The sequence below is a fragment of the Streptomyces sp. NPDC029138 genome (assembly GCF_055564375.1).
The window spans coordinates 171,522-228,240 of record NZ_JBVHWM010000006.1 but is presented as its reverse complement, the minus strand read 5'-3'; the positions used below and the strand labels follow the sequence as shown (position 1 = coordinate 228,240).

The 56,719-nt window shown below is 71.5% G+C and carries 50 protein-coding genes, 2 tRNA genes and 1 pseudogene (2 of these 53 only partly in view); 32 read left to right on the top strand and 21 right to left on the bottom strand.

Features of this window, described 5'->3' with window-relative positions; translation table 11 throughout:
* Nucleotides 1–830, top strand: partial view of a bifunctional DNA primase/polymerase gene (locus ACZ4WH_RS09315; RefSeq protein ID WP_468178248.1) — the 3' portion only. The gene continues 43 nt to the left of window position 1, outside the view; only the last 830 of its 873 coding nucleotides appear in the window; its start codon lies off the left edge, out of view; the stop codon is at nt 828–830.
* Nucleotides 831–910: 80 nt separating this feature from the next.
* Here ACZ4WH_RS09315 and ACZ4WH_RS09310 read toward each other — a convergent pair.
* A tRNA-Ser gene (locus ACZ4WH_RS09310) sits at nt 911–995 on the bottom strand.
* A gap of 76 nt (nt 996–1,071) precedes the next feature.
* The gene (locus ACZ4WH_RS09305) at nt 1,072–2,508 is read right to left on the bottom strand and encodes a S1C family serine protease (protein WP_468178246.1); all 1,437 of its coding nucleotides are present in this window, start codon (nt 2,506–2,508) and stop codon (nt 1,072–1,074) included.
* A 238-nt stretch (nt 2,509–2,746) separates the two neighbouring features.
* Here ACZ4WH_RS09305 and ACZ4WH_RS09300 point away from each other — a divergent pair, with 238 nt between their 5' ends.
* From ACZ4WH_RS09300 to ACZ4WH_RS09290, 3 genes are all read left to right on the top strand, one after another.
* Entirely contained in the window at nt 2,747–3,574 is an 828-nt protein-coding gene (locus tag ACZ4WH_RS09300; protein WP_468178244.1) for a glycerophosphodiester phosphodiesterase, read from the top strand.
* A 217-nt stretch (nt 3,575–3,791) separates the two neighbouring features.
* Complete coding sequence (locus tag ACZ4WH_RS09295) at nt 3,792–4,433, top strand: ATP-binding protein (protein WP_468178242.1); 642 nt, start codon at nt 3,792–3,794, stop codon at nt 4,431–4,433.
* Nucleotides 4,434–4,605: 172 nt separating this feature from the next.
* The gene (locus tag ACZ4WH_RS09290) at nt 4,606–5,568 is read left to right on the top strand and encodes a DUF5926 family protein (RefSeq protein ID WP_468178240.1); all 963 of its coding nucleotides are present in this window, start codon (nt 4,606–4,608) and stop codon (nt 5,566–5,568) included.
* A 261-nt stretch (nt 5,569–5,829) separates the two neighbouring features.
* On the opposite strand, the gene ACZ4WH_RS09285 is transcribed toward ACZ4WH_RS09290, so the two are convergent.
* Nucleotides 5,830–6,303, bottom strand: coding sequence for a hypothetical protein (locus ACZ4WH_RS09285; RefSeq protein ID WP_468178317.1), 474 nt, complete (start codon nt 6,301–6,303; stop codon nt 5,830–5,832).
* 172 nt (nt 6,304–6,475) lie between these two features.
* On the bottom strand, nt 6,476–7,141 hold the full coding sequence (locus ACZ4WH_RS09280) for a bifunctional DNA primase/polymerase (RefSeq protein WP_468178238.1): 666 nt from the start codon (nt 7,139–7,141) through the stop codon (nt 6,476–6,478).
* Between the two features lie 612 nt (nt 7,142–7,753).
* Between ACZ4WH_RS09280 and ACZ4WH_RS09275 the strand changes: the two genes are divergently transcribed.
* The 3 genes from ACZ4WH_RS09275 to pdxR all read left to right on the top strand — a co-directional run bounded on the left by ACZ4WH_RS09275 (nt 7,754) and on the right by pdxR (nt 12,269).
* Entirely contained in the window at nt 7,754–9,148 is a 1,395-nt protein-coding gene (locus tag ACZ4WH_RS09275; protein ID WP_468178236.1) for a PP2C family protein-serine/threonine phosphatase, read from the top strand.
* Nucleotides 9,149–9,317: 169 nt separating this feature from the next.
* Complete coding sequence (locus ACZ4WH_RS09270) at nt 9,318–10,802, top strand: aminopeptidase P family protein (protein WP_468178234.1); 1,485 nt, start codon at nt 9,318–9,320, stop codon at nt 10,800–10,802.
* Between the two features lie 69 nt (nt 10,803–10,871).
* Complete coding sequence (gene pdxR, locus ACZ4WH_RS09265) at nt 10,872–12,269, top strand: MocR-like pyridoxine biosynthesis transcription factor PdxR (protein ID WP_468178232.1); 1,398 nt, start codon at nt 10,872–10,874, stop codon at nt 12,267–12,269.
* On the opposite strand, the gene ACZ4WH_RS09260 is transcribed toward pdxR, so the two are convergent.
* The gene (locus tag ACZ4WH_RS09260; RefSeq protein ID WP_468178230.1) at nt 12,259–12,702 is read right to left on the bottom strand and encodes an ATP-binding protein; all 444 of its coding nucleotides are present in this window, start codon (nt 12,700–12,702) and stop codon (nt 12,259–12,261) included. The two genes, pdxR and ACZ4WH_RS09260, sit on opposite strands and share 11 nt — an antisense overlap.
* Nucleotides 12,703–12,888: 186 nt before the next feature.
* On the opposite strand from ACZ4WH_RS09260, the gene ACZ4WH_RS09255 reads away from it, so the two are divergent.
* The 9 genes from ACZ4WH_RS09255 (at nt 12,889) to ACZ4WH_RS09215 (ending at nt 22,905) form a co-directional block, all read left to right on the top strand.
* Nucleotides 12,889–13,761, top strand: a complete 873-nt coding sequence (locus ACZ4WH_RS09255) for a hypothetical protein (protein ID WP_468178228.1) — start codon at nt 12,889–12,891, stop codon at nt 13,759–13,761.
* Nucleotides 13,762–13,934: 173 nt separating this feature from the next.
* Nucleotides 13,935–14,657: a YcnI family copper-binding membrane protein gene (locus ACZ4WH_RS09250; protein ID WP_468178226.1), complete on the top strand. Its 723-nt coding sequence runs from the start codon at nt 13,935–13,937 to the stop codon at nt 14,655–14,657.
* Between the two features lie 103 nt (nt 14,658–14,760).
* A complete protein-coding gene (locus tag ACZ4WH_RS09245) occupies nt 14,761–15,414 on the top strand; it encodes an SCO family protein (RefSeq protein WP_468178224.1) in 654 nt (217 codons plus the stop codon).
* Entirely contained in the window at nt 15,411–15,875 is a 465-nt protein-coding gene (locus ACZ4WH_RS09240) for a copper chaperone PCu(A)C (protein ID WP_468178222.1), read from the top strand. The genes ACZ4WH_RS09245 and ACZ4WH_RS09240 overlap by 4 nt, the downstream gene beginning before the upstream one ends.
* 13 nt (nt 15,876–15,888) lie before the next feature.
* A complete protein-coding gene (locus ACZ4WH_RS09235; RefSeq protein ID WP_468178220.1) occupies nt 15,889–17,859 on the top strand; it encodes a copper resistance CopC/CopD family protein in 1,971 nt (656 codons plus the stop codon).
* Nucleotides 17,860–17,867: 8 nt separating this feature from the next.
* Nucleotides 17,868–19,148 carry an iron uptake transporter deferrochelatase/peroxidase subunit gene (gene efeB, locus ACZ4WH_RS09230; RefSeq protein WP_468178218.1) on the top strand — a complete coding sequence of 427 codons (1,281 nt, stop codon included), beginning with the start codon at nt 17,868–17,870 and terminating at the stop codon, nt 19,146–19,148.
* A gap of 162 nt (nt 19,149–19,310) precedes the next feature.
* Nucleotides 19,311–20,243 carry a prephenate dehydratase gene (gene pheA / locus ACZ4WH_RS09225; protein ID WP_468178216.1) on the top strand — a complete coding sequence of 311 codons (933 nt, stop codon included), beginning with the start codon at nt 19,311–19,313 and terminating at the stop codon, nt 20,241–20,243.
* 587 nt (nt 20,244–20,830) lie between these two features.
* Nucleotides 20,831–22,108, top strand: a complete 1,278-nt coding sequence (gene serS, locus ACZ4WH_RS09220; RefSeq protein ID WP_468178214.1) for a serine--tRNA ligase — start codon at nt 20,831–20,833, stop codon at nt 22,106–22,108.
* Nucleotides 22,105–22,905, top strand: coding sequence for an HAD family hydrolase (locus tag ACZ4WH_RS09215; protein ID WP_468178212.1), 801 nt, complete (start codon nt 22,105–22,107; stop codon nt 22,903–22,905). The genes serS and ACZ4WH_RS09215 overlap by 4 nt, the downstream gene beginning before the upstream one ends.
* A 12-nt stretch (nt 22,906–22,917) precedes the next feature.
* On the opposite strand, the gene ACZ4WH_RS09210 is transcribed toward ACZ4WH_RS09215, so the two are convergent.
* Complete coding sequence (locus tag ACZ4WH_RS09210; RefSeq protein ID WP_468178210.1) at nt 22,918–24,264, bottom strand: delta-60 repeat domain-containing protein; 1,347 nt, start codon at nt 24,262–24,264, stop codon at nt 22,918–22,920.
* A gap of 187 nt (nt 24,265–24,451) precedes the next feature.
* Between ACZ4WH_RS09210 and ACZ4WH_RS09205 the strand changes: the two genes are divergently transcribed.
* Nucleotides 24,452–24,622 (top strand): hypothetical protein, encoded by a 171-nt coding sequence (locus tag ACZ4WH_RS09205; protein ID WP_468178208.1) that lies wholly within the window; start codon nt 24,452–24,454, stop codon nt 24,620–24,622.
* 254 nt (nt 24,623–24,876) lie between these two features.
* On the opposite strand, the gene ACZ4WH_RS09200 is transcribed toward ACZ4WH_RS09205, so the two are convergent.
* The 6 genes from ACZ4WH_RS09200 to ACZ4WH_RS09175 all read right to left on the bottom strand — a co-directional run bounded on the left by ACZ4WH_RS09200 (nt 24,877) and on the right by ACZ4WH_RS09175 (nt 29,071).
* A tRNA-OTHER gene (locus ACZ4WH_RS09200) sits at nt 24,877–24,982 on the bottom strand.
* Nucleotides 24,983–25,246: 264 nt separating this feature from the next.
* Nucleotides 25,247–25,489 carry an SGM_3592 family protein gene (locus ACZ4WH_RS09195; RefSeq protein ID WP_468178206.1) on the bottom strand — a complete coding sequence of 81 codons (243 nt, stop codon included), beginning with the start codon at nt 25,487–25,489 and terminating at the stop codon, nt 25,247–25,249.
* Between the two features lie 77 nt (nt 25,490–25,566).
* Nucleotides 25,567–26,286, bottom strand: coding sequence for an ABC transporter permease subunit (locus ACZ4WH_RS09190; protein ID WP_468178204.1), 720 nt, complete (start codon nt 26,284–26,286; stop codon nt 25,567–25,569).
* Between the two features lie 10 nt (nt 26,287–26,296).
* Nucleotides 26,297–27,208 carry an ABC transporter ATP-binding protein gene (locus ACZ4WH_RS09185; protein WP_468178202.1) on the bottom strand — a complete coding sequence of 304 codons (912 nt, stop codon included), beginning with the start codon at nt 27,206–27,208 and terminating at the stop codon, nt 26,297–26,299.
* Entirely contained in the window at nt 27,205–28,116 is a 912-nt protein-coding gene (locus ACZ4WH_RS09180; protein ID WP_468178200.1) for an ABC transporter permease, read from the bottom strand. The genes ACZ4WH_RS09185 and ACZ4WH_RS09180 overlap by 4 nt, the downstream gene beginning before the upstream one ends.
* On the bottom strand, nt 28,106–29,071 hold the full coding sequence (locus ACZ4WH_RS09175) for an ABC transporter ATP-binding protein (RefSeq protein ID WP_468178315.1): 966 nt from the start codon (nt 29,069–29,071) through the stop codon (nt 28,106–28,108). Before ACZ4WH_RS09175 ends, ACZ4WH_RS09180 begins: the two co-directional genes overlap by 11 nt.
* Before the next feature lie 205 nt (nt 29,072–29,276).
* Between ACZ4WH_RS09175 and ACZ4WH_RS09170 the strand changes: the two genes are divergently transcribed.
* The 5 genes from ACZ4WH_RS09170 to ACZ4WH_RS09150 all read left to right on the top strand — a co-directional run bounded on the left by ACZ4WH_RS09170 (nt 29,277) and on the right by ACZ4WH_RS09150 (nt 34,684).
* Entirely contained in the window at nt 29,277–30,119 is an 843-nt protein-coding gene (locus ACZ4WH_RS09170; RefSeq protein WP_468178198.1) for a M24 family metallopeptidase, read from the top strand.
* Nucleotides 30,116–31,870: an SDR family oxidoreductase gene (locus ACZ4WH_RS09165; RefSeq protein WP_468178196.1), complete on the top strand. Its 1,755-nt coding sequence runs from the start codon at nt 30,116–30,118 to the stop codon at nt 31,868–31,870. The genes ACZ4WH_RS09170 and ACZ4WH_RS09165 overlap by 4 nt, the downstream gene beginning before the upstream one ends.
* A 135-nt stretch (nt 31,871–32,005) precedes the next feature.
* Nucleotides 32,006–32,554, top strand: a complete 549-nt coding sequence (locus tag ACZ4WH_RS09160; RefSeq protein WP_468178195.1) for an RNA 2'-phosphotransferase — start codon at nt 32,006–32,008, stop codon at nt 32,552–32,554.
* 252 nt (nt 32,555–32,806) lie between these two features.
* Nucleotides 32,807–33,709 carry an LLM class flavin-dependent oxidoreductase gene (locus ACZ4WH_RS09155; protein ID WP_468178194.1) on the top strand — a complete coding sequence of 301 codons (903 nt, stop codon included), beginning with the start codon at nt 32,807–32,809 and terminating at the stop codon, nt 33,707–33,709.
* A 102-nt stretch (nt 33,710–33,811) separates the two neighbouring features.
* Nucleotides 33,812–34,684: a Cof-type HAD-IIB family hydrolase gene (locus ACZ4WH_RS09150; RefSeq protein WP_468178193.1), complete on the top strand. Its 873-nt coding sequence runs from the start codon at nt 33,812–33,814 to the stop codon at nt 34,682–34,684.
* A gap of 252 nt (nt 34,685–34,936) precedes the next feature.
* Here ACZ4WH_RS09150 and cydD read toward each other — a convergent pair whose 3' ends face one another.
* The 3 genes from cydD to ACZ4WH_RS09135 all read right to left on the bottom strand — a co-directional run bounded on the left by cydD (nt 34,937) and on the right by ACZ4WH_RS09135 (nt 41,459).
* The gene (gene cydD, locus ACZ4WH_RS09145) at nt 34,937–38,854 is read right to left on the bottom strand and encodes a thiol reductant ABC exporter subunit CydD (protein WP_468178191.1); all 3,918 of its coding nucleotides are present in this window, start codon (nt 38,852–38,854) and stop codon (nt 34,937–34,939) included.
* 61 nt (nt 38,855–38,915) lie between these two features.
* A complete protein-coding gene (cydB, locus tag ACZ4WH_RS09140) occupies nt 38,916–39,935 on the bottom strand; it encodes a cytochrome d ubiquinol oxidase subunit II (protein ID WP_468178189.1) in 1,020 nt (339 codons plus the stop codon).
* Between the two features lie 15 nt (nt 39,936–39,950).
* Nucleotides 39,951–41,459, bottom strand: coding sequence for a cytochrome ubiquinol oxidase subunit I (locus ACZ4WH_RS09135; RefSeq protein ID WP_468178187.1), 1,509 nt, complete (start codon nt 41,457–41,459; stop codon nt 39,951–39,953).
* Nucleotides 41,460–41,625: 166 nt separating this feature from the next.
* Here ACZ4WH_RS09135 and ACZ4WH_RS09130 point away from each other — a divergent pair.
* A pseudogene (locus tag ACZ4WH_RS09130) lies at nt 41,626–41,942 on the top strand (cyclophilin-like fold protein); the annotation flags it as partial.
* Between the two features lie 13 nt (nt 41,943–41,955).
* Here the strand turns inward: ACZ4WH_RS09130 and hisC are convergent.
* On the bottom strand, nt 41,956–43,035 hold the full coding sequence (gene hisC, locus ACZ4WH_RS09125) for a histidinol-phosphate transaminase (protein ID WP_468178184.1): 1,080 nt from the start codon (nt 43,033–43,035) through the stop codon (nt 41,956–41,958).
* A 452-nt stretch (nt 43,036–43,487) separates the two neighbouring features.
* Here hisC and ACZ4WH_RS09120 point away from each other — a divergent pair, with 452 nt between their 5' ends.
* The 3 genes from ACZ4WH_RS09120 to ACZ4WH_RS09110 all read left to right on the top strand — a co-directional run bounded on the left by ACZ4WH_RS09120 (nt 43,488) and on the right by ACZ4WH_RS09110 (nt 47,021).
* Nucleotides 43,488–44,600 (top strand): LacI family DNA-binding transcriptional regulator, encoded by a 1,113-nt coding sequence (locus ACZ4WH_RS09120; protein WP_171154747.1) that lies wholly within the window; start codon nt 43,488–43,490, stop codon nt 44,598–44,600.
* 296 nt (nt 44,601–44,896) lie between these two features.
* Nucleotides 44,897–45,976: a metallophosphoesterase gene (locus tag ACZ4WH_RS09115; protein ID WP_468178181.1), complete on the top strand. Its 1,080-nt coding sequence runs from the start codon at nt 44,897–44,899 to the stop codon at nt 45,974–45,976.
* Nucleotides 45,977–46,157: 181 nt separating this feature from the next.
* A complete protein-coding gene (locus ACZ4WH_RS09110) occupies nt 46,158–47,021 on the top strand; it encodes a hypothetical protein (RefSeq protein ID WP_468178179.1) in 864 nt (287 codons plus the stop codon).
* Between the two features lie 116 nt (nt 47,022–47,137).
* Here ACZ4WH_RS09110 and thiC read toward each other — a convergent pair whose 3' ends face one another.
* Nucleotides 47,138–48,922, bottom strand: a complete 1,785-nt coding sequence (gene thiC, locus ACZ4WH_RS09105; RefSeq protein ID WP_468178177.1) for a phosphomethylpyrimidine synthase ThiC — start codon at nt 48,920–48,922, stop codon at nt 47,138–47,140.
* 251 nt (nt 48,923–49,173) lie between these two features.
* Here thiC and ACZ4WH_RS09100 point away from each other — a divergent pair, with 251 nt between their 5' ends.
* Nucleotides 49,174–50,589, top strand: coding sequence for a YibE/F family protein (locus ACZ4WH_RS09100; RefSeq protein WP_468178313.1), 1,416 nt, complete (start codon nt 49,174–49,176; stop codon nt 50,587–50,589).
* A gap of 165 nt (nt 50,590–50,754) precedes the next feature.
* Here ACZ4WH_RS09100 and ACZ4WH_RS09095 read toward each other — a convergent pair whose 3' ends face one another.
* The 4 genes from ACZ4WH_RS09095 to ACZ4WH_RS09080 form a co-directional block, all read right to left on the bottom strand.
* Nucleotides 50,755–51,192, bottom strand: coding sequence for an SsgA family sporulation/cell division regulator (locus ACZ4WH_RS09095; protein ID WP_468178175.1), 438 nt, complete (start codon nt 51,190–51,192; stop codon nt 50,755–50,757).
* 99 nt (nt 51,193–51,291) lie between these two features.
* Nucleotides 51,292–52,245 carry an IclR family transcriptional regulator gene (locus ACZ4WH_RS09090; RefSeq protein ID WP_468178173.1) on the bottom strand — a complete coding sequence of 318 codons (954 nt, stop codon included), beginning with the start codon at nt 52,243–52,245 and terminating at the stop codon, nt 51,292–51,294.
* Between the two features lie 193 nt (nt 52,246–52,438).
* Entirely contained in the window at nt 52,439–52,651 is a 213-nt protein-coding gene (locus ACZ4WH_RS09085) for a DUF5326 family protein (RefSeq protein ID WP_030640080.1), read from the bottom strand.
* Nucleotides 52,652–52,784: 133 nt separating this feature from the next.
* Nucleotides 52,785–53,102 carry a cupin domain-containing protein gene (locus ACZ4WH_RS09080; RefSeq protein WP_030640081.1) on the bottom strand — a complete coding sequence of 106 codons (318 nt, stop codon included), beginning with the start codon at nt 53,100–53,102 and terminating at the stop codon, nt 52,785–52,787.
* Between the two features lie 104 nt (nt 53,103–53,206).
* Here ACZ4WH_RS09080 and ACZ4WH_RS09075 point away from each other — a divergent pair, with 104 nt between their 5' ends.
* The 5 genes from ACZ4WH_RS09075 to ACZ4WH_RS09055 form a co-directional block, all read left to right on the top strand.
* Nucleotides 53,207–53,584 carry a phage holin family protein gene (locus ACZ4WH_RS09075; protein WP_468178171.1) on the top strand — a complete coding sequence of 126 codons (378 nt, stop codon included), beginning with the start codon at nt 53,207–53,209 and terminating at the stop codon, nt 53,582–53,584.
* Nucleotides 53,585–53,588: 4 nt separating this feature from the next.
* Entirely contained in the window at nt 53,589–54,080 is a 492-nt protein-coding gene (locus tag ACZ4WH_RS09070; RefSeq protein ID WP_014673734.1) for a low molecular weight protein-tyrosine-phosphatase, read from the top strand.
* Nucleotides 54,077–55,225, top strand: coding sequence for a cystathionine gamma-lyase (locus tag ACZ4WH_RS09065; RefSeq protein ID WP_468178168.1), 1,149 nt, complete (start codon nt 54,077–54,079; stop codon nt 55,223–55,225). The genes ACZ4WH_RS09070 and ACZ4WH_RS09065 overlap by 4 nt, the downstream gene beginning before the upstream one ends.
* A 215-nt stretch (nt 55,226–55,440) precedes the next feature.
* Nucleotides 55,441–56,346, top strand: coding sequence for a LysR family transcriptional regulator (locus tag ACZ4WH_RS09060; protein ID WP_468178166.1), 906 nt, complete (start codon nt 55,441–55,443; stop codon nt 56,344–56,346).
* 87 nt (nt 56,347–56,433) lie between these two features.
* Nucleotides 56,434–56,719: the 5' portion of an NUDIX domain-containing protein gene (locus ACZ4WH_RS09055; protein WP_468178164.1), read on the top strand. The gene runs 197 nt beyond the window's last position; 286 of the gene's 483 nt are visible here — the first part of the coding sequence; it begins with the start codon at nt 56,434–56,436; its stop codon lies off the right edge, out of view.

The window sequence follows — 56,719 nt, the reverse complement described above, 5'->3', positions numbered from 1 at the left end:
ACGCTCTGTCAGCCGCCGAACGCGGACTGGCCGTGATCCCCCTGTCCCGGACGAAGCTCCCCGCCCTGCGCTCCCCGCACCGCGACGACCCCTGCCCGGCGGGACGGCCCTGCCACGGCGAGTGCGGCCGCTTCGGCCATGGCGTGTACGACGCCTCCACCGACCCCGTCCGCATCCGCGAGCTCTTCGCCGCCGCGCCCTGGGCCACCGGCTACGGCATCGCCTGCGGGCTGCCCCCGTACCACCTGATCGGCGTCGACCTGGACACCAAGTCCGGCACGGACTCCTCGGCCGCCCTGCGCGAACTGGCCCTGCGCCATCTGTTCACGATCCCGGCGACGGTCGTCGTCCTCACCCCGAGCGGAGGCCGCCACCTGTGGCTGACCGGCCCGCCCGACACCGTCGTACCGAACTCTGCTGGCCGGCTCGCCCCCGGCATCGACATCCGGGGCGCCGGCGGCTACCTCGTGGGCCCCGGCTCCCGCACCGACCACGGCGTCTACACCGCCGCGCCCGGCACCGCCGGCCTCGCCCCGGCCCCCTGCCCGCCATCCCTCCTCCGGCTGCTGCTCCCGCCGCCCCGCGCGCCGCACCTGGCCCGTCCGGCGGCGGACGGCCACGGACAGGGGCTGGTCCAGTTCGTGCTCGGCGCACACGAGGGGCAGCGCAACACCCGCCTGTTCTGGGCGGCCTGCCGTGCCTACGAGAACGGCATCGGGCCCGCCCTGACCGACCCGCTCGTGGCCGCCGCCCGCGACACCGGGCTGACCGAACGCGAGGCCCGCGCCACCATCGCGTCGGCGGCACGCCTGACCGGGCACCGGCCGTGAGGCCGGCGGGGCCGGCGGTCAGGCACCGTGCATGACGAAGGCCCCGACCGACTTTGCTGGTCAGGGGCCTTCCGTCTGCGCGGTGGGTGTGGGATTTGAACCCACGGTGGCTCGCGCCACGACGGTTTTCAAGACCGTTCCCTTAGGCCGCTCGGGCAACCCACCTCGTCCGCCCACCAGGGGCGGAGCGGGTACAGCGTACCGGGCCCGGGTCGGGATGTGGGGGCACGGCCCCCGCCGGTCAGTTGTCGCCCACGCGGGAACCCAACGTCAGTTCCACCGTGTGCTCCTGGCCGCCCCGCTTGTAGGTGACCGTCACCTTGTCGCCCGGCTCGTGGGTCCAGATCTCGCCGATGAGGGTCGGCCCGCTGTCGATCACGTGGTCGTCGAGCTTGGTGATGACGTCACCGGGCTTGAGGCCGGCCTTGTCCGCCGGGCCGCCCGCCTCGACCGGGGCGGTGCCGCTCGTGCCCTGGTCGGTGATCTGGGCGCCGTCGCTGGAGTCCTGGAGGGAGACGGACGCGCCGATCCGCGCGTACACCGGCTTGCCGGTCTTGATCAGCTGCTGGGCGACGTACTTGGCCTGGTTGATGGGGATGGCGAAGCCCAGGCCGATCGAGCCGGACTGGCCGGTGCCGAAGCCGCCGCTGCCGGTGGACTGGATCGCGGAGTTGATGCCGATGACCGCGCCGGAGGCGTCCAGCAGCGGGCCGCCGGAGTTGCCGGGGTTGATGGACGCGTCGGTCTGGAGGGCGCTCATGTACGACGCCTTGCTGCTGGAGCTGCCGTCGCTGGACGCCACCGGACGGTTCTTGGCGCTGATGATGCCCGTGGTGACCGTGTTGGAGAGGCCGAAGGGGGCGCCGATGGCGATGGTCTCGTCGCCGACGGCCACCTTGTCGGAGTCGCCGAGGGCGAGCGGCTTGAGGTCGGAGGGAGCGTTCTTGAGCTTGATGACCGCGACGTCGTAGCCCTGCGCGTGGCCGACGATCTCGGCGTCGTACTTCTTGCCGGTCGGGAAGGTGGCCGTCAGCTTGCCGCCGTCCACCGCGTCCGCCACCACGTGGTTGTTGGTGACGATGTGGCCCTGCTTGTCGAAGACGAAACCGGTGCCGGTGCCGCCCTCGCCGTTGGTGCTCTCCGCCTCGATGGTCACCGTGCTGGGCAGCGCCTTGGCGGCCACGTTGGCGATCGTGCCCGGCGCGCGCTTGACCTGCGCGGCGCTGCTGTCGGACGCGGAGACGGTGGTGGAGCCGGTGTCGTCGCGGTCCTTGGCCAGGGTGTAGCCGAGGCCGCCGCCCAGGCCGCCCGCCACCAGCGCGGCCACCAGGACCGCCGCCACCAGCCCGCCGCGTCCGCCGCGCGGCTTGGGGGCGGGTTGCTGGTACGTGGTGCCCCAGCCGGCGCCCGCGCCGCCGGAGCCGCCGTCGGCGTAGGCCGGGGTGGCCGGCGGCGGAGGCGGCCAGGAGCCGTCGGGGGCCGGGCCGGGCTGGTGCGCGGGGCCGTGTTCCGCTGCTGCGGCGGCCGCCGGGGCCTCGTGGGGCACGGGCGGGAGCGGAGCCGTCGGCGCGTTCCCCTGGGGCGCGGGGCCCTGCGGGGAAGCGGTGGGAGAGGCCACCGGCACGGGAGGTGCGGACGGCGCCGGGGGTACCGCGTTGCCCTCGTTCTCGGTGCTCACAGGTCTTCTCCTCGGTCCACGCCTGTTGTCGTCGGTCGCACTGGTCTGCAGTCAGCTTTTCCCACGGGCCGTCAGAGCACCATAAGCGGTGGCTGTGCGTCCGGCGACCGTCTTTATATAGGTTTATATAGGATCTTTCGAGCAAATGTTTTATAACGTGGGTGCCGTATCCCCCCGTTCGTCGCACGGACGCGTCGGTGCCGCCACGTGTACCCGGCGACGGTGGCACCATGACGCGGTGACCCACGCACGACAGCACTCTCTTCAGGTCGTCGCCCACCGCGGCGCCTCCGAGGACGCACCCGAACACACCCTCGCCGCCTACCGGAAGGCGATCGAGGACGGCGCGGACGCCCTGGAGTGCGACGTACGGCTGACCGCGGACGGCCATCTGGTCTGTGTCCACGACCGGCGGGTGAACCGTACCTCCAACGGCCGCGGCGCGGTCTCGGCACTCGAGCTGGCCGATCTGGCCACCCTCGACTTCGGCTCCTGGAAGACGCGCGAGGCCTGGCGCGGGCGGGACGAGGAGCCCGACTGGGAGCACCGGCCGGAGGACCGCGAGGAGACCTCCGTGCTCACCCTGGAACGGCTGCTGGAGCTGGTGGCGGACGCCGGGCGGCGGGTGGAGCTGGCCATCGAGACCAAGCACCCCACGCGCTGGGCGGGCCAGGTCGAGGAGCGGCTGCTGACGCTGCTGAAACGGTTCGGGCTGGACGCGCCGGCCTCCGCCGCCGAGTCGCCGGTCCGGGTCATGAGCTTCTCGGCGCGTTCGCTGCACCGCGTGCGTGCCGCGGCGCCGACGCTGCCGACGGTCTATCTGATGCAGTTCGTCTCGCCCCGGCTGCGCGACGGGCGGCTGCCCGTCGGCGTGCGCATCGCCGGTCCCTCGATCCGCATCGTGCGCAGCCACCCCGCCTACGTGGAGCGGCTGAAGCGGGCCGGGCACCAGGTCCATGTGTGGACTGTGAACGAGCCCGAGGACGTCGATCTCTGTGTCGAGCTGGGCGTCGACGCCGTCATCACCAACCGCCCGCGCGCGGTGCTGCGACAACTGGGCCGCTGAGCCGACCGGTCCTCCGCGGCTGGCCTACGCCGCCGACCGGACCTCCGCCGCAAGTCCGCCACCAACCGGACCTCCGTCGACCGGACCTCCGCCGACCGGTCCGGCCCCTCGCCGAAGCGATCTCCGTCGGCCGGATTCCAGCCATCGCGCCCTTCGCCTGCGCGGTGCCGTCACGGGGTGTACTCCGGCGCGTTCGCTGTGTGTTCGGCCGTGTCGAATGCGTCACCGGAAGAGGACTGGCCGGTTTCCGGCACAGGCCAAGAGGGCATCCACTCCGTGGCGTGGGGCGAAGGAGGTCTCGGGGGTGGCGTTGGTGGTGGCACAGGAGGTGCCCACGTCGTCGAGCATGGCCGTACCCCATGGCCCTGCGGGCGTGGGGAAGGCGCGGCACCGGATGCGGGCGCAGCTGCGCAGCGGTGGCGTATCGGAATCGGTCATCGACGACGCCGTACTGATCCTTTCGGAACTGTTGAGCAACGCCTGCAAGCACGGGCGGCCCCTGGGGGACGCGCCGGCCGGGGACGGGGACGTCCGCGCCGCATGGCGGGTCGACGCGCGCGGGCGGCTCATCGTGGAGGTCACGGACGGCGGCGGCCCGACCCGCCCGGCGCCGGCCACGCCCTCGGTGACCGCGCACGGCGGTCGCGGGCTGAACATCATCACGGCCCTCGCCGACGACTGGGGTGTCCGGGACGACGTCCGGGGCGAGGTGACCGTCTGGGCGCTGGTCCACGAGGACGTCCACGATCCCGATGCCGGGTGCCGCCGCGACGATTTCGCTACGCGCGTCACCCGCCCGGCACCGCTGCCGGACCTGTCCGGCCTGGACTTCGCCGACGCGTTCGACGACCTGGACTGAACCGGGGGGCACCGGGGCGGTCGGCGGGCGTTGTCCAGGGGGCGTCCGGCGCCCGCGGATTCACACCACCGGCGTCGAGCGCGCGTGCGTTGTCCACAGGTTCCCGTCGGTCATGGTCCGAACGGCTAGGCTCCGGACGTACGAGAAGAGCCGTAACCGGGAGACGCCCACCATGGCCAAAAAGCGACCCCAGACGAAGGCCAAGCCGCAGCTGATCGACGGGGAGATCCCGGTTGTCGGCGCCCGTGAACCCTGCCCCTGCGGCAGCGGCCGGCGTTACAAGGCCTGCCACGGCCGGGCCGCCGCGCACGCCGTGACCGAGCTGGTGCAGCGCCCGTTCGAGGGCCTGCCCGGCGAGTGCGACTGGGTCGCGCTGCGGGAGCTGGTCCCGGCCGCGACGGCCGAGCTGCCCCTGCGGGGCGGCCTGCCCGAGGGCGTCCCGTCGGTCACCCTGGCCACGGTGCTGCCGATGGCCTGGCCCGCGCTGCGCCGCGACGACGGCTCGGTCCTGCTCGGCCTCCAGAACGACACGGCGTCCGGCGACATCAGCCGCGACCTCGCCGACACGCTGCTGCGCGCGCTGGAGGCCGCGCCCGGCACGCCGGTGCAGGGCCGCCGCGCCCCCGCCGACGGTCCGCGCCTTCAGGACCTGCTCGACCCGCAGGGGGCGTTCGAGCCGGCCGTGCACAGCGGCTTCGAGTTCTGGGTGCCGGACGCGGAGAACGCCACTCCGGAGGTCGCCGCCTCCCTGGAGCGGGCCAACGCCGCCGCCATCCCGACCGTGAAGCTGTCCGGCGTGGACGCCGCCTACTGGTGCGAGACACCGGAGAAGAACCACCTGCGCTGGGTCATGCCCCACCCGGAGGAGCAGCTTCTGGACGCCCTCGCGCGGCTGCACGCGGCCGGCCGGTCCAGCCTCGGTGAGGGCACCCGGCTCGTGGGCTCCTTCCGTGCTCACGGCCTCATCGTGCCGGTCTGGGACCTGCCGAGCGGAGTCACCGCCGAGGACGTGGAGAAGCCGGCCGCCGAGTTCGCCGAGCGCCTCGCCGCCGCCCTCGCCGTCCAGGAGCCGCTGACGCCGGACGAGCGCCGGGCGCGCGGCGGGCTGACCAACCGGCAGGTCACGCTGAGCTGACGCCCCGCGCGTGGGTGTCACGGCTGACCGGTCGGTCAGCCGTGACACCGGACCGCGCGGCAGGTGACTCCTGTCACAACTCCCGGTTCCGACAGGGCAATCGGTGTCCGAATAGCCAACCCGGAATTTGCGAACCGCCGATCTCTTGTTACCGTTCCAGTAGCCCGGTTGCTGGTGCATCCCCCGTCGCCAGCAACCGGGTCTTTCCATGCCCGCGTACGGTGGACAGCGCACCGCCGGGTGTCAACTCCCCTTCGTTGCTCAGGAGTTGCTGCCGGAGCGGAGCAGCAGCGCCCCGTCCGGGCCGCGCTCGGCGAACTCGGTGACGGCCGTGTAGGCGTCCGGTCCGCCCCGGCTGCGCTGGCGCGGCGTCTCACAGGTGGCGGGCTCGTCGTCGGCCCCGGTGGCACAGCGCATCTGCACGGTCCGGCCGCCCGGTCCCATCAGGCTCAGCACGGAGTCCAGCGACTCGCCGGTGGCGTTGCGGTAGTAGGTGCGCGCCCAGGTGTCCTCGCCCTGCGTCAGCACACAGGTCTGCGCCTCGATGCCGTCGGGCGAGGTGAGTTCGGGGCCGCAGTGGGCGGCGGTGGCGAGCCCGAGATCGAGCAGGCGGGGGGAGCGAGGGCCGGTGTCCGGGCGGGTGTTGGCGTCTCCACGGGAGGCGGCCGGTGCGGCGGCCCGGCCGGTGTCGCCCGCCTGCCGCGCGGACGCCACGGCCAGCGGCAGCGCGACCATGGCCGCCACGAAGCCCACGAGGGCGAGCAGACGGAGCTGCCGGGGGTCGGGCTTTCGGTGGTTCCGCCGGCCGCAGTGCGGCCGTGGGGCGCGGTGGCCGCCGGGTTGACGCTGCATGTGCGGACGATAACGAGCGAGCGGGGCTCACCCGCCCCGCCCGCGCCGAACATCCCTACAACTCGGGCGCGCTCACACCCGTACGAGTGAGGGCGTCGACCACGGCGTCCACCACGGCCTCCACATCGGGCACCCAGGGCGCGGCCGAGCCGGGCAGCGGGGCCCGCTCCCAGCGGACGGCGCCCTGGCCGGTCTCGGACGGCGGCAGGGCGACATAGCCGCCCTCCCCGTGGAAGCGCAGGGAGCCGGGGACGAAGTCCTTGGCGTAGAGCAGTTCGCCGAGCTGCTCCATGGAGTACGGCTTGACGAGCAGCGCCCAGCGGGTGGGCGCGGCGACGACCGGGCCGAGCCGCATGCCGCGCCGGTCGAGCAGGGCGAGGGCACGGGAGGCGGCGAGCGCCGGCAGGCTGACCGCGCAGGGCGCCTTGCCTCCCGTGGCCAGGATGATCGGGGCGGCCGGCCGGTTGGTCCACCACCAGCGCACCATGCGCGCGTCGGTGGTGGCGGCGAGCAGGCCGGGGTCGAAGGGGTGCGCACCGGGCACCGTGCAGTCCGGGTCGGGGCAGGCGCAGCGGGCCCGCCCCTGCGGGTCCGGCGCCACACCGGGGAGTACCGGCCACTGCCATTCCGTCGCGAAGGTCAGGGCCGCGCCGATCAGCTCGGGCCTCCCGTCGTTCCGCCTGGACAGAAGCCTGCGTCGCCTTCCGAGGATCTCGCGCATGAGCGCTCGTTCCTTTCCGTTGCACCGCTGGCAACACCGTGGGCTACATCACACCATGTGTCGATCACTTCACTGTGCGTACCTGTTGGCGCATCACACCCCCGCGCACAGCAGGGGGAACCCCAAGGGGTCGAGCATCGGCCGCGTCCGCGTCCATAGTGCGTCTATCAAATGCACGGCTGCGGCGTGGGGGTGGCGAAGTCTGGCGTTTTGCCGTCGCGCGTATTTCTCTCCGCCTCCGCCACGGGAGGATGGGGCTCGGCCGTCGGTGGCTATGACGCCCGGGTCCGTCGCCAGGTTCCGGGTGGCCCCCAACCACCCCTGGCCTTCTCCGAGTACGTACCCATCACGACCGCTGTGACGCTCCGTGGAGCAAGGCCAGTCGACCGCAATGAACCGATACCTAAGGCAGTTTTGAGCCAACTTGGCAGTAAGGCAAGGGGTTCGGGAAAAACCCTCACCGCCCTCATGGACACCAGGAATCCCCGCAGGACAATGCTGGACATCCCCTCACGAGTGCGTGTACATGTGGAGACACTGCTAGCGGCGCAGAATGACATGGGGGTTTGCGATGCTTTTCAGCAATACGCACCGGTCTGAAGGCCGGACGCCATGAACGCCCCGCACCCTCCGAAAGTGGCTGGAATCGATCCTACGGTCCCCGCGCCCGCCCACACTGCCGCGCCCGCCTCCCCCACCTCCGGCCCCACCCCGGGCGCCCCCGCGGTCCCCGCGCCGCACAGCCCCGCCCCCGGCGCCCTGCTCCAGGACCGGCTGGCCGGCTGGGTCTCCGATCTCACGACCCTCCACGAACTCACCGAGCGGCTCTGCCGAACCAGCGCCCTCGACCCCGCCCTGCACGAACTGCTGCGCGCCGGCGCCGCCCTGGTCGGTGCCCGCCGCGGCCTGGTCGTCCTGGAGCCCGCCGACGGCGGCGGCCCCCGCACCACCCACGGCCTCGGCCTCGGCCGCGCCGACCTCGGCCACATCGAGACCGTGCCGCGCGGCGCCCTGCCGTACGACACCGGCGGCACCGCCGAGACCGTCCACCCCGACCTGTTCGCCGAGGACGGCCTGGACCCGCGCCACCGCGAGGTGGCCGCCCGGCTCGGCTACGCCGCCAGCTACGCCCTGCCGCTCGCCACCGAGTCCGCCGGCCGCCTCGGCGCCGTCGTCTGGCTCTACGACGAACCGGCCGAGCCGCACGAGCGCCGGCGCCACCTCGCCGGCCTGTACGTCCGGCACGCCACCGAGCACCTCGCCCGGCTGCTGGAGGTGGAGCGCACGCGCGCGTGCGTGGCGACCATCACCGACGAACTGCTGCCCACCCGGCTGCCCCGGGTGGCCGGCGTCCAGCTCGCCGCCCGGCACCGCACCGGCCCGCGCGGCGGCGGCGACTGGTACGACGCCCTGCCGCTGCCGGACGCCGCCCTCGGCCTGTCGGTCGGCTCGGTCACCGGCTCCGGGCCGAGCGCGGTGGCCGCCATGGGCCGGCTGCGCGCCTCCCTGCGGGCGTACGCCGTGATGGAGGGCGAGGACCCGGTCGCCGTCCTGTCCGACCTGGAGCTGCTGCTGCGGCTGACCGAGCCCGCCCGCTCGGCCACCGCCCTGTTCGCCTACTGCGAGCCCGCCCTGCGCAAGGTCACCCTGGCCGGCGCCGGGCACAGCCCGCCGCTGCTGATCGGCGAGCGGCGCACCGAGTTCGCCGAGACCTCCGTCTCCGCGCCGCTCGGCATGCTCGCCTGCTGGGAGGCGCCCAGCGTGGAGATCCAGGCGGAGGCCGGGGAGACGGTCCTGCTCTACACCGACGGGCTGCTGCACCGTACCGGCGACCCGATGGACCGGGCCTTCGCCCGGCTGCACGCCGCCGCCGCGGGCGTCCCGCGCGCGGTGCGGCAGGATCCGGGAGCCGTCGCCGACCACGTCCTGCGCGCGGTCCTGCCGGACGGCCTGGACTCCGCCGACAGCGAGGAGGACGTGGTCCTGCTGGCGGCCCGCTTCGACTGAGGGGCCCGCGCGACCGACGGGCCCGGCCGACCGGCATGGCCGGGCATAACAGGTCATCCGGCCCCGCCCGCGCCCGGTACGACCGTACGATGATGGAGGTCCCCGCTCGGCCACAAGCAGGAGCGTCGCGGGCCCCGGGGGAGATCAATGGCGTATCGAGGAGGATCACGTGTCCGACGAGCTCAACCCGGCTGTCCCCGACTCCGCTACCGCGGAGGGCCCGGAGACCGAGGCCGAGGAGCCGGTCAAGCAGCGGAAGAACGGCCTGTACCCGGGCGTCTCCGACGAGCTGGCCGAGAACATGAAGTCCGGCTGGGCCGACACGGAGCTGCGTGACCTGGAGCCGATCCCGCAGGCCGCCGAGACCGCGCGCCGCCGCGCCGCGCTCTCCGCCCGCTTCCCGGGCGAGCGCCTGGTGATCCCGGCGGGCAACCTGAAGACCCGCTCGAACGACACCGAGTACCCCTTCCGCGCCTCCGTCGAGTACGCGTACCTCACCGGCAACCAGACCGAGGACGGCGTCCTGGTGCTGGAGCCCAAGGGCGACGGCCACGAGGCCACCATCTACCTGCTGCCGCGCTCCGACCGCGAGAACGGCGAGTTCTGGCTCTCCGGCCAGGGCGAGCTGTGGGTCGGCCGCCGGCACTCCCTCGCCGAGTCCGAGGCGCTGTACGGCATCCCGGCCGCCGACGTGCGCGAGCTGGCCGACAAGCTCCGCGAGGCCACCGGCCCGGTCCGCGTGGTGCGCGGCCACGACGCCGGCATCGAGGCGGCCCTGACCGACAAGGTCACCGCCGAGCGCGACGAGGAACTGCGCGTCTTCCTCTCCGAGGCCCGTCTGATCAAGGACGAGTTCGAGATCGGCGAGCTGCGGAAGGCCGTCGACTCGACGGTCCGCGGCTTCGAGGACGTCGTGAAGGTCCTCGACAAGGCCCAGGCGACGAGCGAGCGCTACATCGAGGGCACATTCTTCCTCCGCGCGCGCGTGGAGGGCAACGACGTCGGCTACGGCTCCATCTGCGCGGCCGGCCCGCACGCCTGCACCCTGCACTGGGTCCGCAACGACGGCCCGGTCCGCTCCGGCGACCTGCTCCTGCTCGACGCGGGCGTGGAGACCCACACCCTCTACACCGCAGACGTCACGCGCACGCTGCCCGTCAACGGCACGTACAGCGAGATCCAGAAGAAGATCTACGACGCCGTGTACGAGGCCCAGGAAGCCGGTATCGCGGCCGTGAAGCCGGGCGCCAAGTACCGCGACTTCCACGATGCCGCGCAGCGCGTGCTGGCCGAGAAGCTCGTCGAGTGGGGCCTGGTCGAGGGTCCGGTCGAGCGGGTCCTGGAGCTGGGTCTCCAGCGCCGCTGGACCCTGCACGGCACCGGGCACATGCTCGGCATGGACGTCCACGACTGCGCCGCCGCGCGGACCGAGACGTACGTGGACGGCACGCTGGAGCCAGGCATGGTGCTCACCGTCGAGCCGGGGCTGTACTTCCAGGCCGACGACCTGACCGTGCCGGAGGAGTACCGGGGCATCGGCGTCCGGATCGAGGACGACATCCTCGTGACGGAGGACGGCAACCGGAATCTCTCCGACGGTCTGCCGCGTCGCTCCGACGAGGTCGAGGCGTGGATGGCCTCCCTGAAGGGCTGATCTGCGTTTGAATGGCCGGGTACCGGGGAGGTGCCCGGCCATTTCGCGGTACGTCACGTTGGGGGGATCGTGAACGACTTCTGGTCCGGTGTCGGTGTGGATCTGCACCTCGAACCCTACTCGGTGGACGGCCGCCGAGTCGGGCTGGAGCGGGCCCTCAGGGACGCGGTACGGGACGGGCGGCTCACTCCCGGTACCCGGTTGCCCGCCACCCGGCGGCTCGCGGCCGACCTCGGGATCTCGCGCGGCACCGCGAAGGCCGCCTACGACCAGCTGGTCGCCGAGGGGTATCTGACGGCACGGCAGGGCTCGGGCACCCGGGTCGCCGAGCTGCCGGCCGTGCAGACGGAGGAGCCGGGGACGGACACGCGCGCGCGTGCGCCGCGTCTCGATCTGCGTCCCGGCAGCCCGGACGTCGGCGCCTTCCCGGCGGCGGCCTGGCTGCGCGCGCTGCGCCGCGCCATAGCGACGGCGCCCTCGCTGGCGTACGACTACGGCGATCCGCGCGGCCGGATCGAGCTGCGCACCGCGCTCTCCGGCTATCTGGGGCGGGCGCGCGGGGTGCTGGCGCCGCCGGAGCGGATCGTCATCACCTCCGGCTATGTGCAGGGCCTGGCGCTGCTCACGCGCGTGCTGGGCGGCGCCGCGGTCGCGATGGAGGACCCGGGGCTGCCCTTCCACCGGGAGGTGGTGCGCCACAACGGCGGAACGGTCCTGCCGGTGCCGGTCGACGCGCGGGGGGTACGGCCCGAGGAGCTGGGCGAGGCGGCGGCCGTGGTGGTCACGCCGGCCCACCAGTACCCGACCGGGGTGACCCTGCATCCCGAGCGGCGCCGGGCGCTCACCGACTGGGCACGCGCGCGGGGCGGGCTGATCGTGGAGGACGACTACGACGGCGAGTTCCGCTACGACCGCCAGCCCGTGGGCGCGGTGCAGGGCATGGCGCCGGGACAGGTGGTGTACCTGGGCACCGCCTCCAAGACCCTGGGCCCGGCGCTGCGGCTCGGCTGGATGGTGCTGCCGCCGCACCTGGCCGACGCGGTCGCCGACGCCAAGCTGCACAGCGACCACCACACCGAGACCATCGGCCAGCTCGCCCTGGCCGAGCTGATCGACAGCCACGCGTACGACCGCCACGTGCGCGCGTGCCGGCTGCGCTACCGGCGGCGCCGGGACCAGCTGCTGGACCGGCTGGGGGCGCGGCGGAGCGTACGCGGGATCGCGGCCGGGCTGCACGCGCTGATCGAGGTGCCGGACGAGGCCGCGGTCCTGGCCCGCGCGGAGGAGGAGGGCCTGGCGCTGGGTGCCCTCGGCGACCACTGGCACACCCCGGGCCCCGACCGGCCCCAGGGCCTGGTCGTCGGCTACGGCACGCCGAGGGAGCGGGTGTACCCGGAGGCGCTGGACACCCTGGCGAAGGTCCTCGGTCAGCTCGGCGGCCCCGGCAAGGCGGTCGCTAGGCCGTGAGGAGGGACGGGTCCTTGCGCCATTTGAGGATCTTGTCGAAGCTGACCACCGTGCCGCCCCGGCCGGGCTTGGGGCCGATGTGGACGTGGTCGGCCAGTTCGCGGATCAGACAGAGCCCGCGGCCGTGCTCGGCGTCGGGGCGGGCCGGCCGGGTGTCCTGCGGGCGGGCGAAGCCGGGACCGGAATCGGTCACTTCGATACGGCACTTCTCGCCGTCGAGATAGGCGGTCACCCGGTACGCCTCCGAGGCGCCGCGGGCGGCGTCGCCACCGTGCTCGACGGCGTTCGCGCAGGCCTCGCTCAGGGCGACGGACAGGTCGTACGAGATCTCCGGGTCGACGCCCGCGGTCTCCATCGTGCCGATCAGCAGCCGCCGGGCGAGCGGCACGCTGGCGGCCTCGCGCCGCAGATGGAGTGACCACCAGATGCTCATGCTCCAGCCTCCTGGCCGCGGCTCGACATACCGTTACGTATTGCCGCCCGTAGGCGGCCGTAAGCACTCCGTCGACGTGACTCCGCCCATACGGCCGATGCGCCGGGGGAGGAATCGGTGTATGAGGGACGCCTCAGGCGCCCTGCCGTATGCGCGCGGTAAGGGCAGTGCGATGATGACCCCGCCATGACTGCCCCCCACCCACGCACGGCGCACTCCGGAGCCGGGCTCCGGATCCTGCGGGCCGCGGTGTTCGCCGCGGTCTGCGTCGCGCTGGCCGCGGGCGGGCACTCCCTGGCCTCCTGCGCGCGCGTGCCGCTGTGGACGCTCGGCGCGGGCTTCCTCGGCGCCCTGCTGCTCGTGGCACCGCTCGCCGGGCGGGCCCGCTCGCTTCCGGGCATCGCCGTGCTCCTGGCTCTCGGCCAGACCGTGCTGCACACGCTGTTCGGGCTGGGCCAGCAAGGGGCCGCGATGGCCTCCACCGGGATGTCGATGGGCTCCACGGGGCCGGCGGCATCGACGGCGGCCGGCGGGTCGGCGGGTGCCGCGCTGAGCGACAGCGCGCTGGTCGAGCAGGCCACGCGGCTCGTGTGCGGCTCGACCGCGGCGTCCCTCACTCCGGGGCACGCCTTCCGCCTGCTGCTCGACGCGCGTCTCATCGACCGCGCCGGCCGGCCGACGTCCGCCCTGGGCACCTTCGAGCACGCGCACGACGCCACCGGCGCCTCGGCCGGCCTGCTGCCCTCGCTGCCGATGCTGCTCGGCCATGTGCTCGCGGCCGTCGCCGCCGGCTGGCTGCTGCGCCGCGGGGATCTGGCCGTGCTGCGGCTGATCGAGCTATCGGCGCATGGAGTCGCGGAGGGGGCGCTCGTACGGTCCTTGCGCGCGGCTCTCGCGCTGGCGCGCGCCCTGTGCGCCGGGCTCCTGCCCGCCACCGGGCCCGGCCCGCGCGGCCCGCGCCCCGACCGGGACGAGGCACCGGCCCCGCACACCGCCGTACTCCAGCACACGGTGATCCGGCGCGGCCCGCCCGCCGCCGCCTTCCTCCTCGCCGCCTGACGCGGCCACCGCTCCCCCGACACGGAACCGGTGCGCCGCCGTCGCGCGGCACGCGCGCGTGCGCGTTCTTCCGGGCGGTACGGCTGATTTCCGTGCCGTACGGCCACACACAGCGGTCACGCGCGTATCCCTCTTCATCACCGGTTCTCACTCAGAGTGGAGTGCTTCCTTCCATGAAGGCTTCTCGTCTCGCCGCCGCCGCTGCCGTCGCGGGCACGGCCGTCCTCGCCCTGTCCGCCCCCGCCTTCGCGCACGTCTCCGTGCAGCCGGAGGGATCCGCGGCCAAGGGCGGTTACGCGGTCGTGGACTTCAAGGTCCCGAACGAGCGTGACAACGCCTCGACCACCAAGGTCGAGGTGAACTTCCCGGCCGACCACCCGATCGCCTCGGTGATGCCGGAGACGATCCCGGGCTGGAAGATCGACGTCACCAAGTCCAAGCTGGCCAAGCCGCTGACCCTGCACGGCGAGAAGATCGACGAGGCCGTCACCAAGGTCACCTGGACCGCCGACGGCAAGGGCATCGAGCCCGGCTACTTCCAGAAGTTCCCGCTCTCCCTGGGCGCCCTGCCGGAGGACACCGACCAGCTGGTGTTCAAGGCGATCCAGACCTACTCCAACAAGGAGGTCGTGCGCTGGATCGAGGTGCCGCAGGAGGGCCAGGAGGAGCCGGAGAACCCGGCCCCGGTCCTGGCGCTGTCCGCCGCCACCGACGACCACCACGGCACGTCGAGCGCCGAGAACACCGCCGAGAGGACCGAGAAGACGGCCGCCGCCAAGGACACCGGCGACGGCAGTGACACCACCGCGCGCGTGCTCGGCGTGGTCGGCATCGTCGTCGGCGTCGCGGGCGTGGCCTACGGCGTCCTCGCGGGCCGCCGCCGGACCGCCGCCTGAGCCTTCGTTCCGCAGCGCGCACCGGGTGCCGTACGACCCCGCCACCCGGACCGTCGTACGACCCCGGTGCGCGCCGGAGTTCACACATCTGGGACATTTTTCTATGCGCAAGAAGACGTTCACCGCGGCCGTGCTGCTCGCCGCCGCCACCCTGACCCTCTCCGCCTGCGGCAGCGACGACGGCGCCACGTCGCCGGTCGCCGTGGTCTCGGGAGGATCCGACCCGAGCAAGGTCGCCACCGTGCTGGACCAGCCGTTCACCAAGCCGGACCTGGTCCTCACCGACACCCACGGCAAGAAGTACGACCTGCGCGAGGAGACCCAGGGCCACCCGACCCTGGTCTACTTCGGCTACACGCACTGCCCCGACATCTGCCCGACGACGATGAGCAACATCGCCGTCGCCAAGAAGGCGCTGCCCAAGGCCGAGCAGGACGACCTCCGGGTCGTGTTCGTCACCACCGACCCCGGCCGCGACACCCCCGCCGAGCTGGGCAAGTGGCTCAAGGGCATCGACCCGCAGTTCATCGGCCTGACCGGCGACTTCGCCAAGATCCAGGCCGGGGCCCGGTCGGTCGGAATCTCCGTGGAGCCGACGACGAAGGACAAGAACGGCAAGCTCGTCTCCGTCCACGGCACCCAGGTCGTCGCCTTCTCGCCGAAGACGGACGCCGGGTACGTCCTCTACGGCGAGGACGCCACGGTCGACGACTACACCAAGGACCTGCCCAAGCTCGTCAAGGGAGCCAACCCGTGAGGCGCCGTGCCGCCGTCCTGACCGCGGGCGCGCTCGCCGGTGCCCTCGCCCTCACGGGCTGCTCCGGCTCGGACACGGGGTCGGACAAGGCCGAGCTGTCCGTCGGCTCCCCCTACATGCCCCAGCCCGTCTCCGCCGACATGGCCGCCGGCTTCCTGACGATCACCAACCAGGGCGGTGCCGGGGACGAGCTGACCTCGGTGACCAGTGACGTCGCCGGCGAGGTGACCATGCACAGCACGGTCGGCGGCGCCATGGCGGAGAAGTCCTCCTTCTTCATACCGGCCCACGGACGGCTCGTGTTCAAGAGCGGTGGCAACCATCTGATGTTCGAGAAGCTGAAGCGCGCGCCGAAGCAGGGCCAGACGGTCACGGTGAAGCTCACCTTCAGCAGATCCGAGCCGCTCACCGTCGAGATGCCCGTGAAGTCCGCCACGTACAACCCGTCGACCGGCCACTGAGGGAGGGACCACCGTGACCCGGACCATCGCCCCCCGCGTGCGGATCCTGGTGCTGCTGTTCATCGCCGTCACCGGCGCGCTGCTGGCGGGCGCCGGTGAGGCCTCCGCCCACGCGGCGCTGACCGGCAGCGACCCCGCGCAGGGGGTGGTGGCCGACAAGGCACCCACCCAGGTGTCGCTCACCTTCTCCGAGAAGGTGGCGCTGAACGACGACTCCCTGCGCGTCCTCGACCCGAAGGGCAAGCCGGTCCAGACCGGCAGCCCGGCCAACGTGAGCGGGACGACGTACGCCGTGCAGCTCAAGAGCGGCCTGGCCGACGGCACGTACACCGTCACCTACCAGGTCGTCTCCGCGGACAGCCACCCCGTCGCCGGCGCCTACACCTTCTCCGTCGGGGCGCCCTCGCGGACCGTCGTCTCCGGCACCGGTCCGGCCGCGGGCGGCGGGGTCGTGGGCGGGCTCTACGCGTTCGGGCGGTATGCGTCGTACGCCGGCTTCATCGTGCTCGCCGGCGGCACGGCCTTCGTGCTCGCCTGCTGGCCGCGCGGCGCGGGCGTACGGCCCCTCCAGCGGCTGGTCGTCGGCGGCTGGGTCGCGCTGACCGCGGCCACCCTGTGGCTGCTGCTCCTGCGCGGCGCGTACACCACCTCCGGAAAGTTCGCCGACGTCTTCGACCTCGACCTGCTCGGTCAGGTGCTCCAGACCAAGACCGGTGCCGCGCTCGTCTCACGGCTGCTGCTGCTCGCCGCCGCCGCGCTGTTCGTCGCCGTCCTCTTCGGCGCCTACACCCGTCGGGAGGACGGCGAGGAGAAGCGCGACCTGACCTTCGGCCTCGGCGTCGGCGGGGTGGTCGTCGCGGCCGGGCTCGCCACCAGCTGGGCCATGGCCGAGCACGCCTCGACCGGGCTCCAGCCGGGTATCGCCATGCCGGTCGACGTGATCCATCTGCTGGCCGCCGCCGCCTGGCTGGGCGGCCTCACCGCCCTGCTGACCGCCCTGTACCGGGCGCCCGCCGAGACCACGGTCGAGGCCGCCGCCGTACAGCGCTTCTCCCGCGTGGCCTTCGGCAGCGTCCTCGCCCTCGTCGTCACCGGCGTCTACCAGTCCTGGCGGCAGCTCGGCTCCTGGTCGGCGTTCACCGAGACCCGGTACGGACAGCTGCTGCTGGTCAAGATCGGGCTGGTGGCGGTGCTGGTCGGTATCGCGGCCGTGTCCCGGCGGTGGACCGCACGACTCACGGACCCGGCCGTCCGCACCGGGAAGGCGAGGAAGGCGCAGGCCCAGCAGGCCCAGGCGCGGAAGGACGAAATCCAGGCACAGAAGGAGCAGGTCGCCGCGTCGAGGACGACCGGTGCCGGCACGGCGACCGGTGGCGACAAGCACACCGGCGCCGGAGGCTCCCAGCGCGCCGCCCAGCTCGCCCGGCAGCGCGCCGCCGTCGACGCCGCCCGGGAGAAGCGGCTGCGGGACGGCGACCCGAACCGCTTCGGCCTGCGCCGCTCGGTGCTCGCCGAGGCCGGCGTCGCCATCGTGCTGCTCGCCGTCACCACCGCGCTGACCCAGACCGAGCCCGGCCGCACCGAGCAGGAGGCCAAGGCGGCCACCTCCGCGTCGGCGGGCTCCGGCACCTCGGCGGCGTCCGGCGCGCTCACCCTGGACATGCCGTTCGACACCGGCGGCACCGACGGCAAGGGCGTCGTGAGCATCGACCTGGACCCCGCGCGCGTGGGCGGCAACGAGATGCACGTCTACGTCCAGCGACCCAACGGCCGGGCCTTCGACGTCCCGGAGGTGAAACTCTCCTTCACCCTGGAGGCGAAGAAGATCGGCCCGCTTCCCGTGAACCCCGACCACATCGCCACCGGCCACTGGTCGGCGAACGGGGTGCAGATCCCCATGGCCGGCGACTGGAAGATCGCCGTCACGGTCCGCACCTCCGACATCGACCAGGTGACCGTCTCCAAGAACGCGCAGATCGGCTGAACCACACCATGCCCGACCAGTCCATCCCTCAGGCCCGTACGCCCGACGCGCCGACGGCGGCGCCCGTGTCCGGGGCGAGCGGCATCTCGCGGCGCGCCCTGCTCGGCACCGCCGGCGCCACCGGGCTCGTCCTCGGCGCGGCCGGCGGGGCCGTGGGCTACGCCTCCGCGCCCGCCGAGGCCACCCCGCTCACCTCGCTGGGCTCGGGGCGGGCGATGTTTCACGGGAAACATCAGCCCGGCATCACCGAGGGCCTCCAGGCGCGCGGCCATCTCGTGGCCTTCGACCTGGTGGCGGGCGCGGGCCGCAAGGAGGCGGCGGCCCTGCTGCGCCGCTGGTCCGCGACCGCCGAGCGGCTGATGGCGGGCGAGGCCGCCCCGCACGGCGACACCGATGTGGCCCGGGACGCGGGCCCGTCCTCGCTGACCATCACCTTCGGCTTCGGGTACAGCTTCTTCGCCAAGGCGGGCCTGGAGAAGCAGCGGCCCGGCGCGCTCGACCCGCTGCCGGACTTCTCCTCCGACCACCTGGACAAGTCCCGCAGCGACGGCGACCTGTGGGTGCAGATCGGCGCGAACGACGCCCTGGTCGCCTTCCACGCCCTGCGTGCGATCCAGAAGGACGCGGGCTCGGCCGCGCGGGTGCGCTGGCAGATGAACGGCTTCAACCGCAGCCCGGGCGCCACCGCCCACCCCATGACCGCCCGCAACCTCATGGGCCAGCTCGACGGCACCCGCAATCCGAAGCCCACCGACGCCGACTTCGACCGGCGGATCTTCGTACCGGCCTCGGGCGAGCCCGCGTGGATGGCCAACGGCTCCTACGCCGTCGTACGCCGTATCCGCATGCTCCTGGACGACTGGGAGAAGCTGTCGGTCGCCGCCCAGGAGCAGGTCATCGGGCGCCGCAAGGCCGACGGGGCGCCGCTGTCCGGCGGCGACGAGACCACCCCGATGGACCTGGAGAAGACCGACGCCCACGGCGACTACGTCGTCCCGCTCACCGCGCACGCCCGGATCACCCGGCCCGACAAGAACGGCGGCGCGGCCATGCTGCGGCGCCCGTTCTCCTACCACGACGGCATCGACGCGGACGGCACGCCCGACGCCGGTCTCCTCTTCATCTGCTGGCAGGCGGACCCGCTGCGCGGCTTCGTCCCGGTGCAGCGCAAGCTCGACCGGGGCGACGCGCTGTCGAAGTACATCCGCCACGAGGCGAGCGGCCTGTTCGCGGTGCCGGGCGGGGCGGTGAAGGGGGAGTACGTGGGGCAGCGGCTGCTGGAGGGGTGAACCAAGGGGAACCCGGAGTGTGCGGGGGACCCGGAGTGTGCGGGGAACCCGGAGTGTGCGGGGAACCCGGAGTGTGCGGGGGACCCGGGTTCAAACCACCCGGTCGAGTGGTTGCCGTGAGACGTCTCAGCCGACCGGGTCTGCGGCCATTAGGGTGAGGACATGCCAGCGAGCTATGCCTATCTCGGCCCGGAGGGCACCTTCACGGAGGTCGCCCTGCGCACGCTTCCGGAGGCGGCCACCCGGGAGCTGATCCCGTACGTGTCGGTGCAGTCCGCCCTGGACGCGGTCCGGGCCGGCGAGGCCGAGGCCGCGTTCGTGCCGATCGAGAACTCCGTCGAGGGCGGCATCACCACCACCCTGGACGAGCTGGTCGCGGGCGAGCCGCTGATGATCTACCGCGAGGTGCTGCTGTCCATCACCTTCGCGCTGCTGGTCCGCCCCGGCACGAAGCTCGCGGACATCAAGACGGTCTCCGCCCATCCGGCGGCCCAGCCGCAGGTGCGCAACTGGCTGCGCGCGAACCTCCCGGACGCCGTCTGGGAGTCGGCGGCCTCCAACGCGGACGCCGCCCGCCTGGTCCAGGAAGGCCGCTACGACGCCGCCTTCGCGGGCGAGTTCGCCGCCGCCCGGTACGGCCTCGAAGCGCTGGAGACCGGCATCCACGACGCGGAGAACGCGCAGACCCGGTTCGTGCTGGTCGGCCGCCCGGCCCGGCCGGCCGCGCCCAGCGGCGCCGACAAGACCTCCGTGGTGCTCTGGCAGCGGGACGACCATCCCGGCGCCCTGCGCGACCTGCTCGGCGAGTTCGCTTCGCGCGGCATCAACCTCATGCTGCTCCAGTCCCGGCCGACCGGGGCCGGCATCGGCAACTACTGCTTCTGCATCGACGCCGAGGGGCACATCGCCGACCGGCGGATGGCGGAAGCGTTGACGGGGCTGCGGCGCATCTGTCTCCAGGTGCGCTTCCTCGGTTCCTATCCGCGCGCGGACATCACGCCGGGCGGGGCCCGGCCGACGCTGCCGGGGACCTCGGACGAGGAGTTCATGGCGGCGGCGGACTGGGTGGCGCGCTGCCAGGACGGCCGGTTCTAGCCAGTCGTACCTGCGGACGCCGGGCGGTCGTACCTGCGGACGAACGTTATCCACAGAAGTTATCCACAGGTGCCCTTCTCGACCTGGGGACAAGTCGACAGAGCGGCGCCATCGGGTCGACAAATCGCCCCGGGAGCCCCGGTCGGAGCCACCGGCACCCGACTCACCCTTCGTCCACCCGTTTCCTTTGGTTCATCTTTTGGGGCGACCGTTTTCCACCCGAAAGTGGGCGACCATGCGGTTTGACCCAGGAATTCTTCAGTCCGTTCGCGCATTCCGGAGTGATCAATTCCGGAGTCCACAGATCTTCCACACAGCCTGTGGATAACTCTTCGGAGGGTGTGGATCGCTGTGGACAACCGGTCCGCCAAATCCCGCTCTCCACAAGGAAATCGAGTCAACCGGACGCCCGGGACGTGCCCCGTCCCAGGGAGTGAGACACTTTTCCCTTGACGCCCCAGGTGGCGTACGGCCGACGCAGCGGAACACGCTCGGCAATTAGCGCATAGCGGAACGTATGCCGCGAATCAGAACTCCCCGGATGAGTGATTCGTGAGCCGCGACCCCGCACCGGTAGCCTTGCCCTCGTGATTGACCTTCGCCTGCTCCGTGAGGACCCCGACCGTGTGCGCGCCTCCCAGCGCGCCCGTGGAGAGGACGTCGCGCTCGTCGACGCCCTCCTGTCTGCCGACGAGCGGCGCAGGTCCTCCGGCGTCCGCTTCGACGAGCTGCGCGCCGAGCAGAAGCAGCTCGGCAAGCTGATCCCCAAGGCCACCGGCGAGGAGAAGGCCGAGCTGCTGCGGCGCGCCGAGCAGCTGAAGGCGGACGTGAAGGCCGCCGACGCCGAGCGCGACGCGGCCGACGCCGAGACCCAGGAACTGCTGCTCCGGCTCGGCAACCTCGTCCACCCCGACGTGCCCGTCGGCGGCGAGGAGGACTTCGCCACGCTGGAGACGCACGGCACGATCCGCGACTTCGGTGCCGAGGGCTTCGAGCCCAAGGACCACCTGGAGCTGGGCCAGCTGCTCGGCGCGATCGACGTCGAGCGCGGCGCCAAGGTCTCCGGCTCCCGCTTCTACTTCCTCACCGGTGTCGGCGCCCTGCTGGAGCTGGCCCTGGTGAACGCGGCGATCGCCCAGGCCACCGCCGCCGGCTTCACGCCGATGCTCACCCCGGCGCTGGTCCGCCCGCAGTCCATGGCCGGCACCGGCTTCCTCGGCCAGGCCGCCCAGGACGTCTACCACCTCGACAAGGACGACCTGTACCTGGTCGGCACCTCCGAGGTCCCGCTGGCGGCCTACCACATGGACGAGATCATCGACGCGGACCGGCTGCCGCTGCGCTACGCGGGCTTCTCCCCGTGCTTCCGCCGCGAGGCCGGCTCGCACGGCAAGGACACCCGGGGCATCTTCCGGGTGCACCAGTTCGACAAGGTCGAGATGTTCTCGTACGTCGCTCCCGAGGACTCCCAGGCCGAGCACCAGCGCCTGCTGGAGTGGGAGAAGCAGTGGCTGACCTCGCTGGAGCTGCCGTTCCGCGTCATCGACGTCGCCTCCGGTGACCTCGGCTCCTCGGCCGCCCGCAAGTTCGACTGCGAGGCGTGGATCCCGACCCAGGGCAAGTACCGCGAGCTGACCTCGACCTCGGACTGCACCGAGTTCCAGTCCCGCCGGCTGTCCATCCGGGTCCGCGACGGCAAGCAGGTCAAGCCGCTCGCCACCCTCAACGGCACGCTGTGCGCCGTACCGCGCACGATCGTGGCGATCCTGGAGAACCACCAGCAGGCCGACGGCTCCGTGCGGGTCCCCGAGGTCCTGCGCCCCTACCTGGGCGGCCGTGAGGTCCTGGAGCCGGTCGCCAAGTGACCGCGTTCCCGTACCGACTGATCGCCACCGACCTCGACGGAACGCTCCTGCGCTCCGACGAGTCGATCTCGCGGCGCACCCGTGACGCGCTCGCCGCGGCCACCGTGGCGGGCGCCGCGCACATCGTCGTCACCGGCCGCGCGGTCCCCTGGACCCGGCACATCCTGGACGACCTCGGCTACGACGGCCTCGCCGTCTGCGGCCAGGGCGCCCAGGTGTACGACGCCGGCTCCCACCGCCTGCTGACCTCGGTCACCCTGGACCGGCAGCTCGCGGGCGTGGCCCTGGCCAAGATCGAGGCCGAGGTGGGTCCGCTGTACCTGGCGGCCAGCCGGGACGGCCTGGACGGCGAGGTACTGGTGGGCCCGGGCTACGCGGTCACCGGCAGGCTGCCCGCCACCCCCTTCACGGACGCCTCCGACCTCTGGACGGCGCCCCTGAACAAGATCTACATACAGCATCCGACGATGGGCGACGACGAGTTGGCGGAGGCGGCCCGGCAGGCGGCCGGCGGCTTCGTCACGGTGGCCATGGCGGGCGAGGGCATCGTGGAGCTGCTCCCGCTCGGCCTGTCCAAGGCCACGGGCCTCTCCCTGGCGGCCCGCCGCCTGGGCCTGAAGGCCGCCGACACGATCGCCTTCGGCGACATGCCCAACGACATCCCGATGTTCGCCTGGGCGGCCCGTGGCGTAGCCATGGCCAACGCCCACGCGGAGCTGAAGGCCGTGGCCGACGAGGTGACGTCCTCTCAGGAGGAGGACGGGATCGCGGTGGTGCTGGAGCGGCTGCTCGGCTAGCGAGCCGCCGCGTCAGGGCAGATAGCGGGCCAGGGCCAGGTACGTATCGGTGTCCCCGGCGGCCACGATCCTGCCGTCGGCCTGCACCGCGACGTCGCGCGCGTGGTCGGCCACCCCGGGGGTGAAGTCGGTGACCACCTTGCCGTCGCCGTCGAACCCGGTGTCCAGGCTGCCGTTCACGTTGTAGCGGGCCAGGGCCCAGTCACCACCCCGGCTGCCGGCGGCGACCAGCTTGCCGTCGGACTGGAGTGCCACGTCATGCGCGCGTGCGCCGCCCGTGAACGTCGTCGTCACCTTGCCGTCGCCGTCGAACCCGGTGTCCAGGGAGCCGTCCGCGTTGAGCCGGGCCAGCGCGAACCGGCTGCTGCCGCCGACGGGAACGACGTACCCGGCGACCACCATGTCGCCGCCCGGAACGAGCACCAGCCCGTACCCCTGGGCCTCTCCGCTGAAGGTGACGACCCGCTTGCCGTCACCGTCGAAACCGGTGTCCAGGCTGCCGTTGACGTTGTAGCGGACCAGCGCGAAGCCCGGCGGGTAGCCGGGGCTGCCGAGTCCGACACCGCCGGCGACGACGATCCGGCCGTCGGCCTGGAGCGCCACGTCCTGAGCGATCGAGATGTCACCCCCCGAGAAGTGCGTGGTCAACTGGCCGTCACCGCTGAACGTGGGGTCCGGGTCGCCCTCGGAGTCATAACGGGCCACCGCGATGTCACCGCCGGACTGGCCGACGGCGACGATCCGGCCGTCGGGCTGCACGGTGACCGCGTAGGCGTCGGCGGCGCCGTCGTCGCCGAAGTCGGTGATCGTACGACCACCGTCGCCGAAGCCGGTGTCCAGAGCCCCGTTGGGCTGGTAGCGGGCCACCGTGAACCAGCAGCAGCCGTCGGACCCGGGGCGTTGCGTGGTACCCACGACGACGATCTTCCCGTCGGGTTGCAGCGCGACGCCGCGGGACACTTCCTCGCCCTGCCCGAAGTCGGTGGCGACGACGCCCGCGTTTCCGAAGCCGGTGTCCAGGGTCCCGTCGGGGTTGTAACGCACCACCGTGAAGTCGGGGCCGGTGCCCTCGCCGTGGAAGCTTCCGAGCACGACCAGCTTGCCGTCGTCCTGTACGGCGAGACCGTGCCCCTCCTGCGCGGCGGAGATATCCAGGTTGACCACCTTTCCGTTGCCGCCGAACGAGGGATCGAGGTCGCCGGAGGCGGCATGCGCGGGACTGGGCGAGGCGAGCAGGAGCGCCAGCGCCGCGCCGGCCGCGACACCGGCCCGGGCCGACAGCCGCCGGAGGCCATGAAGAGAGCCGCGAAGAGAGCCGCGGAAAGAGCCACGGAAAGAGCCGTGGAGGGGGGAGAACATGCCCGCACATGCTAGAAGCGGCAAAACTGTCTGTATCAGGACACACTGGGCATGCGGCCGTACGGGTTCTCTATCGCCCGACACGCCTCGGCCGGACAACCCCCTGCGGCAAATACGCTCATACTTCGGTCCGCCCCGGCACGCCCCGGACGGCCTCGGTCCGCGCCGGTTGCTACGTTCGGCGGCCATGCGATCACGCGACTACGACCTCGACTTGCGCGACCGCGCGAGCCGGATACGCGCCTGGGGCATCGGTCTGCTCGCCGTGGCGGGGCTGCTGTGGACCTGGTGCGCCGTCCTGCTGCTCACACCGTACGAGGCGGAGCGCAAGCCGGACGACCAGTACCCCGCCCAGTGAGAGTCCCGTCTCTTCACGGACCGCGGCACCGCCAAGGAGGGCCTGTACAGGGGCGACTACTGCGCGAACGAACGCGACTGGCCCGAGGTCCTGGCCATTCTCGGCCTGTCCGTCCCGCTCTCCCTCGCCGGCGCGGTCCTCGTCACGACCGGCACGGTCCACCGCACGATGAGCGCTCACGCGGAGGCGATGCGGGAGTTGGACAGGATCGCGGACGCACGGAGCGCGTAGCGTCGCGGTGCGGCGATGTCTCGCGGAGGATGCACGGATCGAACGTGCGCGGGCTTTCCAGGCCCGACCACGACTCGCTTGTGAGGGAACACAGCGCAAGCCGGTGCCTTACCACTCGGCCAATCCTCCGGGTGGGCGGTCCACGCGAGAGCGACATCGCGTGCTCGAAGCGACCGCCCCGGGCAGTCCCGCGGCTCCACGGAGGGGTGGCGCATCACTCCGGAGCCGGCCTCGGGCCGCCCTGCCGGGAGGTGGACGTACTGCCGTGCATGGACATCGCCCACCTCCGCTCCCAGTCGGTGACGCCGGGACGATCCCGGCGGATGGGGCACAACCACTGTGCCCCGCCCCGAAGTCGGACGCCACCGAATAAAACGAACAGACGGGCGACCGCTACCGGCGGCGCCACCTGCGGCGCCGTACCTTGCTGAAGAACCAGCCGGCCGGCGGCTCGTCGGAGCGCCAGGGTTGCGGCTCCGGCGCCTCGGCCCGCCAGCGCGCGGCGAGCATGCGGGCCCGGGCGGACGGCTCGGAGGTCTCGGCTGCCCGGACGAACGTCTCGTCCAGGACGACGTCGGACCACACGTCCTCGCCGGTCCGCTCCCGCTCTTCGTGCTGCGGCGTCTCCTCAGCCATCTCCGGCCTCCCAGCCGTCATCCGCTCAGCCCAGTGTGCCCGGGCCGAGATGAAGCCCCCGTCAAGGCCGGGGCACGTCACTCCTCGCCCGCGAGCGTCAGGGACCGCAGCTTCTGCCCGGCGTACCAGGTGGCCAGCACGGTGACCGCGACCAGCAGCACGGTGGCCGTCGGCAGGCCCACCTCGGAGGTCACCAGGTCCCCGCCGGCCATCTTGTGGGCGACGGCCAGCGACCACTGCTGGACGCTCAGCGTGCGCGCGCCCGGCACCAGGGAGCCGAACAGCGCCTCCCAGACAAGGGCGTAGACGAGCCCGAAGACCACCGCGTGCCGGGAGACCGTGCCCAGCAGCAGGAACAGCGCCGAGTAGGCGATGGAGGAGACGAGTGCGGCGACCGTGTAGGCGACGGCGATCTGCTGGCCGTTGCCGTTCAGGATCAGGCCGGCGATCAGGGTGGGCACCGCCGAGAAGACCATGGTGACGGCGATGGCGACGATCAGCTTGGTGAAGATGATCGTGGGCCGCTTGAGCGGCTTGGACAGGAGATAGACGACGGAGCCGTCGTCGATCTCCGGGCCGATCGCGCCCGTGCCCGCGATGACACCGATGATCGGCACCATGGTGGCGAGCGCGAACCCGCCGAGGACGTCGGCGGCCGTCTGGTCGTCGGCTCCGGTCAGGGCCCGGACGGCCACGGAGATCACGATGAGCAGCAGCGGCAGCGCGCCGAGGATGAGGGCCCGACGGCGGCCGAGCAGGGCCCGGTAGGTGAGCCGGGCGACGGTGGGGTCGTACATCTTCGGCCTCCTACGCCGCGACCAGGTACGAGAAGACGGACTCCAGGGACTCGTCGGACGGCGAGACCGTGAGGAGCCGGATGCCGTGGTCCCTGGCGACCTTCGGCAGCAGGGCGGTGAAGCGGCCGAAGTCGACGGCCTGGACGCGCAGGACGCCCTCGGCGTGGTCGACCTCGATGCCGGCCGTCGACGGGTCGGCGATCAGCGCCGCCGCGAGGGCGCGGTCGTCGCTGGAGCGGACCAGGTAGCGGTGCGGGCGGTCGGTCATCAGGCGGCGGATCCGGCGGAAGTCGCCGCTGGCCGCGTGCCGTCCGGCGACGACGACCTCGATGTGCCGGGCGAGCTGCTCGACCTCTTCGAGGATGTGCGAGGAGAACAGCACCGTGCGGCCCTCGTCGCCCATCTTCCGCAGCAGGTCCATGAGCTGCATGCGCTGGCGCGGGTCCATGCCGTTGAACGGCTCGTCCAGCAGGAGCAGCGAGGGGTCGTGGACCAGGGCGCTCGCCATCTTCACGCGCTGCCGCATGCCCTTGGAGTACGTGGAGATCTTCCGGTCCTGGGCGTACTCCATCTCGACCGTGGCGAGGGCGCGCTGGGCGGCCTTGTCGCCGAGGCCGTGCAGTTCGGCGTTGGCGACGACGAACTCGCGGCCGGTGAGGAAGTCGTACATCGCCTCCCGCTCGGGGACGATGCCGATGTGCCGGTAGATGGCCTCGTTGCGCCACACCGGCTGTCCGTCGAGGGTGACCGTGCCGGTGGAGGGGGCGAGGAAGCCGCCCATCATGTTGATGAGGGTGGACTTTCCGGCGCCGTTGGGGCCGAGCAGGCCGGTGACGCCGGGGCCGATGGTCATGGTGATGTCGTTGACGGCGACCACGTTGCCGAACCAGCGGGAGACGTGGTCGATGGTGAGCGTGGTCACAGTCCCACCTTCTGGTAGCGGCGGTTCAGCAGGCCGTAGCAGGCGGCGATCAGGCCGAGGACGAACAGGACGTAGACGATGCCCTCGCCGCCGGAAGGCCCGACCCCGCCGGGGAAGGCGGAGCTGCCGCCGAGGAACGCGGACTGCACACCGTCGATCAGGGTGATCGGCGAGAACAGGCCGATCCACGGGACGGCGCTGTCGCTGTCCTGGGTGTAGGCGATGGCCTGGAGGGTGGAGACCGCGCCGTAGGAGATGGTCAGTACGGCGATCACTGCGGCGATGCCGAAGCCGCGGCGCGGGGTGAACGCGGCGATGACCAGGCCGATTCCGGCGAAGAGCAGTGAGAGCAGGGCCACGGAGACCAGTCCCTGGGCGAATTCCTCGGTCTGGTGGGCGAAGCCCATCTTGGACAGCAGTGCGCCCACGTACATCACGAGCAGCGGCGCCGCGGTGAGGACGAAGAGCGCCGAGGCGAGCGCCGCGAACTTGGCGCGGACGTAGTCGGCTGTCTCGATGGGCCGCGAGAAGTACAGCGGTACGGTCTTGAAGCGCAGGTCGCGGGAGACCGCCTGGGGCGCCTGGGAGGCGACGTACAGGCTGATCACGGCCTGCATGATGATCGCGTACCGGGTGTAGGACACCGGCAGTTCGTGCGCCTTCGTGGCGACGGCGACGGCCACCATGATGGCGGCGGGCACGCACATCACCGCGAACAGCAGCATCGGCAGCACCTTGGACTTGACCGAGCGGCCGAGGCCGTAGGCGCCGCGCAGGGACTGCGAGTACAGCGAGCGGCGGGCGTAGGCGCGGCCGAGGCGGGGGCCGTCGTAGCCGCGGTAGCCGATGTCGTGGATACGGGACTGGTCGGCGCCGGCCATCGCCGGCGTGCGCTGCTCAACCGCCATGGCCGACGGCCTCCTTCCGTTGTTCGTCACTGCTGGTGAACACCTCGGAGATGTGGTGCCGGCGCTGCTCCATGCGCACCAGGCCGAGGCCGAGGTCGGCGACCACGTCCCGGACGAGGTCGTAGGTCTCGTCGCCCGTGGCGGTCAGCAGCAGGATGTGTCCGGCGCCGGGCAGGCCGCCGGCCTCCGCGTGCGTGTCCACACCGCGCGCGTGGAGCGCGTCGCGGACCGCGCGGGTGCCGTCCGGGTGGGTGTCGCTGTCGGTGACCTCGATCGCGAGGGTGGTCGTGGTCTGGGTGAAGTCGGTGGTGGAGCTGGCGCGCAGGAGCTTGCCGCCGTCGATGACGACGACGTGGTCGCAGGTGCGTTCCAGCTCGCCCAGCAGGTGGGAGGTGACGAGGACCGAGATGCCGAAGTCGGTGTGGATGCGGCGGATCAGGCCGAGCATCTCGTCGCGGCCGACCGGGTCGAGGCCGTTGGTCGGCTCGTCCAGGAAGACCAGCTGCGGGTCGTGCACCAGCGCCTGGGCGAGCTTCACCCGCTGCTTCATGCCGGTCGAGTAGCCGCCGATGGGGCGGTACCGCTCCTCGTACAGCCCGACATGGCGCAGGGTGTCGGCGGTGCGCTCGCGGGCGGCGGCGGGCGGCAGGCCGGACATGCGGGCCATGTGGACGACGAACTCGGTGGCCGAGACGTCCGGCGGCAGGCAGTCGTGCTCCGGCATGTACCCCACGCGCTCACGGATGGCGGCGCCCTTGGTGGCGACGTCGAGGCCGAGCACCTCGGCGCGGCCCTCCGTGGCGGGGGACAGCCCCAGCAGGATCTTGATCAGGGTGGACTTGCCGGCGCCGTTGGCTCCGACGAGTCCGGTCACACCGGGTCCGATGTCCACGGACAGCCGGTCGAGCGCGGTCACCCGGGGGAACCGTTTGCTCAGGCTTTCGGTCGCGATCACAGTCACGCCCTCGACGGTAGTGACGCGGACCACGTCCGTCGTCAGACCGAAGAGCCGTCTTGGAGTCAGACTCCAGGTGTAGGGGTTCCGTAAGGGATCCCCTCCCTGAGAGGTACGGACACCACTGTTGACGCCGGGTCTAACAAATGCGAGATTCTCCGATGTCAAGTTACGAGCACGTACCGCGACGGTGGGGCGAGGTGGCATGGCGACGACGTCGACCAGTGAGCGCTCGGCGGAGCTGCGAGGTTTCCGGACCGTGCAGCGCCTCGCCTACGAGTGCGCCGAAGCGGTCGCGGCCCGCCTCGAACCGGGCGTGACGGAGCGCGAGGCGGCGCGGATGCAGCGCGAGTGGCTGCGCGAGCGCGGGGTGCGGGACTGGTTCCACCTGCCCTTCGCCTGGTTCGGGGACCGCACGGCGTTCGTGAACTTCCGCGTCCCGTTGCAGTTCTTCCCGACCGGCCGCGCGCTGGAGCCCGGGATGCCGTTCATCCTCGACATGGCGCCGGTGTACGAGGGGTACACCGCGGACATCGGCTACTCCGGCTCGCTGGGCGTGAACCCGGTGCAGGACCGGCTGATGGCCGACCTGGAGGCACACCGCGAGCTGATCCTGCGCGAGGTGCGCGAGCGGCGCCCGCTGCGGGAGATCTACCAGGACGTGGACCGGCTCATGGTCCGCCAGGGCTACGCCAACCGGCACCGGGCCTACCCCTTCGGGGTGATCGCCCACAAGGTGGACCGGGTACGGCAGCGCCGCTGGTCACCCCATCTGTTCGGGTTCGGCACACAGTCCCTGAAGGGCCTGGCCGCCGACGCGCTGCACGGCCACCGCGAGGGCTGGTCGCCGCTGTGGTCGCCGTACCGCTTCTCGGACCACCCCCCGCGACCGGGCCTGTGGGCGGTCGAACCCCACCTCGGCTTCCGGGGGACGGGCGCGAAGTTCGAGGAGATCCTGGTGATCACCGACTCCCGGGACCCCGAGGAGAGCGCGTTCTGGCTGGACGACGATCTGCCGCACACGCGGCGCTGGGCGGAGGAGAAGTGACCTTGGAGGGTGCACGCGAGCGCTGGGTGCGCACGGGCGGGGTCGAGCTGTGCGTCGCCGAGCTGGGCGACCCCGGCCGGCCGACGGTGGTGCTGGTGCACGGCTACCCGGACAGCAAGGAGGTCTGGTCGGAGGTTGCCGTCCGGCTCGCCGACCGCTTCCACGTCGTCCTCTACGACGTCCGGGGCCACGGCCGCTCCACCGCGCCCCGGCCGCTGCGCGGCGGCTTCACCCTGGCCAAGCTCACGGACGACTTCCTGGCGGTCGTGGACGCGGTCAGCCCGGACCGGCCGGTGCACCTCGTCGGGCACGACTGGGGCTCGGTGCAGTCCTGGGAGTTCGTCACGGTGGGCCGCACGGAGGGCCGTATCGCCTCCTTCACCTCGATCTCCGGTCCCTCCCTCGACCACTTCGGGCACTGGATCGACGCGCGCGTGAAGCGCCCCACGCCCCGCCGGGTGGGGCAGCTCCTCGGCCAGGGCGCCAAGTCCTGGTACGTGTACCTGCTGCACACGCCGGCCCTGCCCGAGCTGGCCTGGCGCGGGCCGCTCGGCAAACGCTGGCCGAAGATCCTGGAGCGGGTCGAGCGGGTGCCCGGCGGCGACTACCCGACCGCCTCGTTCCCGACCGACGCGGCGCACGGCGCCTGGCTGTACCGGGACAACGTCCGCGCCCGGCTGCGCAGGCCGCGCCCGGACGCGTACGCACACGCGCCCGTGCAGCTCATCACGCCCCAGGGCGACGCGTTCCTCTCCGAGCGGCTCTACGACGACCTGGACCGGTGGGTGCCCCGGCTGACCCGCCGCACGCTCCCGGCCAGGCACTGGGTCCCGCGTACGCGCCCCGACCAGGTGGCCGCCTGGGTCGAGGAGTTCGTGACGTCCGTGGAGGGCGGCCGGGGCGCCCCGCAGCCCACCGGGCGCCACGCCGACCGGTTCGCCGGGCAGTTGGTGCTGGTCACCGGCGCGGGCAGCGGGATCGGCCGGGCGACGGCGTTCGCCTTCGCCGAGGCCGGCGCGCGCGTGATCGCCGTCGACCGCGACACCGAGGCCGCCGCCCGCACCGCCGAGCTGTCCCGGCTGGTCGGCGCGCCCGAGGCCTGGGCCGAGCCGGCCGACGTCTCCGACGAGCAAACCATGGAGAAGCTCGCGGAGAAGGTCCACCACGAGTACGGCGTGCTGGACGTGCTGGTCAACAACGCGGGCATCGGTCTGTCCGGCTCCTTCTTCGCCACGACGACCGACGACTGGCGCAAGGTGCTGGACGTGAACCTGTGGGGCGTGATCCACGGCTGCCGGCTCTTCGGCGGGCGAATGGCCGAACGCGGCCAGGGCGGCCACATCGTCAACGTCGCGTCGGCCGCCGCCTACCAGCCCTCGCGCGCGCTGCCCGCCTACAGCACCTCCAAGGCGGCGGTCCTGATGCTCTCCGAGTGCCTGCGCGCCGAGCTGGCCTCCGAGGGCATCGGCGTCACGGCGGTCTGCCCGGGCTTCGTCAACACCAGCATCACCTCCACGGCCCGCTTCACCGGCGTCGACGAGGAGGAACAAAAGCGCCGCCGGCAGCGGTCGGCCCGGCTGTACGGGCTGCGCAACTACCCGCCGGAGAAGGTGGCCGACGCGATCCTGGACGCGGTGGTCGGCAACAGGGCGGTGGCACCGGTGACCCCGGAGGCCCGCGGCGCCCACCTGCTGTCCCGCTTCGCACCGGGGCTGCTGAGGAGGATCGCGCGGGTGGAACCGAGGTTGTGACTCGAAACGCCGCAAACGGCACGCCAGTTGTCCACAACTTCGCCAATTCCCCTGTGGATAACCACACTTGGTTGTGGACAAACCTCGGAGCGAAAACAACCTGCGTGATCCGCATCTCTCCCGCACGCTGGACCCATGGACGAACGCCGCACTGTGAAGGTGTCGAAGTACCTCTCCAAACACCTGCGCCACCAGCCCGAAAGGATCGGACTCACGCCGGACCCGGGCGGCTGGGTGGAGATCGACACCCTGATCGCCGCGGCCGCCGCCCATGGGTTCCGGCTCACGCGCGAGGAGCTGGACCACGTGGTCGCCGCGAACGACAAGCAGCGCTTCGCCGTCGAGAACGGCAGGATCCGCGCCAGCCAGGGCCACAGCATCGAGGTCGACCTCGGCCTGCCCCCGGCGACCCCGCCGCCGTACCTGTACCACGGCACGGTCGCCCGCAACCTGGACCCGATCCGCGCGGAGGGCCTGCGGCCCATGAACCGGCACGACGTCCACCTCTCCGCCGACCGGGAGACCGCCACCCGCGTCGGAGCCCGCCGGGGCAGGCCCGTGGTGCTGGCCGTGGACTCCGGCGCGATGCACCGCGACGGCCATGTGTTCCGCGTCAGCGCCAACGGCGTCTGGCTGACCGCGACGGTGCCTCCGCACTACCTGCGCTTTCCCGGCCCGCACTGAGCACGCCGTGGCGGCACTGAGCGCTCCGTGGCGGGGCTGAACACTCCGTGGCGCACTGAACACACCGTGGCTGCCCTCAGCACTCCGCGGCGGTACTGAGCGCTCCGTGGCCATGCTGAGCACTCCGTAGCCATCCTGAGCACTCCGCGGCCGCCCTGAGGACTTGTGGCCGCGCCGAGCACTCCGTGGCCGCGGGACCGCACACGGTGATCGTTTCGTCCGCTGCCCGCGGTGCCGCTTACGCTCGGACGCATGAGTCTGCGTCTGAGCACCGTGATCCTGCCGTACCGCCGCTGGCACGAGGGCGGCCGTGCGGCCTGGGTGCGCGCCGAGCAGCTCGGCTTCCACACGGCCTACACCTACGACCACCTGTCCTGGCGCAGCTTCCGTGACGGCCCCTGGTTCGGCGCGATCCCCACGCTGACGGCGGCTGCGACGGCCACCGAGCGCCTGCGCCTCGGCACGCTGGTCACCTCGCCGAACTTCCGCCACCCCGTGACCCTCGCCAAGGAACTCATCTCGCTGGACGACATCTCCGGCGGCCGGGTCACCCTCGGCATCGGCGCGGGCGGCACCGGTTTCGACGCGAGCGCCCTCGGCCAGGAGCCGTGGACCCCGCGCGAGCGCGCCGACCGGTTCGCCGAGTTCGTGCCCCTGCTCGACCGGCTCCTCACCGAGGACGCCGTGTCGTCCGAGGGCCGTTTCTACTCGGCGCACGAGGCCAGGAACATCCCGGGCTGTGTGCAGCGCCCCCGGCTGCCGTTCGCGGTGGCGGCCACCGGCCCGCGCGGCCTGAAGCTCGCCGCGCGGTACGGCCAGGCGTGGGTGACCACCGGCGACCCGAAGCTGTACGAGACCGGCACGCCGGAGCAGTCCGTCGCGGCCCTGCGCGGCCAGATCGGCAAGCTGTCCGAGGCCTGCGAGGCCGCCGGGCGGGACCTGGCCGAGCTGGACAAGGTCCTGCTCACCGGCTTCACCCCGGACCGCGCCCGGCCGCTCGCGTCCCTGGACGCCTTCGTGGACTTCGCCGGCCGCCACCAGGAGCTGGGCTTCACCGAGATCGTGATCCACTGGCCCATCCCGGACTCCGACTTCGCCGCCGACGAGAAGGTCTTCGAGCGGATCGCCATGGAGGCTCTCGCCCAGCTGGACTGACCCCCGGACCAACCGTCCGCGTCGACCGCCCTGAGGGTCACCTGTGTCTCATCTGTGCGGACTCCCGCACGGTCGTGCGGATGCCTGGGTGAGAATGGCCGGGTGACCTCAGCGACCAGACAGCCCGGGACCCCTGCCGCCGCCCTGCCGCCGCGGCTGATCGCCACCGACCTGGACGGCACTCTGCTGCGCGACGACAAGTCGGTCTCCCAACGGACCGTCGCCGCGCTGGCCGCCGCCGAGGAGGCCGGGATCGAGGTCTTCTTCGTCACCGGCCGGCCGGCCCGCTGGATGGACGTGGTCAGCGACCACGTCCACGGGCACGGTCTGGCGATCTGCGGCAACGGCGCCGCCGTGGTCGACCTGCACGGCGGCCCCGGTGCCCACCGGTTCGTGAAGGTCCGCGAGCTGGCCCGGGACAACGCGCTGAAGGCCGTACATCTGCTGCGCGAGGCAGCACCCGGCACGGTGTTCGCGGTCGAGCAGACCTACGGCTTCCACCAGGAGCCGGACTATCCCAAGCTGCACATGGAGATCCCCGACCACCTCCTGCCCGCCGAGCGGCTGCTCGCACCCGACGGCCCCGACGCCGATCAGCCCGTGCTCAAGATCCTCGCCTACCACCCCTCCCTGGACCCCGACGCGTTCCTCACCCTCGCCCGGCTGGCCGTCGGCGACCATGCCAACGTCACCCGCTCCAGCCCCAGCGCCCTGCTGGAACTCAGCGGCCCCGGCGTCTCCAAGGCGAGCACCCTCGCCCTGTGCTGCGCCGAGCGCGGCATCTCGCACGAGGAGGTCGTGGCCTTCGGGGACATGCCCAACGACGTCGAGATGCTGACCTGGGCGGGCCAGTCCTACGCGATGGGCAACGCCCACCCCGACGTCATCGCGGCCGCGTCGGGCCGCACGGTCGCCAACAACGACGACGGAGTGGCGGTGGTGATCGAGCACCTGCTCGCCCACCGAGTGCGGTAGCGCTCCGCGCGCATCACGGCGACCTGCCGCACCGGTGCCCCCGGTCGAACGCCGCCGCACGACTGCGCTTGGACCCCGAGCAGACGTCCCTGGAGAAACGACCGGGCCACGAGATCCTGCCGAGACCGTCGGACCCGCCCCCACCGGGAGGGCTCGGCCTGGTGACCCGCCGCGTCGATGAACCCGGACGAAGCGAACAGGCCCCGGCGGTCCCCACCCAGGCCCCCGGGGACCGGCCCCGTCCGCCAGCGCTCAGCCCACGCCCACCAGTGACTCCGCCTCGGCCTCTCGGCGTGCCATTTCCCGTAGCGGCCCGGCCTCGGCGATCAGCCGCTCGTACGGCCCCCGCTGCACCACCCGGCCCTCGTCGAGCACGATCACCTCGTCCACCGCGTCGAGTCCCGCCAGCCGGTGGGTGATCAGCAGCGTCGTACGGCCCTCCGTCGCGGCCAGCAGATCGGCGGTCAGCGCGTCCGCCGTCGGCAGATCCAGGTGCTCGGCGGGCTCGTCCAACACCAGCACGGGGAAACCGGCCAGCAGCGCGCGGGCCAGCGCCAGCCGCTGCCGTTGCCCGCCGGACAACCGCGCCCCGTGCTCGCCGACGAGCGTGTCCAGGCCGTCGGGCAGCGCGTCCACCCAGTCCAGCAGCCGGGCCCGGGCCAGCGCTCCCCGCAGGTCGGCCTCGGTCGCGTCCTTCCTGGCCAGGAGCAGGTTCTCGCGCACCGAGCTGTCGAAGAGGTGCGCGTCCTGCGCGCACAGCCCGACGAACCGCCGTACGTCGTCACCGTCCAGCGCGCACGCGTCCACACCGGCGAGCGTGTACGAGCCCGCCTCCGGGTCGAGGAACCGCAGCAGCACCTGCGCGAGGGTCGTCTTGCCGGAGCCGGACGCTCCCACCACCGCGACCCGGCGCCCCTCCTCCAGCGTCAGATCCAGCCCGGCGAGCGCCTCCTGCCGCTGCCCCGCGTACCGCGCGACCACGCCCTTGACGACCACCGGGAACGGCGAGGCGGGCGCCTGCCCGGGCGAGACGGGCTCGCGTACGGGCTCGGGCGCGTCCAGGACCTCGTACACCCGCTCCGCGCTGCGCCGCGCCCGCTGCCGGTACCGCGCGGCGAGCGGCATACCCAGTACGGCCTCGAAGGCGGCCAGCGGGGTCAGGACGACCACGGCCATCGCCACGCCGCTCAGCCGGCCGGCCGCCACCGCCTGGGCGCCGAACGCCGCGGTGGCCGTGACGGTCAGCCCGGAGATCAGCGCGGTCAGCCCGTCCCCGAGCCCGGTGACGGCGGCGGCGCGCGCGGCGATCCGCGTGAGAGTGCCGTCGGCCCGCCGCGCCGCGTCCGTACGGGCCGGCAGCGCACCGGCGACGGTCAGCTCGGCGGTGCCGGTGAGCAGGTCGGTCACGCGGGTCGCGAGCACCCCCCGGGCGGGCGCCAGCCGCCGCTCGCTCCGCCGGGCCGCGGTCGCGGTCAGCAGGGGGACACCGACACCGGCCGCCAGCAGACCCGCCGCGAGGGCGGCACCGGCCTCGGGCAGCAGCCAGGCCGTGAAGCCGACGGAGGCGGCGGAGACGGTGAGGGCGACTCCGGCGGGCAGCAGCCAGCGCAGCCAGTAGTCCTGGAACGCGTCCACGTCCGCGACCAGCCGGGTGAGCAGATCACCGCGCCGGGCGCCACGCAGTCCGGCGGGGGCCAGGCGCTCCAGCCGCCGGTACACCGCGACCCGGGTATCGGCCAGCATCCGCAGGACGGCGTCGTGCGACACCAGCCGCTCGGCGTACCGGAAGACGGCCCGCCCGATCCCGAACGCCCGGGTCGCGGTCACGGCCACCATCAGATACAGCACCGGCGGCTGCTGCGAGGCCCGGGAGATGAGCCAGCCGGAGGTGGCCATGAGCCCCACGGCACTCCCCAACGCAAGACTCCCCAACCCCAGGGCCAGGACCAACCGCCCCCCACCAACCCCCCGAACCCGCCGCAACACACCCGGCCCAGTCCGCTGCCCCCGCCCCACCCCACTGAGCCGCCCCTCTGCCAACTGACCTTCCAGCCGCCCGAGCCGCCCCTCCACCGACTCACCATCCGACCACCCGACCCGATCCCCCACCGGCCCACCATCCAGCCCACCGACCCGGGACGCCGCCGACTCACCTTCCAGCCCACCGACCCGGAACCCCGCCGGCTCACCTTCCAGCCCACCGAGCCGGAACCCCGCTGGCTCACCTTCCAGCCGACCGAGCCCAGCCCCCACCGGCTCGCCATGCAGCCGGCCGAGCCGAGCCCCCGCCGGCTCATCTCCCAGCCCACCGAGCCGATCCCCCGCCGGCCCACCGTGCAGCCCACCAAGCCGATCCCCCGCTGGCCCACCTTCCAGCCGACCGAGCCCAGCCCCCACCGGCCCACCATCCAGCCCACCGAGCCGGAACCCCGTCGGCTCGCCTTCCAGCTGACCGAGTCGGGTGGCGGGTGGGCGAGGTCGGGGGTCCAGGGGGCGGAGCCCCCCGGTGGGCCCACTGCACCCCGAGGACGGCACAGACGCGGCACCTCCCAGCCGTACGACCCGGTCAGCCACCCCCAACAACGCCGGCCGATGCACAACAAGCACCACGGTCCGCCCAGCCGCAAGCCTCCGCACCGCAGCCACAACCTCCCCCTCGGTCCCCCCGTCCAACGCAGCCGTCGGCTCATCCAGCAACAGCACAGGCCGATCCGCGAGAAAGGCCCGAGCCAACGCCAGCCGCTGCCGCTGCCCCGCCGACAACCCGGCCCCGTCCTCCCCGAGTACGGTGTCGACCCCCTCCGGCAGCGCCGCCACGAACTCCCACGCCCCCGCGTCCCGCAGCGCCCGCCGCACAGCACTGTCATCCGCGTCAGGCCGAGCCAGCCGCACGTTCTCCGCGATCGTCCCGGCGTACAGATGCGGCCTCTGCGGCACCCACGCGACCCGCGACCGCCACTCCGCCACATCCAGCCCGGCAAGATCGGCGCCCCCGATCCGCACCCGCCCCTCGGTGGGCCGTACGAACCCCAGCAGCACGCTCAGCAGCGTCGACTTGCCCACCCCGCTCGGCCCGACCAGCGCGACGGTCTCACCGGGCTCGACGGTGAACGACACATCGGTCACCGCATCCGAAGAACGCCCCGGATACCGAACGGAGACCCCCTCGAAGGCCAGTCCACCCGTCGGCACCGCACCGGTACCCGATTCCGGCACCGCCTTCTCCAGCACGGTGAAGATCTCCTCCGCCGCGGCAAGCCCCTCCGCCGCCGCGTGGTACTGCGCACCCACCTGCCGCAGCGGCAGATAGGCCTCGGGCGCCAGCACGAGGATCACCAGACCGATGGAGAGATCCATGTCGCCGCGCACGAGCCGCATCCCGATCGTCACGGCAACCAGCGCGACCGACAGCGTGGCCAGCAACTCCAGCGCGAACGAGGACAGGAAGGCGATCCGCAGCGTCCGAAGAGTGGCCTGCCGGTACTCATCGGTGATCCGCCGGATCGACGCGGCCTGCGCCTTGGCCCGACCGAACACCTTCAGCGTGGGCAGTCCCGCGACCACGTCCAGAAAGTGACCGGACAGCCGGGACAGCAACCGCCACTGACGGTCCATCCGGGACTGGGTCGCCCAGCCGATCAGCATCATGAAGACCGGAATCAGCGGCAGCGTACCGACGATGATCGCGGCCGACACCCAGTCCTCGGTGACGATCCGGGCCAACACCGCCACGGGCACGACCACGGCAAGCCCCAACTGCGGCAGATAGCGCGAGAAGTAGTCGTCCAGGGCGTCGACCCCACGCGTGGCCAGGGTGACCAGCGAGCCGGTCCGCTGACCACTCAGCCACCCCGGACCGAGCGCCGCAGCCCGGTCGAGGAGCCGCCCGCGCAGCTCCGACTTCACGGCAGCGCTCGCACGGTGGGCCGCGAGTTCGGTGAGCCACGCGACCATCGACCGCCCGACGGCCACAGCCGCCAACAGCAGCAGAGGCGTGCGCAGTTCACCGACCGACTGCCCATGCTGAAACGCCCCGACGACGATCTCGGCGACGAGCATGGCCTGAGCGATGACCAGTCCAGCCCCGACGGCCCCCAAGCCGACGACCGCGACGAGGAAGAGCCGGGTGGCACGGGCGTACCGCAGAAGACGGGGATCGATTGGTTTCACGTGAAACATGCCCTTCGGTACCGAGGGGACTGTTTCACGTGAAACACCCCCCTCGGTGGACTCAGTGCGCGGCTCCGGCCGCAGCGTCAGGAGCGATGTGCTGCGTGCCGATCCGCTTGCGGAAGACCCAGTAGGTCCAGCCCTGGTAGAGCAGAACGAGCGGCGTGGCGATCGCCGCGCACCACGTCATGATCTTCAGGGTGTACGGGCTCGACGAGGCGTTGGTGACCGTCAGGCTCCAGTCCCCGTTCAGCGTGGACGGCATGACGTTCGGGAAGAGCGACAGGAAGAGCATCGCCACGGCCGCCACGATGGTGATCCCGGACAGCGCGAACGACCATCCCTCCCGCCCGGCCTGGTTGGCCACGAGAGCCGCCACGAGGGCGACGACGGCCACGATCAGGGCCACCAGGCTCTTGCCGTCACCGGTGTCGGCCTGCGTCCACAGCAGGAAGGCGAGCGCCGCGACGGCCGCGACCAGACCCACCCACCGGGCCAGCTTCCGGGCCCGTACCCGGATCTCCCCCACGGTCTTGAGCGCGGTGAACACCGCCCCGTGGAAGGTGAACAGCGTGAGCGTCACCAGACCGCCGAGCAGGGCGTAGGGGTTGAGCAGGTCCCAGACGTTGCCGACGTATTCGAAGTTCTGGTCGAGCTTCACCCCCCGCACGATGTTCCCGAAGGCCACGCCCCACAGGAACGCCGGGAGCAGCGAGGTCCAGAAGATCGCCGTCTCCCAGTTGCGTTGCCAGTTCTCCTCCGGCCGCTTGGCCCGGTACTCGAAAGCGACACCCCGGACGATCAGGCAGACAAGGATGAGCAGCAGGGGCAGGTAGAAGCCGGAGAAGAGGGTGGCGTACCACTCCGGGAACGCGGCGAAGGTCGCACCGCCCGCGGTGAGCAGCCACACCTCGTTGCCGTCCCAGACCGGGCCGATGGTGTTGATCAGCACCCGGCGCTCGGGCCGGCTGCGGGCCAGCAGCCTGGTGAGGATACCGACCCCGAAGTCGAAGCCTTCCAGGAAGAAGTAGCCGGTCCACAGGACGGCGATCAGGACGAACCAGACGTCGTGAAGTTCCATGACTGTTCCCTCGGCCTAGTACGAGAAGGCCATCGGCTTGTCGGCGTCACGGGTGTCGCCGCCGATCTTCGTGGGCGGGTTGAGGTCGGCCTCGGTCAGTTCGGGCGGGCCGGCCTTGACGTACTTCGCGAGCAGCTTGACCTCGATCACGGCGAGGATGGCGTACAGCGAGGTGAAGACGATCATCGAGGTGAGGACCTCGCCCTGGGAGACACCGGGGGAGACCGCGTCCCGGGTCTGGAGGACGCCGTAGACGACCCACGGCTGGCGGCCCATCTCGGTGAAGATCCAGCCCCAGGAGTTGGCGATCAGCGGGAAGGCCAGAGTCCAGGTCGCGATGCGCCAGTACCAGGGGGTGAGCTTCGGGCTGAGGGCCTTGTTCTTGAACAGCACCAGATGCGGCACCTCGTCGTCGCCGACCCTCAGGGCCGGCGGCAGCATGAACTTCTTGCGGGTCAGCCAGAGCCCGGCCAGCCCGATGGCGAAGGAGGCCATGCCGAAGCCGATCATCCAGCGGAAGCCCCAGAAGGCGACGGGGATGTTGGGCCGGTAGTCACCGGGCCCGAACTTCTGCTGCTCGGCCTTGTTGACGTCGTTGATGCCGGGCACGTACGAGGTGAAGCTGTCGTCGGCGAGGAAGGACAGCAGACCGGGGATCTCGACGGCCACCGTGTTGTGGCCCTTGTCCACGTCGCCATACGCGAAGATCGAGAATGGCGCCGGCTTCTGGCCGTCCCACAGCGCCTCGGCGGCGGCCATCTTCATCGGCTGCTGCTTGAACATGACCTTGCCGAGGGTGTCGCCACTGACCGCGGTGAGCAGGCCGGCGATGACCACGGTGATCAGGCCGAGCCGCAGCGAGGTCTTCATCTCGCGGATGTGCTTCTTACGGGCCAGGTGGTAGGCGGAGATGCCCACCATGAAGGCGCCACCGGTCAGGAAGGCCGCGGACAGGGTGTGGAAGGCCTGGCTGAGGGCCGTGTTCTGGGTCAGCACGGCCCAGAAGTCGGTCAGCTCGGCCCGCCCCCTCGCCTTGTCGATCTTGTAGCCGACCGGGTGCTGCATCCAGGAGTTCGCCGCGAGGATGAAGTACGCCGACAGGATCGTGCCGATCGAGACCATCCAGATGCAGGCCAGGTGGAGCTTCTTGGGCAGCTTGTCCCAGCCGAAGATCCACAGGCCGATGAAGGTGGACTCGAAGAAGAACGCGATCAGTGCCTCGAAGGCGAGCGGGGCGCCGAAGATGTCACCGACGAAGCGCGAGTAGTCGGACCAGTTCATGCCGAACTGGAACTCCTGCACGATGCCGGTGACCACGCCCATCGCGATGTTGATCAGGAAGAGCTTGCCCCAGAACTTCGTCGCCCTGAGGTACTTCTCCTTCTCCGTGCGCACCCAGGCCGTCTGTAGCCCGGCCGTGAGGGCGGCCAGGGAGATCGTCAGCGGAACGAACAGGAAGTGGTAGACGGTGGTGATGCCGAACTGCCAGCGCGCCAGTGTCTCCGGCGCCAAAGCCAGGTCCACGTCGTCACTCTCCTTACTACGCCGTGGTACAGCGGCGGTTTGCCCCTTTTGTTGCACACATACGGAGCAAACGAGACACGCTTGTGAAAGCGTTCACATTCACAAGCCATTATGACGCACTGATTTTCGGTCCACGAAGGGGGGTCCCCTCCTTCGCCCCGGCGCCCCGACTGTCCAGGCCTTCGCCAGGGCGCTGCCCCTCGCTTCGACCGCGCGCACATGGGATGAGGAGGTGTATTTCGACACAGGCGTCTCTGTTTCACGTGAAACGGACGCCCGACAGACATGGAACCGGGCACAATGGCCTTCTGGACGGATGGCGACGCACTCGCCCTCCCTTACGGCCACACGCCGATCTCGCGAGGCGAGGAGTGCCGCCTCGCGAGCCCGTGCAATGTCCTCGGCAGCGTGGACGGGGACGCCGCCCTCCTGGCGACCGTGCGCGACGGCGATCCCATCCGGGTCGAACTGATCGACGAGTAGAGCTACCGCCGGACTACAGCTCCTTGCGGAACCCCTCCGCCACCTTCAGGAAGATGTCGTTCGCCTCGGCCTCCCCGACCGTCACCCGCACACCCTCGCCCGGGAACGGCCGGATCACCACCCCGTGCTCCTCACAGACCTGAGCGAACGGGACCGTACGCTCCCCCAGCCGCAGCCACACGAAGTTGGCCTGTGTCTCCGGCACCGTCCAGCCCTGGGCCCGCAACCCGTCGACCACGCGGATGCGCTCGCACACCAGTGAGCCCACCCGGCCCAGCAACTCGTCCTCGGCACGCAGCGAGGCGATCGCCGCCTCCTGCGCGAGCTGGCTCACCCCGAACGGCACCGCCGTCTTGCGCAGCGCCGCCGCCACCGGCTCATGGGCGATCGCGAAACCGACGCGCAGCCCTGCCAGCCCGTACGCCTTGGAGAAGGTCCGCAGGACGCAGACGTTGGGCCGCTTCCGGTACAGCTCGACACCGTCGGGCACCTCGGGGTCGCGGATGAACTCCCGGTAGGCCTCGTCCAGTACCACGAGCACATCAGTGGGCACCCGGTCGAGGAACCGCTCCAGCTCGGCCCGTCGCACCACCGTGCCGGTCGGGTTGTTGGGGTTGCAGACGAAGATCAGCCGCGTCCGGTCGGTGATCGCGTCCGCCATCGCGTCCAGGTCGTGCACATCACCCGGCGTCAGCGGCACCTGCACCGAGCGGGCGCCGCTGATCTGCGTGATGATCGGGTACGCCTCGAACGACCGCCAGGCATACATCACCTCGTCGCCGGGGCCGCTGGTGGCCTGGATCAGCTGCTGGGCGACCCCCACCGAGCCGGTGCCGGTGGCCACGTCGGAGAGCGGCACACCGAAGCGCTCGGACAGCTCGTTCATCAGCCCGGTGCAGGCCATGTCCGGGTAGCGGTTGAAGTCGCAGGCCGCCGCGGTCACGCTCTCCAGCACGCTGGGCAGCGGCGGGTACGGGTTCTCGTTGGAGGACAGCTTGTAGGCGACCGGTCCGCCGGCCGCGGCCGGCTTGCCCGGCTTGTAGGTGGGGATACCCTCCAGCTCGGCGCGCAGCTTGGGGCTCGTCTCGCTCACCGCAGTCCTCCTCGCGACCACCGGCGGCCCGTCGACACCGCCGGCTCCAATACTTCTCACCTTAAGAGGATTCGGCGCCGCTGCGAACAGGTGCGGGACGCCCAGTAGTGCGGCCGTCGCCCCCGAAAGAGGCGAAGCTCACGTCTGCCACCGGCATCAAGGGCAACCTCGTACGAAGGCGTACGTTTCGGGGGGCGCGCCGTACATATATCTATGCGCCGGTGGCTTGCGCCGTGGCGCGCGTCCCCCGTGAAGGTGAGTTGAGACCTCTTCGAGACATCGGGGACTTGGTAGGTCCATCCGCGTCGACAAGTCACGTCTTACTATTGGATCGGTCAACCACCTTGTTTTCCCAGGCAGTTGACGTCCCATGACCATGCAGAAACGTGCCTGTCAACGCGTGCATATGCGTCCGCACTACCCCACCGCATGAGCCCTACTATCGGCTCGCCATGACAGCAGCAGGGAAGCACCAGGTGAGCCGCGCGGAAACCTCACGTCGAGGCAGCCGGCCGGGTCGGGCGGGCATCAGAGACGTCGCCGCCGCCGCCGGGGTCTCCATCACGACCGTGTCCGACGCTCTCAACGGCAAGGGCCGGCTCCCGGATGCCACCCGGCGCCATGTCCGCGAGGTCGCCGACCGGCTGGGGTACCGACCCTCGGCCGCCGCCCGCACCCTCCGTACCGGCAAGTCGGGCCTGATCGGCCTGACCGTGACGACGTACGGGGATGAACCTTTCACCTTCACGGAGTTCGCCTACTTCGCCGAGATGGCCCGGGCCGCGACCTCGGCCGCGCTCGCCCGCGGCTACGCCCTGGTCATCCTGCCCGCCACCTCCCGCCACGACGTCTGGTCCAACGTCGCCCTGGACGGCACGGTCGTCATCGATCCGTCCGACCAGGACCCGGTGGTCAGCGAGCTGGTCAGGCAGGGGCTGCCCGTCGTCTCCGACGGCCGGCCGGCCGGCGCACTCCCCGTCACCGCCTGGGTCGACAACGACCACGAGGCCGCCGTACTCGGCATCCTCGACCACCTCGCCGCCGCCGGCGCCCGCCGCATCGGCCTGCTCACCGGCACCACGACGGACACATACACCCACCTGTCGACCACCGCCTACCTGCGCTGGTGCGAACGGGTCGGCCAGGACCCGGTCTACGAGGCCTACCCGGCGCACGACCCGTGCGCGGGCGCCGTCGCCGCCGACCGGCTGCTCGCCCGCCCCGACCGGCCCGACGCGGTCTACGGACTGTTCGACCCCAACGGCACCGACCTGCTCGCCGCCGCCCGCCGCTACGGCCTGCGCGTCCCCGACGACCTGCTGCTGGTGTGTTGCAGCGAGTCCACCGTGTACGCCAGCACCGAGCCGCCCATCACCACCCTGTCCCTGAAGCCGCGCCGCATCGGCACCGCCGTCGTCCAGCTCCTCATCGACGCCATCGAGGGTGTTGAGTCCGACCAGCCGGTCGAGCAGGTGATACCGACGGAGCTGATCGTGCGCACCTCCTCCCAGCGGCGGTCCCCGCGCACGACGGTCAGCCCGCCGCGGACACCGGACGACACGTAGCCCCGCCGGCCGCACCGGCCCGTGCGGGGCCCGGCCGGTGCGGCACAGGGGGACCGGCCGACGCGCTACGCGCGCGGCGAGCCCGGCCCGCCGAGGACTCGGTCGGCCGACAGCCCGTCGAACATCTGCCCAAACGGGGCGAAAGCCGCGGTGAACTGGAGTCTTGTTCCGATTCACCACCCCTGGGTCATCACACGGCGCGACGCGCATTCCTATGATGGGCCCACGACACCGCGGACCGCTGCGACCAGGCAGTCCGAAGCGGTGCAGATGCGGCGCGATGGTGGAGGGGTCTGATGACTCAGGGGGCCGGTCAGGGACCCGAGGCGGAGCGGACGGCGACGCTACGCGACTTCCGGGTACCCGCGTACGTCCACGAGACCGGTCCGTACGTCCAGCGCGTCCACCCCGGCGACGTCGTCCCGCCCGCCGACGAGGCGTACCCCGAGGGCTACACCCCCACCCAGCGCGACCTTCCCGTCATCAACCGCGGCGACACCCTCCAGGTCCCCGTCGAGCCCGCCCCCGCAGCCCCGGCCCCGCAGCCCGCGACCGGGCCCGGCCCGCTCTACGTCGTCGGTGACGTCCACGGCTACCTGGACGAGCTGATGGCCGCTCTTCAGGAGCAGGGCCTGATCGACGCCTCGGGCCAGTGGTGCGCCGGCACCGCCCGGCTGTGGTTCCTCGGCGACTTCACCGACCGCGGCCCGGACGGCATCGGCGTCATCGACCTGGTCATGCGGCTGTCCGCCGAGGCCGCGGCGGCCGGCGGCTACTGCAAGGCCCTCATGGGCAACCACGAACTGCTGCTCCTCGGCGCCAAACGGTTCGGCGACACCCCCGTCAACTCCGGCGCGGGCACCGCCACCTTCCAGGCCGCCTGGCTGCTCAACGGCGGCCAGAAGACCGACATGGACCGCCTCCAGGACCATCACTTGCAGTGGATGGCCCGCCTCGACGCCGTCGAGGAGGTCGACGGCTATCTGCTCATCCACTCCGACACCACCGCCTACCTCGACTACGGCGACTCCATCGAGGCGGTCAACGACACCGTCCGCGAGGCTCTGACCCGCAACGACGCCGACGAGGTCTGGGACCTGTTCCGCAAGTTCACCAAGCGCTTCTCCTTCCGCGACGAGGGCGGCGCCGACGCCGTGCGCTCCCTCCTCGATACGTACGGCGGCACCCGGGTCGTTCACGGGCACAGCCCCATTCCCTATCTCCTCGGCGAGGTCGGCTCCGAGGACGGCGAGGAGAGCGGCGGCCCGGTCGTCGAGGGACCGCACGTCTACGCCGACGGGCTCGCCATCGCCATGGACGGCGGAGTGACCATGGCCGGAAAACTGCTGGTCCAGCAACTGCCTCTGGATATGTGACCGTTCGGCGGGCAAATGTTCCCTGGCCGCGTACGCGCAGGCCGGACCGCAATTTCCGGCAATCCCCTGTCACCGTGCGCCGTCACGGCTCTACCATCGGCTTATCCGTAGCAGGCTCCCCTCCGTTTCTGCCCGACGGCTCGCCGGCGTGCGAGCCCCAAGCCCTACGGAGCATCGGGGGATGCACATGAACAGCGTTCCGCAGCACCTGAAGAGCGAGGACCGCCAGGAATTCGAGCGGCTCCTCGATGAGGCGCTGCGCTCCGCACCGCACCGACCGGAACTGGCCGCTGTCGGACAGCGGCTCAACTCTGAACAGCTGCGCACCATGGCGCTCAGCGCCTCCGCCCTGATCACGGCAGCCGCGGCGGCCGAGTACCAGCACTACGTCAAACTGCGCGACGAACTGCGTCACCCGGCGCTGTCCGGCCCGTCGGCCGCCGACAACTCCGAGGTGGCGTCCCCTGGTTCGACCGCCACGGGACTCGCCACTACCCTCGGCGAAGCCGCCGAGACCACCGGCGCGGGCGCCATCGCGGTCATCGCCGTCCTGGCTCCCGTCCTGTCCGGGACCGCCGCGGTGCTCTTCCTGCTCGTCGGCTACATCCTGAAGGTGCTCGATCCCGGGCAGACCTTCGCCCGGACCATGCTCACCGCCGGCTGGGTGTTCGGCGCCATCACCGCGGCGACGATCCTCGTCGCCGCGGTCGGACTGGTGCTCACCGCCCTGCGCAACAGCACCCCGGCGGACGCCCGGGCACGGGACGCGTCCAACGAGGAGCTGACCAGGGCCAAGGAGGCCTGGCGGGACGCCCTGCTGGAGCGCGGCATCCTGCCCTTCCTCCAAGAGGCACTCGCCGAGCCCGGGACGCCCGCCGTGCACCCACCGGCCCCACCCGCACCGACCGGCCGCATACCCCGCCTCGGCTACGACCGCCCCGGGTTCAGCAGCCCCGACGACGGCGCCGCGACCGGCCGCCCGAGCTTCACCAGCCCCGACTACACGAGCCCGGACTTCGGCGGCCCGGAGAACCAGCCCGAGTGATCCGAGCGGCCCACCGGGGTGCTGCCACCACCCGGCCGGCCGCGAGCCCTACTGCCCCGCCGCACCAGCCGACCGTCATCGGACCGGCCGGCGCGGCGAGTTCAGCATGCGGGCGTTCAGTCGGCGATCGGCAGATAGACCCGGTTGCCGGCAGCCGCGAACTCCTTCGACTTCGCAGCCATACCCTCCTCGATCTCGGCCCGGCTGCCGCCGTGCTCACGCCGGATGTCCTGCGAGATCTTCATGCTGCAGAACTTCGGACCGCACATGGAGCAGAAGTGGGCCGTCTTGGCAGGCTCGGCCGGCAGGGTCTCGTCGTGGAACTCCCGTGCCGTGTCCGGGTCCAGCGCGAGGTTGAACTGGTCCTCCCACCGGAACTCGAAGCGGGCGTCGGACAGAGCGTCGTCCCACTCCTGGGCACCCGGGTGGCCCTTGGCGAGGTCCGCCGCGTGCGCGGCGATCTTGTAGGTGATGACACCGGTCTTGACGTCGTCCCGGTTGGGCAGGCCCAGGTGCTCCTTGGGCGTGACGTAGCAGAGCATCGCCGTGCCCCACCAGGCGATCATCGCGGCGCCGATGCCGGAGGTGATGTGGTCGTACGCCGGCGCGACGTCCGTGGTCAGCGGGCCGAGCGTATAGAACGGAGCTTCATCGCAGATCTCCTGCTGAAGGTCGATGTTCTCCTTGATCTTGTGCATCGGGACGTGTCCCGGGCCCTCGATCATGGTCTGTACGTTGAAACGCTTGGCGATCCGGTTGAGTTCCCCGAGCGTCCTCAACTCCGCGAACTGCGCCTCGTCGTTGGCGTCCGCGATCGAACCCGGCCGCAGGCCGTCACCCAGCGAGTACGTGACGTCGTAGGCGGCGAGGATCTCGCACAGTTCCTCGAAGTTCTCGTACAGGAACGATTCCTTGTGGTGCGCCAGACACCACGCGGCCATGATCGACCCGCCGCGCGAGACGATCCCGGTCTTGCGGTTGGCGGTGAGCGGGACGTACGGCAGCCGGACGCCCGCGTGGACGGTCATGTAGTCCACGCCCTGCTCGGCCTGCTCGATGACGGTGTCCTTGTAGATCTCCCAGGTCAGTTCCTCGGCCTTGCCGTCGACCTTCTCCAGGGCCTGGTAGAGCGGCACCGTGCCGATGGGGACGGGGGAGTTGCGCAGGACCCACTCGCGGGTGGTGTGGATGTTGCGGCCGGTGGACAGGTCCATGACCGTGTCGGCGCCCCAGCGGGTCGCCCAGGTCATCTTCTCGACCTCCTCCTCGATGGAGGACGTCACCGCGGAGTTGCCGATGTTGGCGTTCACCTTCACCAGGAACCGCTTGCCGATGATCATCGGCTCGGTCTCCGGATGGTTGACGTTGGCCGGCAGCACGGCCCGGCCCGCCGCGATCTCCTCGCGGACCACCTCGGGCGAAACGTTCTCCCGGAGGGCCACGAACTCCATCTCCGGTGTGATCTCGCCCCGTCGGGCGTACGCGAGCTGCGTCACCGCCTGGCCGTTGCGGCCCCGCCGCGGCTGACGCGGGCGTCCGGGGAAGACCGCGTCCAGGTTCCGCAGCCCGCCCCGGGGCGAGGTGTGCTTGATCCCGTCGTCCTCGGGACGGACCGGACGGCCCGCGTACTCCTCGGTGTCACCGCGGGCGATGATCCAGTTCTCCCGCAGCGGCGACAGCCCCCTGCGGACGTCCGTCTCGACGAGTGGGTCGGTGTACGGGCCTGACGTGTCATACAGCGTGACCGACTGCCCGTTGGTGAGGTGCACCTGCCGGACCGGCACGCGCAGATCGGGGCGCGAACCCTCGACGTACGCCTTGTGCCAGCCGATGGACTTCCCGGCCTCCTGAGACTTCTCGTCCTGAACGGAGGCAGGCGTGCGTGCGTCCTTGTTGGTCATGAGACCTACTCCCTACGCCGGCATTACCCGGTAACAGGTTCGGCGGTCGACGCAGCGGTTTCCGTCTGCCGATGTTTCCTGCGGAACATGGCTTGTTCCACGTGAAACATCGCGTATACGGAGGTCAGCGCCCTCTCAGCCCGGTGCTCCGAGCTCCCGCGTGTGCAAAGGTGCCTCCACGCTAGCGTCATGTGTGGCGCGGTGAACAGTGGGCCCCCCGCCGTTCTTGCGATGATCGGGCGGTGACCAGGATGGAGCAGTACCCCTACCAGCCGCCCGAGCCGTCCCGCCGAGACGGCCCGGCGCAGGACAGCGGACACGGCCACGGTCCACGCGGCCACGGTCACTCACACGGCGACAGCCACTCGCACGGCCACAGCCACAGTCACGGTCCCGCCGCCCCCGTCTCCCAGCACCTGCGCAAGGTCATCGCGGCGATCCTGGTGCCCTTCACCGCGGCGGTCCTGGTCGGCCTCGTGGTGCTCTGGCCCGGGGACGCCCCCTCCCACAAACGCACCGGCGTCGGCTTCGACCGGCAGACCCAGCAGGCCACGGTCACCCGGGTCGTCGAGGTCAGCTGCAAGTCGGTGAACGCGTCCGGCAGCACCCCGACCGGCGACGCCTCCACCGCCGAGGGCACGTCGGCGGCGGCGGAGGCCAACGGGACCTGCAAGAAGGCCACGATCCGGGTCGACACCGGCAAGGACAAGGGCCGTACGTTCACCGAGATCGTGCAGCCGGACCAGTCGCGGCAGCTGAACCAGGGCGAGAAGGTCGTGGTCGCCTACGAGCCCTCCGCTCCCAAGGACCTCCAGTACTCGGTGACCGACGTGAACCGGAAGTTCCCCATGGCGCTGCTCGCGGGGATCTTCGCGGTGGCCGTCGTCGTGGTGGGCCGACTGCGCGGTGTGATGGCGCTGGTCGCACTGGCCGTGAGCTTCCTGGTGCTGACGCTCTTCATCCTGCCGGCGATCCTGGAGGGGGCGAACCCGCTGCTGGTGGCCGTGGTCGGATCGAGCGCCATCATGCTGATCGCCTTGTACATGTGCCACGGCCTGTCGGCGCGTACGTCGGTGGCGGTGCTCGGCACGCTGATCTCGCTCTCGCTGATCGGTCTGCTCGGCTCGCTGTTCATCGGCTGGGCCGCGCTGACCGGCAACACCGACGACAACACCGGCCTGATCCACGGCTTGTACCCGTCGATCGACATGAGCGGTCTGCTGCTGGCCGGCGTCATCATCGGTTCGCTCGGCGTCCTGGACGACGTGACGGTGACGCAGACCTCGGCCGTCTGGGAACTGCACGAGGCCAACCCGTCGATGGGCTGGCGCGGGCTGTACCGGGCGGGCATCCGCATCGGCCGCGACCACATCGCCTCCGTGGTCAACACCCTTGTGCTCGCCTACGCCGGTGCCGCACTGCCGTTGCTGCTGCTCTTCTCGATCGCGCAGAGCAGCGTCGGCACGGTGGCGAACAGCGAGTTGGTGGCCGAGGAGATCGTGCGCACGCTGGTGGGCTCGATCGGTCTGGTCGCCTCGGTCCCGGTCACCACCGCGCTGGCCGCGCTCGTCGTGTCGGCCGACCGGCCCGGCACCGCTGCCACAGCGTCGGCCGGCGCACAGCCCGCACCGGCACGCGGCGGCCGGGGCCGACGTCGGAAGCGGTGACGTGCCGTGGGGGCGCGTCGGAAGCGGTGACGTACGGAGGGGTGCCGCCGGAAGCGCTGAGCACCGCGGAGAGGCGGGGGCCCGGACCGGACCCCCGCCGCAGAAGCGTTCCTGCACAGTTCCACGCGGCACGGCGGATCGCCCTCCATCCCTTGCCGTAACGCTTCAGCCGGCGCTCTGTTCCTCGGCCAGGATGCGGTCCAGGGCCTCGTCGAGATGAGCGTCGAAGTCGGCGATCGCACCCTCCTGACCGAGCGGCACGAGCTTGTCCGTACGGTCGAGGAAGGCCACGAGCGGTGGCGCCGACGAGCGGAACAAGGCTTGGTCGCCGCCGACCTGAAGCCGGATCAGCACCTCACCCAGCACCTCGGCATCGACGGGGGCGATGTGCACATCCCCCTCGCCGCACGGACGACCGACCCCGTCGATCAGCAACTCCCGCCCGAAGGCCCAGGTCACCGGAGCGTCACCGGGCAGATGAAAGGTGAGGCGTACGGCATACGGATCACAGGTCTCGTAGCGCAACTCCACCGGGATGCGGAAGGAGAGCTCCTCCGACACGAGAAAGCTCATCATGACTTCTGCCTGTACGGACTCGCGCATCGCCTATCCCGTCATATGACATCGACTGGCCGGGATTGATCCCTCTGACCGTGGTCAAATCTTGCTGAAAGTACACAGGAGATCACAAGGAGTAATTTTTCAGATACTGATAGAGAGGGTGAGCGACCCCAGATGCCGCCCGATCTCCGTTTGCAGCCGCTGTGCCGCGGGCATCAGCCGGTCGGCCTGGTGGACGGGCAGGGAGATGGCCATGGTGGCCGCGGTGGTGCCGACCGTGATCGGGACCGCCGCGCAGACGGTGCCGACCGCGTACTCCTGTCGCTCCACCACCGGTTCCATGCGCCGCGTCCGGGACAGCCGCCGCAGGAGCGCGTCGTTGTCCCGCACGGTGTACGGCGTGACGGGCTGCACGGGATAGCGGGCGAGGTGGTCGCGCCGCGCGTCCTCGTCCAACTGGGAGAGCAGGCACTGCCCGATCGCGTGCGCATGGCCGGTCTCGCGGAAGTCGGCCCACTCCTCGACCGCGGGCGCCTGACGGGAGTCGGAGACGCACATGACCTCGATCTCACCGTCCCGGTACATCGCGTAGTACACCGGCACACCGATGGAATCCCGCCAGTGCGCGAGCGTGTCCGCCACCGTGCTGCGACGTTTCTGCCGTGCTCCGCTGCGGCCCAGTCGCTCCGCCGCGTCACCGAGGAAGAAGAGCCCCTTCTCCCGGCGCAGATAGCCCTCGTGGACCAGGGTGCGCAGCAGGTGGTACGTCGTGGGCAGCGCGATACCGGTCTCACGGGCGAGCTGTTTGGCGGGGGCGCCGTATGCGTGCGCGGCGACGGTCTCCAGCAGGCGCATGGCGCGCTGGACGGACCCGATGAGCGTGGCGGTGGGTGGGGTGGGGGCCGGTGGGCCCGGCCGGCCGGCGGAGGGCGGTGGTCCGGAGCGGTCCGTGGCACGCGGGGGTCCGGAGAAGGCCGCCGCGTGCGGCTGGCCGGGGACGGCCAGGGACGCCGGTCGCCGGCCGGGGGGTGCGCAGGAGCGCGGTGGGGCGGGGGGTGCATGGGGTTCTGCCGGTGCGGTGTCAACCGTGGACAAGGGTCACTCCCGGAGCGCGAGGGGGCAGCCCGTGCGAGGAAGCACGGAGGGGGGTCTGCGCGGCCCACGGGGCCGGGCCCCGTGGGGTTCCGGACTTTAACCGCCCGCCACCGCGCGCAGACGGCTCCCGGGGAAAACTTCCCTCCCCCGAGGGAACCGGCCCTCCGTCATGGGTGACCGGCTCCCGGGTGCCTCACCAGTCGCTGCGCGACGAGGAGTTCCCCATGAACTTGCGGACGATGTAGATCAGTCCGCCGACCAGGGCGACGAAGACCAGCGCCTTGAACAGCAGACCGATCACGAACCCGACCACCGTCGCTATCAGGCCGCCGAACACGACCAGGGCGATGACCGGCACCGCGACCCACTTCACCCACCACGGCAGCCCCGCGAAGATCTCTCGCATCGCCCTCGTCCTTTGCGTTCTGTGCGTTGTCGATGTTCCGCACTCGATGCTAGGGCCGCAAAGGGCCCTCGCGGGGGCCTCGCATCCCTTGTCCTCCCCTGACCCGTCCCCTAGGGAACCCGGGGCTTCGGGGTCACGCCTCGGGCGGAGAGAACACGACGAGCACCCTGAGGTCCTCGCTGATGTGGTGGAACTTGTGGGCGACGCCGGCGGGCACGTACACGACGCTGCCCCGCGCCACCTGGGTCGTCTCCAGACCGACGGTGATCGAGGCCCGGCCGCTGACCACGAAGTACACCTCGTCCTGGCCGTGCGGCTTCTGCGGGTCGTGCTCGCCCGCGTTGAGGGCGTACAGGCCGACCGACATGTTCCTCTCGCGCAGGAACTGAAGGTAGGCGCCCTCGTTGGCGGCGCGTTCCGCCTCCAGATCGTCCAGCCGGAATGCCTTCATCGCCGCTGCCGCCCTCGCCTCACTGCTCGCTGTTCCGCTGCTCGCCGTCGTACCGCTCGCCGTCCGTCCGGCCAGGGTCCGCCCGGTCTGCCACGATCAGACACATGAAGAATTTCGTAGTCAAGACGATCGCCAACGCGGGCGCCCTGGCGGTCGCGGTATGGCTGCTCGACAAGATCACCCTGACGGGTGACAGCACCGCCAAGAAGGCCGGCACGCTCATCGTCGTCGCATTGGTCTTCGGCTTGGTGAACTGGCTGGTCAAGCCGATCGTGAAGGTGCTCACCTTCCCGCTGTTCATCCTGACCCTGGGCCTGATCACCCTGGTCGTGAACGCGCTGATGCTGCTGCTGACCTCCTGGGTGTGCGGCAAGCTCGACCTGAGTTTCCATGTGGAGGGATTCTGGACGGCCGTCCTCGGCGGTCTGATCGTCTCCGTCGTCTCCTGGGCGCTGCACGTCGTCCTGCCCGACGAGGACTGAGCGCATGACCTACCGCGTCTGTTTCGTGTGCACCGGCAACATCTGCCGCTCCCCGATGGCCGAGTCCGTCTTCCGCGCGCGCGTGGCGGAGGCCGGGCTGGAGGACCTGGTGGCGGTCGACAGCGCCGGGACCGGTGGCTGGCACGAGGGCGAGCCCGCCGACCCCCGCACCGTCTCGGTCCTGGAGGAGCACGGCTACGACAGCGAACACGTCGCCCGCCAGTTCCTGCCGTCGTGGTTCGCCCGTCTCGACCTCGTGATCGCCCTCGACACCGGCCATCTCAAGGCCCTGCGCCGCCTCGCGCCGACCGAGGAGGACGCGCGCAAGATACGCCTGCTGCGCTCCTACGACCCCGCCGCCGGCGACGACCTCGACGTGCCGGACCCGTACTACGGGGGCCGGGACGGCTTCGAGGAGTGCCTTGAGATGGTGGAGGCGGCGAGCACCGGTCTGCTCGCCGCCGTACGGGACGAACTGGAGGGACGGGCCGCATGAGCGATGCGACGAAGAACGAGGGGCGCGTCGGCGACGGCACGCGCGCGGTACGGGCGGGGCTGCCGGAGCCGGCCAAGAACGAGCCGACCCTGCCCGGACCGGTGTTCGCGGCGCACTTCCACCTGCCCGGCGAGGTCTCGGGACCGTATGCGTACGGCCGTGACGACAACCCGACCTGGACTCTGCTGGAGCGGGCCGTCACCGAACTGGAGGCGCCCGGGCGGGAGGACGCCGAGACGCTGGTCTTCGCCTCCGGTATGGCGGCGATCTCCGCCGTGCTGTTCTCGCAGCTGCGCGCCGGGGACGCGGTCGTGCTGCCGTCCGACGGCTACCAGGTGCTGCCGCTGGTCGGCGCCCAGCTGGAGGCGTACGGCGTCGAGGTGCGCACCGCGCCGACCGGCGGGGACGCCCAGCTGGAGCTGCTCGACGGGGCGCGGCTGCTGTGGATCGAGTCGCCGTCGAACCCCGGGCTCGATGTCTGTGACATCCGACGGCTGGCGGAGGCGGCCCACGCGCGGGGCGCCCTGGTGGCCGTCGACAACACGCTCGCCACCCCGCTCGGCCAGCGCCCGCTGGAGCTGGGCGCCGACTTCTCCGTGGCCAGCGGCACCAAGCAGCTCACCGGGCACGGCGACGTCCTCCTGGGCTACGTCACCGGTCGCGACGCCGAGGCGATGGCCGCCGTGCGCCGCTGGCGCAAGATCGTCGGAGCGATCTCCGGTCCCATGGAGGCCTGGCTCGCGCACCGGTCCATCGCCACGCTCCAGCTGCGGGTCGACCGGCAGAACGCCACCGCCCTCGCCGTCGCGGAGGCACTGCGACAGCGGCCCGAGGTCTCCGACCTGCGCTATCCGGGTCTGCCCGACGACCCCTCGCACAAGATCGCCGCGCAGCAGATGCGCCGCTACGGCTCCGTCGTCTCCTTCACCCTGCCCACGCGCACGCGGGCCGAGCGTTTTCTGGCTGCCCTGCGGCTGGTGGAGGACGCGACGAGCTTCGGCGGGGTACGGTCCACGGCCGAACGCCGCCGCCGCTGGGGCGGGGACGCCGTCCCGGAGGGCTTCATCCGCATGTCCGTCGGCGCGGAGGACCCCGAGGACCTGGTGGCCGACGTGCTGCGCGCCCTGGACGAGTCCGCCGAGTAAGCGTCCGCGTCCGCCGGCCATGCCGTCAGGACGGTCCGAGCCTCCCCCCTCGTGGCTCGGACCGTCCACGGTTTTCCTGCGGGAAAGACCGTGCGAACCAGGCTAGTTGACTCTGCGTCAGTGTCCAATCACGCTAACGACAGAGACCTATCGACTTATTTATAGTTGGTGCCTGCCTGGGGGCCGGAGAGGGCAGCGACAGGGGAGGGCGTGCCATGGATCTGGCCTTGCTGCGGACCTTCGTCACCGTGCACAGGGCCGGCTCCTTCACCCGCGCCGCCGCCCTGCTCGGCCTCTCCCAGCCCGCCGTCACCTCACAGATCCGCACACTGGAGCGCCAGCTCGGCAGGCCGCTGTTCCTTCGTCAGGCGCGCGGGGTGACCCCGACGACCGTCGGCGACGAACTCGCACAGAGGACCGCGCCGCATCTCGATGCCCTGGTGGAGATAGTGGAGAGCGGCCTGGACGACGAGTCCTCTTCACGGACGCTGCACCTGGCCGGGCCTCCGGAGTTCACCGCTGAACGCGCTCTGCCCGCGCTCACCGAGCTGACCGGCGACGACGGCCGGGGCTTCGCGCTGCGCGTCTCCTTCGGGACGGCCGAGGAGACGCTGGAGGGACTGGCCTGCGGTCACCATGACCTGGCCATCAGCACGGCACGACCGCGCGGGGCCCTGCTCACCGCCACTCCGCTCTGCGACGAGGAGCATGTGCTGGTCGCGGCCCCACGCTGGGCGGAGCGGATCGGCTCGGACACCCTGCGGCTGAAGGGCGCCCCGGCGCTGGAACACCTGCCGCTCGTCGAGGTCCACGAGTCGCTGCCGTTCGTCTCGCGCTACTGGGCCTCCGTCTTCGACTCCCGCCCTGCCGCCACGGGCACGGTCATCGTCCCGGATCTCCGGGCCGTGCTGTCCTGCGCGATCGCCGGGGCCGGGCTGGCGGTGCTGCCCCGCTACCTGTGTGCCCCGGCACTGGAGCAGGGCACGATCGTCACCCTGCACGACCCGGCGGTCGCGCCGCTGCGTACGTACTTCCTGGTGGTGCGGACCGGCACACTGGCCCTGCCCCCTATCGCGCGGGCCTACGAGTGCCTCCAGCGCGCCGCCACGGCCTGGTGCTGACACCGTCCGTCCGGGGTGCACGCGCTGCGGTCGTGTCGTGGCACTTTGCGATGTTTCACGTGGAACCAGCCGGGCCACATTTCTCCCATGACCGTCCGACCCGTGGTCAAGCGCACCGCCCGTGCCGTTCTTCTGGACGGTGACGACCTGATCCTGATCAAGCGCACCAAACCCGGCGTCGATCCCTACTGGGTCACCCCCGGTGGCGGAGTCGAGCCCGGGGACTCGACCGTCGTGGACGCCCTGCACCGGGAGGTGTACGAGGAACTCGGCGCCAAGATCACCGATGTGGTGCCGTGCTTCGTGGACACGGTGGAGCACATCGGTGAGGACGGTGGCGCGACCGGGGTGAAGGTGCAGCACTTCTTCGTCT

What these genes read in the sequence shown, in the direction of transcription:
- ACZ4WH_RS09295 (WP_468178242.1), top strand. Translation starts at nt 3,792, where the DNA reads ATGCGTCACCGGAAGAGGACTGGCCGGTTTCCGGCACAGGCCAAGAGG.
- ACZ4WH_RS09290 (WP_468178240.1), top strand. Translation starts at nt 4,606, where the DNA reads ATGGCCAAAAAGCGACCCCAGACGAAGGCCAAGCCGCAGCTGATCGAC.
- ACZ4WH_RS09285 (WP_468178317.1), bottom strand. Translation starts at nt 6,303, where the DNA reads ATGGTCGCGCTGCCGCTGGCCGTGGCGTCCGCGCGGCAGGCGGGCGAC.
- ACZ4WH_RS09280 (WP_468178238.1), bottom strand. Translation starts at nt 7,141, where the DNA reads ATGCGCGAGATCCTCGGAAGGCGACGCAGGCTTCTGTCCAGGCGGAAC.
- ACZ4WH_RS09275 (WP_468178236.1), top strand. Translation starts at nt 7,754, where the DNA reads ATGAACGCCCCGCACCCTCCGAAAGTGGCTGGAATCGATCCTACGGTC.
- ACZ4WH_RS09260 (WP_468178230.1), bottom strand. Translation starts at nt 12,702, where the DNA reads ATGAGCATCTGGTGGTCACTCCATCTGCGGCGCGAGGCCGCCAGCGTG.
- ACZ4WH_RS09255 (WP_468178228.1), top strand. Translation starts at nt 12,889, where the DNA reads ATGACTGCCCCCCACCCACGCACGGCGCACTCCGGAGCCGGGCTCCGG.
- ACZ4WH_RS09250 (WP_468178226.1), top strand. Translation starts at nt 13,935, where the DNA reads ATGAAGGCTTCTCGTCTCGCCGCCGCCGCTGCCGTCGCGGGCACGGCC.
- ACZ4WH_RS09245 (WP_468178224.1), top strand. Translation starts at nt 14,761, where the DNA reads ATGCGCAAGAAGACGTTCACCGCGGCCGTGCTGCTCGCCGCCGCCACC.
- efeB (WP_468178218.1), top strand. Translation starts at nt 17,868, where the DNA reads ATGCCCGACCAGTCCATCCCTCAGGCCCGTACGCCCGACGCGCCGACG.
- pheA (WP_468178216.1), top strand. Translation starts at nt 19,311, where the DNA reads ATGCCAGCGAGCTATGCCTATCTCGGCCCGGAGGGCACCTTCACGGAG.
- ACZ4WH_RS09210 (WP_468178210.1), bottom strand. Translation starts at nt 24,264, where the DNA reads ATGTTCTCCCCCCTCCACGGCTCTTTCCGTGGCTCTTTCCGCGGCTCT.
- ACZ4WH_RS09205 (WP_468178208.1), top strand. Translation starts at nt 24,452, where the DNA reads ATGCGATCACGCGACTACGACCTCGACTTGCGCGACCGCGCGAGCCGG.
- ACZ4WH_RS09195 (WP_468178206.1), bottom strand. Translation starts at nt 25,489, where the DNA reads ATGGCTGAGGAGACGCCGCAGCACGAAGAGCGGGAGCGGACCGGCGAG.
- ACZ4WH_RS09190 (WP_468178204.1), bottom strand. Translation starts at nt 26,286, where the DNA reads ATGTACGACCCCACCGTCGCCCGGCTCACCTACCGGGCCCTGCTCGGC.
- ACZ4WH_RS09180 (WP_468178200.1), bottom strand. Translation starts at nt 28,116, where the DNA reads ATGGCGGTTGAGCAGCGCACGCCGGCGATGGCCGGCGCCGACCAGTCC.
- ACZ4WH_RS09170 (WP_468178198.1), top strand. Translation starts at nt 29,277, where the DNA reads ATGGCGACGACGTCGACCAGTGAGCGCTCGGCGGAGCTGCGAGGTTTC.
- ACZ4WH_RS09160 (WP_468178195.1), top strand. Translation starts at nt 32,006, where the DNA reads ATGGACGAACGCCGCACTGTGAAGGTGTCGAAGTACCTCTCCAAACAC.
- ACZ4WH_RS09155 (WP_468178194.1), top strand. Translation starts at nt 32,807, where the DNA reads ATGAGTCTGCGTCTGAGCACCGTGATCCTGCCGTACCGCCGCTGGCAC.
- cydB (WP_468178189.1), bottom strand. Translation starts at nt 39,935, where the DNA reads ATGGAACTTCACGACGTCTGGTTCGTCCTGATCGCCGTCCTGTGGACC.
- ACZ4WH_RS09120 (WP_171154747.1), top strand. Translation starts at nt 43,488, where the DNA reads ATGACAGCAGCAGGGAAGCACCAGGTGAGCCGCGCGGAAACCTCACGT.
- ACZ4WH_RS09115 (WP_468178181.1), top strand. Translation starts at nt 44,897, where the DNA reads ATGACTCAGGGGGCCGGTCAGGGACCCGAGGCGGAGCGGACGGCGACG.
- ACZ4WH_RS09110 (WP_468178179.1), top strand. Translation starts at nt 46,158, where the DNA reads ATGCACATGAACAGCGTTCCGCAGCACCTGAAGAGCGAGGACCGCCAG.
- thiC (WP_468178177.1), bottom strand. Translation starts at nt 48,922, where the DNA reads ATGACCAACAAGGACGCACGCACGCCTGCCTCCGTTCAGGACGAGAAG.
- ACZ4WH_RS09100 (WP_468178313.1), top strand. Translation starts at nt 49,174, where the DNA reads ATGGAGCAGTACCCCTACCAGCCGCCCGAGCCGTCCCGCCGAGACGGC.
- ACZ4WH_RS09095 (WP_468178175.1), bottom strand. Translation starts at nt 51,192, where the DNA reads ATGCGCGAGTCCGTACAGGCAGAAGTCATGATGAGCTTTCTCGTGTCG.
- ACZ4WH_RS09085 (WP_030640080.1), bottom strand. Translation starts at nt 52,651, where the DNA reads ATGCGAGAGATCTTCGCGGGGCTGCCGTGGTGGGTGAAGTGGGTCGCG.
- ACZ4WH_RS09080 (WP_030640081.1), bottom strand. Translation starts at nt 53,102, where the DNA reads ATGAAGGCATTCCGGCTGGACGATCTGGAGGCGGAACGCGCCGCCAAC.
- ACZ4WH_RS09075 (WP_468178171.1), top strand. Translation starts at nt 53,207, where the DNA reads ATGAAGAATTTCGTAGTCAAGACGATCGCCAACGCGGGCGCCCTGGCG.
- ACZ4WH_RS09070 (WP_014673734.1), top strand. Translation starts at nt 53,589, where the DNA reads ATGACCTACCGCGTCTGTTTCGTGTGCACCGGCAACATCTGCCGCTCC.
- ACZ4WH_RS09065 (WP_468178168.1), top strand. Translation starts at nt 54,077, where the DNA reads ATGAGCGATGCGACGAAGAACGAGGGGCGCGTCGGCGACGGCACGCGC.
- ACZ4WH_RS09060 (WP_468178166.1), top strand. Translation starts at nt 55,441, where the DNA reads ATGGATCTGGCCTTGCTGCGGACCTTCGTCACCGTGCACAGGGCCGGC.